A 57671-nucleotide genomic window follows, 5' to 3' on the forward strand; every position below is an offset into this window, starting at 1 on the left:
TTTTAACGGCGCTTGTGGTATTTTCCGTGACACTGCTGATTACCTGGCTTGTATGGAGAATGAAATTTGATTATTCTCACGAAATTGCCATTGCAGCCGGCTGTCTTACCAATATATTCGGATTTTTGATTTCAAGCTTAAAATTTAATAACACGGAGCAAATCGGCACTATGATCATCGGTACTGTGATTTCGGGTATTATCGTATTTTTAATCCAGTTCTTTCACCTGTCGCTGGACTATTCGGCAGTGGAGCATGTACAGTTCGAGGATGACGATTATTATTACTATGTAAAAGCAATACCTAAAATTAATGTAACAACTCCTCAGGTTAATGTTAAGAGATTCAATACACAGAAAACACAGATTCCGGGAGGGCATTTTCCGGATGATACCTTCACCGATGAGGAAGACTTTGAAGATGAGGAGTAGTAAGACGCCTAAACTATAATAAGGTAGGTGAACTTTATGGAGACAATCATAAGATTTTTTAAAGTTTATATAAGCTGGAATACTCTTCCCAAGATCAGATTCACAGATATCATTGAAATTCTGATACTGACTTTTGTTATTTACAATGTAATTGTATGGGTAAAACAGACAAGAGCCTGGATACTGGTCAAGGGACTAATTGTGCTGCTTATTTTATGGCTTTTTGCCTCCATATTGGATTTAAGTGTAATACTGTGGATATTCTATAAGTGTCTGAATGTAGGTATTATAGCAGTTATTATCGTATTCCAGCCGGAATTCAGAAAGGCCCTTGAGCAGCTGGGACAGAACCATCTTATTAACCCATTATTTAACTTTGGAGATTCCAGGGACAAAGGGGACCGATTTTCCGAGAAAACTGTCACGGACATCGTTAAGGCTACCTTCGAGCTTGCCAAGGCCAAGACAGGAGCCCTGATCGTCATAGAAAAAGAGCTTTCCCTTATGGAGTTTGAAAAGACAGGAATAGCCATTGACTCTCTGGTGAGCAGTCAGCTGTTGATAAATATATTTGAGCACAATACGCCTCTTCATGACGGTGCTGTAATTATAAAGGGAAACAGAGTTGCGGCAGCGACCTGCTATCTGCCCCTGTCGGATAACATGCACTTAAGCAAGGAGCTTGGCACAAGACACAGGGCAGGCATCGGCGTAAGCGAGATAACGGACTGCCTTACCGTAATTGTGTCGGAGGAGACAGGCAAGGTATCCCTCGCCATGGGCGGCAGCCTCATCCGAAATGTGGATGGAGATTATTTGAAGAATAAAATTCTCAGCCTTCAGAGTAAAGCGCCTGATACCAAAAAAATTAAATTATGGAAGGGGAGGTCTAAGAGTGAAAGAGAAACTGACTAGAAACCTTGGGCTTAAGATTTTGTCCCTGCTTATGGCTGTTTTTATCTGGCTTATCATTTTGAATATAGCAAATCCGGTTATACAAAAATCCTTTTATAATATTCCTGTAACAAAGATCAATGAAAATGCAATTGAACAGAAGGATAAAGTCTATGAGGTGGTATCCGGGGATTCTGTTGATGTGACCGTTAAAGCAAAAAGATCGGTCATTGAGACACTGCATGCCACTGATATCAAGGCGGTGGCGGATTTATCGGAATTATCCCTGGTAAATGCCGTACAGATAAAAGTATCCGTACCTGGTCATGACAGGAGTATTGTTGATATCTCCCAGAGTGCCTCAACAATGAAGGTCAGCCTTGAGAATCTGAAAACAGAGCAGTTCCGTATCAATGTCGTGACCCATGGAGAAGTGGCCTCGGGGTATTATGCCAAGGACAAAACAGCAAGCCCTAATATCATTCAGGTAAGCGGGGCGGAAACAGTTATAAACCGGATAAAGGAAGTGGATGTGGACGTGGATGTCTCGAATCAGCGCCAGTCCTTTGAAAAAAGTGCTGTACCGAAAGTATATGATAAGAACGGCACCTTAATGGAAGAAGATAAATTAAAGCTCAATTATGATACCGTGGATGTAGCGGTTAATTTACTTCAGACGAAGACGGTAAATCTCTATATTGAGGTTACCGGGACACCTTATCCAGGCTATGAATATGAGAAGTTTGAATTTGAACCGAAGCAGGTGGTAATTGCCGGTGAAAAGGATGAACTTGACAAGGTTCAGTATATTATGGGTGAATATAATATCGACAATCAGAAGGAAGATAAAGAGGACCAGGTAAAGATCAGTGACTTTATCAAGAATGATGTGGTTCTTATTGATGATAATCAGACAGCAGTAGTTAATTTAAAGATTAGACGCCTTGACAGCAAGGACTTGAGCTATAATACCAGTGAAATAGAAATGCGAAATGTTCCGACAGGATTAATGGCAAGCCTTAAGTCAAACTTTCTCCATGTTATGCTCTATGGGAATACCGATAATCTGAACCTGGTTAATAAATATAATGTAAAGCCTTATATTGACTTAAAAGGAGTTAAGACCGGAACCAATATATTACCGGTAGAACTTGATTTACCAAAGGATGTCACGCTGAATAAAACCAGCGTGGCAGTCAATGTAAAACATGCCGGAAGTACCGAAAGCCGGGCAGTGATGGATTAGATACATAAGTGACTCTTAAGGAGGGATAAGGATGGTAAGCAGCAAAGCAGTAATCAGGAATTCAAGCGGACTGCACCTAAGGCCGGCAGGAATGTTCTGCAAGCTTGCAATAGAATTCCGGTCTAAGATAACAATTTCCATGGAAAATACAAAGGTTAACGGTAAAAGTGTGCTGAGTGTTTTGGGAGCCTGCATTAAATCAGGAGATGAAATTGAGATTATCTGTGAAGGTGAAGATGAAGAGAAAGCTCTTGCCGTACTTATGAAAGCTGTTGAAACAGGCTTGGGAGATGAGATTGAAGAGGTGTAAAATCAGAGATTTTACACCTCTTGTTGAAAAGTTATCTAATAGCAGGTGTGTACGGAATAAGGTATTAGCCTGAATAAAAGATTTTAAGTTTTTTAAGTACACATAAGTATAGCTGGTATGAACAGATATTAGCGGGAAATACTTGATATATATACTTCGAAACAGAGATTCACAAGGTTTATGGAAGTGTATAAATATTCGTAATAATGTTGTAAATAAAACTTGTATTCCTTTGGGAAGGATGTTATAATGAAAAGCAAAATTATAGGCGAATATAAGAGCAAAGGAATGATAGGGATGGGACTAGAGTAGACAGGGCTAAGTTATTCATCGTAAAAAAATACAGTGTGATCTACCGACTCCGTAGCATGATGGAAGGAAACTTAAAAATATCATGATGAATATTAGGAGGACGGAATATGTTGAATTATAAAAGATATAAAAGTGCACCTGTGGTAGATTTTAAAGAGAGAACCTGGCCGAATAAACAGATAACAAAGGCACCTGCCTGGTGCAGTGTGGATTTAAGGGATGGCAATCAGGCATTGATAGAGCCTATGGTAGTGGAAGAAAAGATAGAATTCTTCAACCTTTTGGTGAAGTTAGGATTTAAGGAAATAGAAGTTGGATTTCCTTCAGCCTCCCAGATAGAATTTGATTTCTTAAGGCAATTGGTAGACCGTAAGCTGATTCCGGATGATGTGGTCATCCAGGTGCTGGTTCAGTGCAGAGACCATCTGATTGAGCGGACCTTTGAAAGCTTGGAAGGTGTGAAGACAGCAATTGTCCACATATATAATTCTACTTCTACTTTGCAAAGAGAGGTAGTCTTTGGCATGGACAGGGAAGCCATTAAAGAAATTGCTGTTAATGGTGCCAGACTGGTAAAGGAGCACACAAAGAATTTTCCAGGCAAGATTATAATGGAATATTCTCCTGAAAGCTTTACCGGCACAGAATTGGATTTTGCCATGGATATTTGTACGGCAGTACAGGAGGTCTGGGAACCGACCCCGGATAATAAGATTATTTTCAATCTGCCGAACACCGTTGAGATGAATACACCGAATGTCTATGCAGACCAGATTGAATGGATGCATACCCATTTCAAAAACCGAGATTCCATCAGCTTAAGCATACATCCCCATAACGACAGGGGTTGCGGTGTAGCTGCCAGTGAACTGGCATTGCTTGCAGGTGCGGACCGTGTGGAGGGAACCTTATTTGGCAATGGTGAGAGAACCGGTAATGTTGATATATTGAACATAGCTTATAACATGTTTTCCCAGGGAATTGACCCGGAATTAAACATTGAAGATATTAATGAAATTATAGAAGTATATGAAAGGCTTTGTAAAATACCCGTTCATGTACGCCATCCATACGGCGGAAAGCTTGTATTTACTGCTTTTTCAGGTTCTCATCAGGATGCTATCAATAAAGGCGTCAAAGCCATGCATGAGAAAAAGAAGGAAACCTGGGAAGTTCCTTATCTGCCCATTGATCCAGCCGATATCGGCAGAAAATATGAGCCGATCGTACGTATTAACAGCCAGTCAGGCAAAGGCGGCGTAGCCTTTATTATGGAAAGCTATTTCGGATTTAAGCTTCCAAAGGGAATGCATAAGGAATTTGCCGATGTAATACAGGTGATATCGGAAAAGCAGGGTGAAGTAGCACCGGAACAGATTATGCAGGAATTTAAGAAAAGCTATCTGGACAGGAAAGAGCCTCTGCATTTCAGAAAATGCCGTTTTGAAGATTTAACAGAAACCGATACCCCTTTTGATACCTTAGCTTCCGTTATTTATACGGATGAAGGCATTGAAAAATCCTTTGAAGCAACCGGAAATGGTCCCATTGATGCGGTACTCAGAGGGCTTGAGAAGGAGCTGGGAATAAATATAAAAATACTGGATTATTCCGAGCATGCTCTTGGAGAAGGTTCCGGTGCCCAGGCTGCAGCTTATATCCATCTGCTGGATAAGGACACGGCGAGAACGATATTTGGAGTGGGAATCAGCTCCAATATTACCAGAGCATCCATAAGAGCAATTTTCAGCGGCCTTAACAGGTTAAAGAAATCATAAGAAAGCTTAAGCAATTTTTAATGATATAAAAGAAAGAGATATGTTATGGTTATAGGAAGAGGATACAGCGCAATCAGGAAATCTGCTTGTATGTGTCCTCTGTTTCTTGCAAAAATATATTTTTTAAATTAAAATCTATATAGGAGTGAAAGACATTGAAAGCTTTCACTTATAAATTAGAAGAAGGCTGAAAGAAAAAATAATGATAAGAAAGGATGCCACACTGTGATTCTTTCAACCTGCGAAATCAGTTTCGCATTTTATGTTGTGGCGTATGGAGGAAAAATGAAAAAGGTAATCACTTATGGGACCTATGATTTACTGCATGTTGGACATATTAATCTCCTTAAAAGGGCAAGAGAGCTGGGAGATTATCTGATTGTCGTATTATCATCGGATGAATTTAACACAATTAAGCATAAAACGGCTTATCACAGTTATGAAGACAGAAAGACGATATTGGAAGCTGTCCGTTACGTGGATGAGGTGATACCCGAATTTACCTGGGAGCAGAAGATCGATGATGTAGTGGACAACCAGGTAGATACTTTTGTGATGGGCGATGACTGGGAAGGACAGTTCGACTTTTTAAAGGACTATTGTGAGGTTGTTTATCTTCCGAGAACGGAAGGAATATCCACCACTAAGATAAAGAACGACCTGAATTTAGGGGCGAAAAAATAAATATAAACTGGAGTTGGACGTATGCCCCCGATAAAAAAAATCTTAAGGAAAATCAAAAAAAACATCAAAAAAACCGGCAAGAAGCTTGTCATGTTTCTATACCGGATTGAGACCAGGCTGCTCCCTGTCAATAAACGCATCATTGTATTTGAAAGCAATATGGGAAGAAATTATACCGGAAACCCCAAAGCGGTCTATGAGGAAATGGTAAATCAGGGATTGGATAAGAAGTACCGCTGTTATTATATGCTGGATAATGTGAAAACACCTATACCGGGCAGTGCCGTTAAAATAAGGAGGACAAGGGTCCGGTATTTCTTTCTTATGGGAATTGCAGGTGTTTGGGTAAGCGATTCCAGAATGCCCAACTACATTAAGAAGCGGGAGGGAGTACGCTATATTCAGACCTGGCATGGTACACCTCTAAAGAAGCTGGCACTTGATATGGATTCTGTCAATATGGCAGGGGAAACAAACATTGAGAAATATAAGAGAAGTTTCTTTGTGAATACCAGGACCTGGGACTATCTGATATCCCAGAACTACTATTCTACCGAAATATTCAGAAGGGCCTTTGCCTTTGATAAGACGATGCTGGAAATTGGATATCCCAGGAATGATGTCCTCTTTTATGGAAATAATCCGGAATATATTGATAAGCTTAAGAAGCAGATGGGTCTTCCTCTGGATAAGAAAATTGTTTTGTATGCGCCTACCTGGCGGGATAATGAATACTATGCTAAAGGAGCCTATAAATTCAGTACCCCTATGGATTTTTCCCTCTTGAAGGAACAGCTGGGAGAGGATTATGTCTGTGTTGTCAAATATCATTATCTGGTGAAGGATAACATTAACTGGTCTACATACGGCGGTTTTGTGTATGAGTTTAATATGTGCGAGGATATTTCGGCCCTTTACCTGACAGCGGATATCCTGGTTACGGACTATTCCTCCGTTATGTTTGATTATTCCCTCTTAAGAAGGCCCATGTTCTTCTTTACCTATGATTTGGAAGATTACAGGGATAATTTAAGAGGCTTTTACTTTGACTTTATAGAAGAGGCTCCCGGGCCGATTGTAGGTACGACAAAGGAACTGATCGAAGCAATCAAAAACTATGACTGTAAGGAATATGAAGCAAAATACAATGCATTTTATCAGAAATACAACCATGCAGATGACGGCAAGGCTTCTGCAAAGGTGGTAAATGTCATTGAGAAAATAATAGCAGGAGAAAGGTAAAGCTTTCTATGATTAATAAATGGAAAAGTATCCTAAAAATTAAGGTAAAAGGAACTCTTCATAATGTACAGGCTAAAAGTGAGAAAAGGCTGGTGGATTACAGGCTTTCCAATTATGATGTATCCGTTATCAGGAATACGAACCCTGAAAAAACGAAAAAAATCCTTTTTGTCGTAGAAAGAATGGCAAAATACAGCGGAGGGCAGACCTCACTTCTGCGCCTTGGAACGGAGCTCTCAAAGCTTGGTCATGAAGTGGGCTATACGGTCTACAAGCCCCAGACAAAGTCCGATATGGAAGAGTGTGCTTCTTCTAATTTATCCGGGTATCTGGGAAAGATGTATACAAATAAGCAGTTACCAAACCTGAAAGCAGACCTTGTCATTGCCTCTTCCTGGGATACGGTAGCCTTTGCCAAGAAGATAGCCGGATATAAGATGTACTTCATCCAGGATTATGAGCCTTATTTCTTTTCCTTTGGCGAGCTGTTTTTAATGGCAAGAAAGACTTATGAACAGGGACTTCACATGGTAAGTCTTGGTGCCTGGAATAAGGAAATGATAGAAAAGAACTGTGTACCGGTATCACCGATTGACTGGGTGGATTTTCCCTATGAAAGCAAAGAATATCCTTATCATAAGAGAAATTATGACAGCTATTCGGGTAAGAAGGAAATTACAATGGCAGTTTATCTGAAATACTATGGTAAAAGGCTTCCCAATATCACCCAGTATATGTTAAAGCAGCTAAAGGATAAGTTTTTACAGGAGGGTATTAAGCTTCGTGTCCTTTATTACGGAGAGGATAAGAGCTTTCAGACCGTTGCCGGAGAAAACCTTGGCATGCTGTCAAAAAAAGAACTTCTTTCCCTTTACCGGAAGGCTGATTTTGGTATGGTAGCTTCCATGAGCAATGTATCCCTGGTGCCTTATGAGATGTTAGCAACCGGGCTGCCATTAATTGAATTTGAAGACGGGACCTTTCCCTATTTCTTCCCGAAGGGCAGTGCTATCCTTACATCTCTGGACTTTGAAGATTTATACAGGAAGCTGAAGGAATCCATTCAGAATCCTGACCTTCTGAAACAGCGGGATGGGACAGCCAGAGAGTACTTGAGTACTTTAAGCTGGGCTAAGACCGCAAAACAGTTTGAAGACATTATAAACTATGCAGCAGGTATGGAAGCTTAAATATAGAATATTGATTCGGGTGTCATAAGTTAATCTCTCAATAAACATGGCATTGACTTATGGCACTTGAATCAATATTAGGTATGAAAGATTAAGCATAGAAGATTAGTGAAGTGAGGATGGGGCTTTGAGAGAACTGTTAAAAAAGCTGGCTCCCGGCTGGGCATTAAAAATCTATCAGAAAATCAGATATATCCTTATTACAGCCCTTTTTGGGCTGTTTCGCATATTCCCCATAAATCCTTACAGGGTTGTGGTGTGCAATGTATGGGGGTTCGGAGATAATGCCAAATATGTTACCGAGGAGTTAGCAGGAAGAAAGTATAAAAAGTTAGAAATTATATTCATAACCAATCACCCTGATGCTGCCGGTGAGACAAGGAATATAAAGGTTTATAAGAGCAATAGCATAAAAGCCGTATATGCGCTTGCCACCGCAAGAGTATGGGTGGATAACAACAGGAAAGAAAGCTACATCAGAAAAAGAAAAGGCCAATACTATATCCAGACCTGGCACGGCGGGATTGCCTTAAAGAAAATCGAGCGGGATTATGAAGAACATCTTGGCAATACTTATGTAAGGAATGCCAAAAGGGACTCTGCCATGACGGACCTTTATATCTCAAACAGCGATTTTTGCACAAAGATGTATAGAAGAAGCTTCTGGTATAAGGGAGAGATATTAGAATGCGGAAGTCCAAGAAATGATATTCTTATCAACCCCAAAAAGGAAATCGGTGAGGAGGTAAGAAAGGCACTTGGTATAAAGAAGGAAGTAAAGATAGCCCTTTATGCACCCACCTACAGGGAAGGTAAGGATAATACCTCAGCCTATTCCCTGGATTATGAAAGGCTTCTTTCTGAGCTTGCAGCAGGGTTTGGCGGAGAGTGGATTGTGGCAGTAAGGCTTCATCCTCTGGTATCTGCCCAAAGCAATGCTCTGACGTATAATGCCAAGGTTATAAACGCAACTCATTACCGGGATATTTATGAACTGATGTCCGAAAGTGATGTACTGATAACAGACTATTCCAATATTATGTTTGAATTTTCCTTTACAAGAAAGCCGGTATTCCTATATGCAGCTGATATGAAAGAATATGATGCAACCAGGGGCTTTTACTTCGAATACGCCTCCCTTCCCTATTACAAGGCAGTTAATATGCCGGAATTATTAGAAGGCATCAAAGCTTTTGATAAGAAGGAGTATGAAGAACAGGTAACAGAGTTCTTTCAAGGGCTGGTGCTTTATGAGAAAGGACAGGCTTCAAAAGCTGTTACGGACAGGGTAATACAGGTATTGAAAAGAAAATAGCATAAAAAGAGTGCTGTAAATCCTCGATTAAGAGAATTCACAGCACTCTTTTTTTGAGCTTATATTACAAGCTATATTACCAGCTTAGCCGTCTACTAGTTATTATCGGTTATTTCCTTTAACTTTGCACTTATTTCTTTTACCTTATCAGTAGGAGCATAGTCCGTTGTGCCAAATAAGTATTCATGCAGCTTGATAACATTGGCGGTTAAATCCACCGGAAATACATAGGAGACTCTGTGATACGTAAAGGCCCTCTTTTCATAGGGGAAGCCTGTCTGATCCACGATGTTATAAGACATAATGTCCTTTGCAAGGGACAGCATTTCCACCGAATCGATATTGGTATAAATCTTAGGAAGGATTTCATTCAGGATGGAGTTAAGAGTTTTTAAATCCGCCTTTTTAGCCTTCTCAAAGATTTTCTGTATGACTATACGCTGTCTTTCCGCTCTCTTAAAATCATCGCCCTTGGTATAGCGGATTCTTGCATAAGCAGTAGCATGGGTTCCGTTTACGACCTGGGTACCGGCGGCTTTCAGCTTGCCGACGTTGGTCTTGTTAATTTTATTTAACTCTTTGGTATAACCATTTACATACTTTAACTCTTCCGGAGTGATATCCAGGCTGATTCCTCCAAGGAGGTCTATGACCTTACAGACGGCATCAAAATTTACGGTAACGAATTCCTTCACATCCAGGTCAAAGTTCATATTAATCGTGTTTAAAGCCAGAGGATAACCGCCTTTAAAATAAGCCGCGTTGATTTTATCAAATTTGTTGTCCCCGTTTGGAATCAGGGAATAAGTGTCACGGTAAATGGATGCCAGCTTCACATCCTTTGTTTTATTGTTGATGCTGACAATAACGATGGTATCGGAATGGGTGGAGGATTTTAAGGAATTATCCCTGGAATCCACACCAAAGATAGCAATATTCCGGTAGCCCTTCATGTCCTTACTGTCCAGATCATTCATGACAAGGGAAGAATCCCCGGATTTGTCCACCTGCATTTTGGATGCCATTACAAAGTAGTATCCTATACCTACTGCAAGCAGGATAAGAATTAAATCAAATACCAGTATAACCTTTGCTTTAAAACGTCTTTTCTTTTTTTTAGCCATAACTATACCTTTCCTTTACTGCAAAACCTTTAATATGCGTTTTTATTGACAAAACCTTTAAAAAAGGTCAGAAACAATATTTTAAAATCCAGACTCAGACTCCAGTTCTCTATATAATATAAATCGCAGTCAATTCTTTTTCTGATAGAGGTGTCGCCGCGGTAGCCGTTCACCTGTGCCCAGCCGGTCATACCCGGAAGGACCTGGTGCTTAATCATATAGCGGGGAATTTCTTCCTTGAATTTCTCTACGAAAAAAGGACGTTCCGGTCTGGGACCGATAAGGCTCATTTCGCCCCTTAATACGTTAAAGAGCTGTGGAAGCTCATCGATACTGGTTTTACGGATGAATTTACCGATTTTGGTTACTCTCGGGTCATTAAAGGTTGTCCAGGATTTCTTTTCTTTTGATTCCGGCTGTATTTCCATGGAACGGAACTTATACATCTTAAATTCCTTGTTGTGCTTGCCGATACGAATCTGCTTGTAGATAACAGGTCCGGTGGAAGTGGTCTTAATAATGATAGCAACTACTGTCATGGGTATCGAAAAGAGAATGAGTGCTACAGTTGCCCCAAAGATATCGACAGCCCTTTTCATCACACGGTTTATGAAATTGGTAAGGGGCACATTGCGGATATTGATAACCGGAAGCCCGTCCAAATCCTCCGTATAAGGAATGGTAGGCAGGAGGTCCTGGTAATCCGGAATAAACTTGGTATGGACGCCGGATTTTTCGCATAAATTAACAATTCGGGAGAGCTTAGAGTACTCATCAATGCTTAAGGTAATACCGATTTCCTCCAGTTCATTGGACCGAAGAAATTCAGTCAGGTCCTCAATGGAACCAATGACCTTTATTCCCTTGTAAGCCGTATCAAGGTCCACATTATCATCCAGTATTCCATAGATTGCATAGCCCCACTGGGGATTGGCAAGAAGTCTGTCTATGTAGGACTGTGCCGCCCGGCTGTACCCTACCAGAAGTACATGTTTTTGGTTGTAGCCCTTTTTTCTGGCTGTTCTTTGAACATTTCTTACTACTATACGGAACACCAATTCAAAAATAACATTAACTATGAAGAAGATAAAAAGGAGATAACGGGAATAATCATTTTCCGCTGTGGCATATAGTATGAAGGTAAAATAAACCGTACCAAATATATTTGCCTTTATAATATTCCAGAGAACCAGCCTTTTCAGGCGAACAGGCCCAAGCCCATACAGCCCGCAGTAGTTATAAATGATTAGGTAGCCGGGTATTAATAAGTACAATATTCCTAAATAAGTTACCAGGTCATAGCGGCCTGCGTTAGGGTCAAAGTGGATAAGATAGCGCAGGGGGCTGTAGAAACGTAAAAAGTATGATAATATATAGGAAAGGACCAGCAGAACTCCGTCTGCTACAACATGTATTCGGTTAAGTGTCTTTTCATTGTCTTTTATCATTGAAAACCCCATTGCCAAAATGGCATCTTTACTGAATTCTTTACTTAAATTTTGTCCTTAAATGTCATTTCTATAATACATGATTGAAAGAATTTCCACAATACAAAATTTTCTTAATATTTAACTGAAATTCTTAAGATTGCGTTCAAAATTTATTTTCTTAATTTTCACAAACTCTACACAAAATACTGTTACAATGGTCACGTAAATGATATATTAGAATGTAAATAAAACTACTGTTAATAGAAAAGATACGTTTAAGGAAGGTGAATCAATATGTCAGATGAATTCTTTGAAAAAGATACAAATCAGGATGAAGCTGCCGATATAAACAGCCGTGAAGCAGAAGAGGTAACAGAAACAACTGCAGGCGGGAATACCATGGAGCAAGCAGGTGAGAGTACTACAGGCGAGGGTACTATAAACGAGAGCATCATACCGGAAAGCAGTGTATACCGTTACAAAAAACCTTCTCAGGAGGAGGAAAAGAAGGAAGCCGGCGGTTCCTACAGCTTCTGGGCAGAACAGGTGACCGGTACAGGAGCCGGACAAACCTATGAAAATTACCAGGAATATAAAGAAAACAAAGGGTTTGATACTTCAAATACAACTTATAATCAGAGAGCGGAAGAATTAAAGCAGGATGAAAAGGGCAGGAAAAAGGATGGTTTTTTTCATAAGGCAGGAAAACTGGTAGCAGTTGCCCTTGTCTTTGGACTTGTTGCAGGGCTGGCTTTTACAGGATTCAATGAAGCCTATTATAAATTAAATCCCAAGGCCGCACCGGTCCGTTTTAGTATCGGAGATAACGGTTCCTATAAGCTGCTGTCTTCCACTGCTGTAACAGACGGTAAGATAGCACAGAAAACAGATGTAACAGATGTTATTGAAAAGACCATGCCCTCCATTGTACAGATAACCACTACCTATAACCAGGTATACAATGACTGGTTTGGCGAGCAGTACAATCAGGAGAGTGAAGGCGGCGGTTCCGGCATTATAGTAGGAAAGAATGAAAAAGAACTCCTGATTGCCACTAATAACCATGTAGTAGAAGGGGCTGACCCTATTAAGGTTAAATTTATTGACGGTACGGAAGCGGAAGCCATTATTAAGGGAACGGATTCCGTAGCAGATATTGCTGTTATCTCCATTGACTTAACAAAGATCAAATCCGCTACAATGGATAAGATAGCCATTGCAAAGCTTGGCGATTCCAATTCAGTGAAGGTCGGCGAAATGGCAGTTGCTATCGGAAACGCTCTGGGTTATGGGCAGTCTACAACAGTAGGCTATATCAGTGCCAAGGACCGTGAGGTCAATGTAGACGATAAGAAGATGGTGCTTCTTCAGACCGATGCCGCCATCAATCCCGGTAACAGCGGCGGTGCCTTATTAAACCTGAACGGAGAAGTAATTGGTATCAATACGGTAAAATATGCTTCCAGTGAAGTAGAAGGCATGGGCTTTGCCATCCCCATTTCAAAAGCAACCCCTATTATTGATGAACTTATGAGCAGAGAAATCTTAACGGAAAAGGAAAAAGGATATTTAGGGGTATATCCGGAAGATGTTACGGAAGACGTTGCCACCATGTATAACTGGCCTGTAGGTGTATTCGTAAAGAAAGTAATTTCCGGAGGAAGTGCAGAGAAGGCAGGAATCGTAGCAGGTGATATCATTACCAAGGTAAATGATACGGAAATAACCGCCAGTACACAGCTGAAGGAAAAGGTAAATTCCTACCGCGCAGGTACAAAGATTACGGTAACGGTAAAGCGTAATGTGGACGGCAAATTCTCAGAAAAGACCTTTGATGTTACCCTGACTGCGGACCCACAGACTGATTCAAATAAATAAGCAGAATTCGGACTTATGAAATAATAAGGGCTGCTGCAACACGGCTGATAGCAGAAAAGCTGTTTTGCAGTAGCTCTTTTTTTGCTTTCGTTATAATTATTTTAGAAAAATTTCAATATTAATATATTGTATACGGTAAAACCCTACGTTATAATTAGTTATGTTTCAAAAAGTAACAACGCGTTTGACAAAAGCCTTAAAGTTCTTTTAAGGAGAAGGAGATAACAATATGAGTGATGATTTAAAGGATCAGGATAATAACCTGGAGAATATAGACAAGGAAACTAAAAACAAGGATGACTATGAAGAGGTCTGTTATATTTGCAGAAGGCCTGAGAGCAAGGTAGGAAAGATGCTGCGTATTCCGAATAATATCAGCATCTGCTCCGACTGTATGCAGAAAACCTTTGATACGATTAACAGCAATGGCATGCCCTACATGGACCTTATGGGATTCCCGCCCAATGTAATGAATATGAATACGGTCCAGAAGGAGGTTCCCAAGAACCAGAAGCTAAAGAAGAAAAAGGCTGAGGAGGAACCGGCGGAGACGGCAGATGCTTTTGACATTAAGAACATTCCCTCCCCCCATGTGATCAAAGGTAAATTAGATGATTATGTAGTAGGTCAGGAACATGGCAAGAAGGTCCTGTCAGTTGCGGTATATAACCATTATAAAAGGGTTGCAGCAGATACCATGGATGATATAGAGATTGAAAAATCCAATATGCTTATGATTGGACCCACCGGAAGCGGGAAGACTTTTCTTGTAAAGACACTGGCAAGACTTCTGGATGTGCCCCTTGCCATAACGGATGCTACCTCCCTGACAGAGGCCGGTTATATCGGAGACGATGTGGAAAGTGTTATTTCAAAGCTGCTGGCTGCTGCGGATAATGATGTGGAGAGAGCGGAAAAGGGGATTATTTTTATTGATGAAATTGATAAAATAGCCAAGAAAAAGAACACGAATAACAGGGATGTAAGCGGAGAGAGCGTTCAGCAGGGACTGCTTAAGCTCTTAGAGGGAAGTGATGTGGAAGTACCTGTGGGTGCTACCAGTAAGAATGCCATGGTACCTCTTACTACGGTAAATACAAAGAATATATTATTTATCTGTGGAGGAGCATTCCCCGACTTGGATACCATTATAAAGACAAGGCTGAATAAGCAGACTTCCATTGGATTCAGTGCCGATTTAAAGGACAAATACGATAGTGACCCCAATGTGCTGTTAAAGGTCAGTGTAGAGGATTTAAGAGAATTTGGTATGATACCGGAATTCCTGGGACGTCTTCCCATTATGTTTTCCTTAGAAGGACTTACAAAGGACATGCTTATAAAGATATTGAAGGAGCCTAAAAATGCTATATTAAAGCAGTACCAAAAGCTTCTTGCCCTGGATGAGGTATGTCTGGAATTTGACGATGGAGCCATGGAAGCAATCGCAGAAAAAGCCATGGAAAAAAAGACAGGAGCCAGAGCACTCCGTGCAATAATTGAAGATTTTATGTTGGATATCATGTATGAGATACCAAAGGATATCAATATCGGAAAAGTTACAATAACCAGGGACTATATTGAGAAAAAGGGTGTTCCCCAGATAGAGATGAGGGGAAGCAATTATAAGAACCTCCTGTTGGAAGGAAGCAATTAGAAGGCATACTAATGAAATAAAGTTTTTGAACCCTTCCAGGTGTAATAACGGCTCTATTCCGGCATTCTTACACCTGGAAGAGGGGAAAACTAAAATTTTACTTACATAATAAAAATTTAAGAGAGCGGGGTGTGGTTTAATAAGAAAGGACTGGTATGCTTTTGTTTGGCGGGGTAAACAGGACCTTTCTTAACCAAATTTATGGAGGAAAAATTTCTGCCGGAAATTGATGGTAATTTAAGAAAACATATGGTACGGGTACCAAAAGTAATTGAACAGGCAAGCGGCATACGGATATTTGGAAAGCTTATCAAATCACTGGTGTTTACAACGGATATCGCAATTATTCGGAATTGCAATGCCAATGCAGTGATAGCAGTATATCCCTTTACCCCCCAGCCTATCATTACCCATGCTATTATTAACTGCTCTGATGTCCCGGTATTCTGCGGGGTCGGCGGAGGCACCACAAAGGGTTCAAGAGTACTTAACCTTGCGGAGGATGCGGAATTTCAAGGGGCTGTAGGAGTTGTACTGAATGCACCGACGCCCAATGAAACCATTCTTTATTTAAAAGAAAGGATAGACATTCCGATTGTAATAACGGTGGTATCCGAAAAGACAGATATCAGGGCAAGAATCGAGGCCGGAGCAGATATCCTCAATGTATCCGGTGCGGGAAAGACAACCGATATGGTAAAGCAGATCAGAGAGGAATTCCCGTGGATACCTATTATAGCCACCGGAGGGCCTACGGAAGAGAGCATCCTTAAGACAATTGAAGCCGGTGCCAATGCCATTACCTACACACCGCCCAGCAACGGAGAGATATTCAAAAAGCTGATGAACAAATACCGGGAAGAGGATTCCATTATATAAGGAGGCATTAGGGTGTTTTTCTTAAAGAAGCTATTGAAAGGAAAAGAAACCAGCAGTAAGAGCAGTAAAAGTACCATAGACGGGACCATCAGAAAGGAAGACGTCAAAAAAGAAGAAGCCGTAAAAACTCCCCAAGAGGAAGAATATGAGATTGTCGAGAAGGAAATTCTTCCGGAAAAGATGATCTGTCCCGACTGCGGCGGTATTACCCTTGCCGGTCTGGATTTTTGCGATAAATGCGGCGGTGAACTTGGTAATTATGAGAATTATTAGTATTCCATAATTTTTGTTGACAAATAGAAATGACAATAGTAAGATAGATGCAGAACAGAGGCGTTCATAGTATACATGTATTTTGAACGCCTTTTTATTTATATCCTGTATAAGTTGAATTTTGGCTTTTTTTGAAGATATGGCACTTTTATATCTGAAAGTGGTCAAAAAATCATAATTCAGCTTGGCTATGTTACTTTTTACAGCTTATAGTTATCCGGTAAGCTTCTGTTTTTACCCAGGTACTTTAATACATTAATAAGCCAATGGTTCATAGCAGAAAACTATCGGATGCTAATATATTCAAAGGGAGGTTATTTATGAAGAAAATATTCAAAAAAGTTGTCAGTCTTGGGTTATTAGGAACTCTGACAGTTGCTTCTTTAGCAGGCTGCGGAACGAAGAATACCGGAAGCACCGGTTCAGATGGAGGCGAAGCTTCCGGCACAGGAGACGGAACCTTCTTAATAGGCGGTTTAGGACCTTTAACCGGTCAGGCTGCATCCTATGGTATTTCCGTTAAGCAGGGGGCTGAGGTTGCTATTCAGGAAATCAATGATGCAGGCGGCGTTAAGGTAGGAGATAAGACCTTACAGTTAAAGCTGCAGTTTGAAGATGATGAGGCAGATGGGGATACCGCAATGGCTGCTTACAACACTTTAATGGATAAAGGTATCCAGGCACTCCTTGGTACGGTAACCAGTGGTGCGGGACTTGCCATTGCAGACCAGACAAATGCCGATGGAATTCTACAGATTACACCCTCCGGCTCTGCAAAGGATTTGACCAAGAATCCCAATGCATTCCGCCTTTGCTTTACAGATCCTCTTCAGGGAGAGACAATGGCAGATTATGCAGTGAATACTCTGGGCTATAAAAAGGTTGCCATGATTTACAACAATTCAGATGATTACAGCACCGGTGTTGCGGAAGCTTTTGAAAGCAAGGTAAAAGAGCTTGGCGGTGAGATCGTTGCCAAGGAAGCTTTTGTTACCGATGCGGTAGACTTTAATACACAGCTTACTACCATTAAGGGAACAGATGCACAGATAGTATTTGCACCTGTTTATTATCAGGATGCTGCTTATATCACCACTCAGGCATCAGAGCTTGGCATGGCACTTCCCTTCATCGGTTCCGACGGATGGGACGGAGTACTGGATAAGGTAGTTGATAAGAAAGTATTGGAAGGTGCTGTATTCTTAAGTCCTTTCCTTGCAACAGATCCAGATACGGCTGTTCAGGCATTTGTAACAAAATACAAGGAAAAATACAATGCTACACCGGACCAGTTCGCAGCAGACGGATATGATACGGTAAACGTTATCAAAGCAGCCCTTGAAAAAGCAGGAAAGACTGGCAGTGCGGATTTAATTAAGGCAATGACTGAAATTGAAGTAAAGGGCCTTACCGGTACCGTTACCTTTGATGCAAGCGGTGAACCTAATAAGGGTGCCAAGTTTGTTGAAATCAAGAACGGCGAATACACTTCAAAAACAGTAGAAAAATAGAGAGCGGCAGTACCGCAGACTGGTCTGCTGACCAGCCTGTGGCATGCTCTGAAAGCAAATGTGAAAGATTTTGGGCTGAAGCTATGAAGAGCTGACTTTAGTCCAAATTCTTTCTTTTTTAAATAAGGCTGACTTAAGACTGAACTAGTTCGCTTTTTTCGGAAGAACGGGGAGAGGGCTTCCGGAAAAAGCGAATTAGCTTATGAGGAAGTTATGAGGAAGATGTGATGCGAGGTGCGAGATGGAAAGTATTATTGAACAATTTATAAACGGCCTGAGGTCGGGAAGTATATATGCCTTAATAGCCCTTGGTTATACCATGGTATACGGTATTGCGAAAATGATCAACTTTGCCCATGGGGATATTATCATGGTAGGGGCCTATGTTCTTTATGTAAGCATAACGGACTTTAAGATGCCGGTAATACCGGCAGTATTGCTTACTGTTGTTGTATGTGCCGTATTGGGCGTTGCAATAGAAAAGATTGCGTATAAGCCTTTAAGGAAGGCTCCGCCCTTAGCGGTATTGATTACTGCCATTGGCGTAAGTTATCTGTTACAGAGTGTTGCCCTTTTAATATTTTCGGCAAATCCGGTTACCTTTAAATCCATTATTAATCTGGAGACCGTTACGGTAGGAGGGGTTACGATACCGGGTATTACCATTGTAACACTGGTAGTTACATCAATCTGTATGATAGCCCTTACGCTATTTATCAATAAGACCAAGGCGGGAAGTGCTATGAGGGCAGTCTCCGAGGATAAGGCGGCAGCCCAGCTGATGGGTATTAACGTAAACCGCACGATTTCCATGACCTTTGCCATTGGCTCCGCGCTGGCGGCAGTGGCGGGCATCATGTTTATCTGCCAGTTCCAGTCCATAAAACCTACACTGGGAGCTTTACCCGGTATCAAAGCCTTTGTTGCGGCAGTTTTAGGCGGTATCGGAAGCGTTCCGGGAGCCATGCTTGGAGGAATCCTTCTTGGTGTCATTGAGAGCTTATCAAAAGCCTACCTCTCAACAGAGCTTTCCGATGCGATTGTTTTCGGCGTTTTGGTTATCGTTCTTCTTGTGAAGCCATCAGGGCTTCTTGGTAAGAACCGTATAGAGAAAGTGTAGGTGGAGCAGTATGGGAAAAGGTATCAGTAAAAAGACAGGAAGTATTTTTACAATTAAGAATCTGATAAAATTAGTCATAATTATAGCAGTTTATTTGATAATAATGGCATTGATGGAGGGGAGCTTAGCTACCCGTCATTTTAAATCCCTCCTTGTACCAATCGGCATTAACATTATTCTGGCAGTATCCTTAAATATTACTACCGGTTTCCTGGGAGAGCTGTCTTTGGGACATGCGGGCTTTATGGCTATCGGAGCTTATTCGGGAGCCTTATTTACAATCTTTGCACAAGACCATACCGGAATTCCGGAACCACTTGCCTTTTTACTAGGAATTTTAATCGGAGGTATTGTGGCAGCATTGTTTGGAGTAGTAATCGGAATCCCAGTACTGCGCCTGAAGGGTGATTATCTGGCAATCGTTACCCTTGCCTTTGGTGAAATTGTCCGCTCCGTCATTAATTTCTTAGGAGTTACGGGAGGAGCCAGAGGTTTAAGCGGTATTCCCAGATACACCAACTATAAATGGACCTATGGGGTGGTTATTATCACACTCATCCTGCTGGCCAACTTCGTAAAATCCCGTTACGGAAGGGTAATCAGCTCCGTCAGGGACAATGCCATAGCAGCAGAATCCATTGGTATTAAGGTAAGTAATTATAAGATTATGGCCTTTGTAATTGCAGCTTTTTTTGCAGGTGTGGCAGGAGTGCTGTTCGGGCATAATTTAAGTGTATTAAAGCCCGGTAATTTTGATTATAACAAATCAATTGAAATTCTGGTTATCGTAGTATTAGGCGGTATGGGCAGCATCAGAGGCTCCGTAATAGCTGCCATCATACTGACTCTTTTACCGGAATTCTTAAGAGGAGCAAACGATTACAGAATGTTACTTTATTCACTGGCACTTATCCTCATCATGCTGTTTAACTCTTCCGAAATCCGTCAGAGGCTGGAAGAGTCAGGTAAACTTCCCAGGTTACCAAAATTAAAGGCAAGAGCCAGGTAGGAAAGGAGAGAAAGACTTTGAGTTTATTGGAAGTAAAAAATTTAGGAATCTCCTTTGGAGGCTTAAGAGCGGTGGACAGTGTAAACCTATCCATTGAAAAGGGGCAGCTCTACGGCTTGATCGGACCGAATGGTGCAGGCAAAACAACCATATTTAACCTGCTTACCGGTGTATATAAGCCTACGGACGGCACTATCAGGCTGGATGGTGTGGATTTAGTAGGAAAGTCCCCCTCCGAAATCTGTAAGTCGGGAATTGCAAGAACCTTTCAGAATATCCGGTTATTTAAGAAAATGACAGTTCTTGATAATGTAAAGACAGCCCTTCATAACCAGCAGGGCTACTCCCTGGCAGAAAGCTTTCTTCACCTGGGCTCTTATTTTAAAAAGGAGCAGAGTATGGATGAAAAGGCTCTTGAGATTCTGGAGGTATTTGATCTGGATGGTCAGGCAGAGTATTTTGCCGGAAACCTTCCCTATGGAAAACAGCGTAAACTGGAGATTGCCAGAGGTCTGGCAACCAATCCCAAGCTGCTTTTGTTAGATGAACCCGCAGCGGGCATGAATCCCAATGAAACAGCAGAGCTTATGGATACCATCCAGCTTGTAAGGAAGCGTTACGGTATCACCATATTATTAATCGAGCATGATATGAAACTTGTGTCAGGAATTTGCGAAAAGATACTGGTGCTTAATTTCGGAACGGAACTGGCAGCAGGAACGCCGGAGGATGTTCTGAATAATCCGGAGGTTATTACCGCATATCTTGGAGAATAAAGGAGAGACACTATGGCAATGTTAAAGATAGAAGACCTGAATGTATATTATGGAGTTATCCAGGCGTTAAAAGGAGTATCCTTTGAAGTAAAGGAAGGAGAGGTCATTGCCCTTATCGGAGCAAACGGTGCGGGCAAAACTACGATCCTTCATACAATTACAGGGCTGATAGGAGCAAAGTCAGGGCATATCTTATTTGAAGGGAAAGACCTGACGAAGACACCTGCCCATAAAATCGTGACCATGGGTATGGCACATGTTCCGGAAGGCCGAAGAATATTCGCCGAGCTTACAGTATATGAAAATCTTAAGATGGGAGCCTATACCAGAAAGGATAAGGGTGAAATCGAAAGCACTCTGAATAAAGTATATAACAGGTTCCCAAGATTAAAGGAACGTAAGAACCAGATAGCAGGTACCTTGAGCGGCGGTGAGCAGCAGATGCTTGCCATGGGCAGGGCTCTGATGTCCCAGCCCAGAATCATATTGATGGATGAACCCTCCATGGGCTTATCCCCCTTGTTCGTATCGGAAATATTTGATATTATAAGGGAAATCAGTGAGAGCGGTACAACGGTTCTTTTGGTGGAACAGAATGCAAAAAAAGCACTATCCATTGCCACCAGGGCATATGTTTTAGAGACGGGCAAGATTGTTTTGGAAGGAAAGGCAGATGAGCTTCTGAATGATGACTCCGTAAAGAAAGCATATCTTGGCGAATAAAGGAGGAGTTGGTATGGGAAACATTGTGATTACGATAGCCAGAGGTTACGGCAGCGGCGGCAGGACTATGGGGAGGATGTTAGCCGAGGAGCTTGGAATCCACTATTATGACAGGGAACTGCTCCGTCTGGCCTCCGATGAAAGCGGAATAAATGAAGAATTGTTTGGCAAGGCGGACGAGCAGTTAAAACAGAGCCTTTTATACCGCATAGCCAGGAAGGAATACAGGGGCGAGTTGATTCCTCCTGACAGGGAGGACTTTGTTTCCAATGATAATTTATTCAGTTACCAGGCAAAGGTCATAAGAAGGCTGGCCGAAGAGGAATCCTGCATTATTGTAGGAAGATGTGCGGATTATATTCTGAGGGATATGGACAATGTAGTGAAGGTATTTGTCCACGCATCCCTGGAGGACTGTGTAAACAGGCTGGAGGATATGTACAGCCTGCCTTCGAAAGAGCTTGAAAAGAAGATTCTTGAAACGGATAAGAGAAGAGCGGCCTACTACCGTTATTATACTGGGAGAGACTGGGAAGATGCAGGGAACTACGACCTGTGCTTTAACAGCAAGCGCCTGGGCTTTGATAAGTGCGTGCAGATTGTAAAGGATTATCTGGATATCCGGTTTGATAAATGACAGGTAATTGTACTTACAGCTCCATACCTGTTTTATGGGAAGGTAAATTCAAAACGGATAAATATAAATTTTAAATAACTACAAGAACCCTGTAAAATAGAGGAATCATCTTCTATTATACAGGGTTCTTTTGTAAGAAGCTGTTCTTTGCATTTTGGAGCACATCTTTTTTTAAGAATGAATTTTTATAGAAAAAAATGAATTAGTACGTAGGCATGACTTGTAATGAAAGATGGCATTATGCTATACTGTTAAAAAATAAAGTAGAATAAAAGAAAAGACAATATAAGGAAAGAGGTTTTATATGATTTCTGAAAAAATGAGTGTTATGGTAAAGAACAGTTCGGTGACCAGAGCCATGTTTGAAGAAGGAAAGCGCCTGGCAGCAATTTACGGCAAGGAAAATGTATACGACTTTAGCCTTGGCAATCCAAGTGTGGCGCCCCCTGCTTCGGTAAAGGAAGCAGTTGTTGATATCATAACAAATGAGGACACTACCTTTTTACATGGGTACATGAATAATTCCGGTTATGAGGACGTCAGGGAGAAAATAGCCGATAAATTAAATAAAGTCCACCAAACCTCATTTCATTCAGAGAATATCATTATGACCGTTGGTGCGGCAGGCGGCTTAAATGTAATTCTTAAGACCTTGTTAAACCCTGGTGAGGAAGTTGTTGTTTTTGCTCCCTTCTTTGGGGAATACCGGAATTATGCCGATAATTATGATGGGAAGCTTGTAGTGATCAGCCCGGATAAGGAAACCTTCCTGCCAAACTTAAAGGAGCTGGAAGAAAAGCTTACCAGCTCTGCCAAGGCAGTTATCATAAATACACCTAACAATCCTACAGGTGTAGTGTATTCCGAAGAGACCATAAAAGAGCTTTCTAAGGTATTAGAAAAAAAGCAGCAGGAATTTGGTACCTCTATTTATCTCATATCCGATGAGCCCTACAGGGAATTGGTATATGGGGATGTGTTTGTTCCCTACGTTACCAAATATTACAGAAATACCATTGTAGGTTATTCCTACAGTAAATCCCTGTCCCTTCCCGGTGAGCGTATAGGCTATCTTGTAATTCCCTCTGAAGTGGATGAATATGAAGAGATTTTCGCGGCAGCAGGAGTGGCGACCAGGATATTAGGCTTTGTAAATGCACCCTCCATGATACAAAGGGTCGTTGCAAGCTGTTTGGATTCAGAGGTTGATGTTTCTGTTTATAATGAGAACAGGGAGCTCTTATATAACAGCCTGACGGAATATGGATATTCCTGTGCAAAGCCCCAGGGAGCTTTTTATCTCTTTGTAAAGACGCTGGAAGAGGATGATAAGGCTTTCTGTGAGCGTGCCAAAAAGTATAATATTCTTGTAGTACCGGGTTCCGCCTTTGGCTGCCCTGGATATTGCCGGATTGCGTACTGTGTGGGCAAAAGCACCATTGAGGGAGCATTGCCCGGCTTTCGGAAGCTTTACGAGGAATACAGGGAAGAACCAGCAGGCAGATGCAGATAAAGCAGGTATGAAAGCGGCAGGCGGTTAAAGCAGGTATGATTGCAGCAGGCGGATAAAGCAGATATAAAAGCGGCAGGCAGATAAAGCAGATATGATAGCAGCAGATGCAGTAAGCCAGGATTTGAAAGGGAAATACGATAAAAACGGAAGCTGAGACATACGCATAACGGATATGCAGAAAAGAGGTCACTATGAAGCAATGGGAACAGTATTTCAGAAAGGTTGTGCCTTATGTTCCGGGAGAGCAGCCAAATCAACCGGGAATGATCAAATTAAATACCAATGAAAACCCCTATCCTCCTTCTCCGAAGGTGAAAAAGGCTGTGGAAGAATTTAAGACGGATAATTTAAGGCTCTATCCCGATCCTGCCTCCACTGTTTTAACGGAGGCACTGGGTAAAGCATACAGTTTAAAGAATGAACAGATCTTTGTAGGAGTGGGTTCGGACGATGTATTGGCAACAGCTTTTCTGACCTTCTTTAATTCCGAGGAGCCCATCCTGTTTCCGGATATCACCTATTCCTTCTATGAGGTATGGGCGGCACTTTATAATATCCCCTACGAAACGCTGCCCTTAAAGGAAGACTTTACCATCAGAAAGGAGGATTATTACAGGAAGAACGGCGGAATTGTGATAGCCAACCCCAATGCACCTACCTCTTTGAGCTTAGAGCTGGACGCTGTCAGGGATATCCTGGAGCACAACAGGGAATCCATTGTCATTGTGGATGAAGCTTACGTGGATTTCGGCGGAGAAAGTGCGCTGTCCTTGTTAAAGGAGTTTGAAAACCTCCTGGTCGTACAGACCTTTTCAAAATCCTATTCCATGGCGGGAATACGAATCGGCTATGCCTTTGGAGCACCATCCCTTATAAAAGCCTTAAATGATGTAAAATATTCTTATAACTCCTATACCATGAACCAGCCTTCCTTATATTATGGAGCGGAAGCAGTAAGAGACAGTGATTACCATAAGGAAATTATCGAAAGAATAAGGAAGACCAGGGCACGTACCGCAGAAAACCTTTGTGAACTGGGATTTACCATTCTGGATTCAAGGACCAACTTTCTTTTTGCCGCCCACAGGGAGGTTCCGGCAGAATTAATTTTTGAAAAATTGAGGGAAAAGAAGATCTATGTGCGTTATTTCAAAAAGCCGAGGATTGATAATTACTTAAGAATCACCATCGGAACGGATGAGGAGATGGCAGCATTTATCGATGCAGTTTCAGGTATTATAAAAACCTCTATTTTGACTAATCACTGAGATTGTGTTATTATATATTTTGATTGATTACTAAAGGAGGAGCACAGCCATGGATAACGGGAAAGACAAAGAAGCTGCCTTGGATAACAGCGAAAATAATCCGGCTGATAGTGGAATAGTTTCAAAGAATTTTATTGAGCAGATTATAGAAAAAGACATCAAAGAGGGACACTGTACTACTGTTGTAACACGTTTTCCTCCTGAGCCGAATGGCTATCTTCATATAGGACATGCCAAATCCATTCTTTTAAACAATGGACTGGCAAAGGAATATGGCGGCAGGTTTAATTTAAGATTCGATGACACCAATCCTACCAAAGAAAAGACAGAATTCGTAGAATCCATTATTGCAGATGTAAAATGGATAGGCGGAGATTATGAAGACAGACTATTCTTTGCATCCGATTACTTTGACCAGATGTATGAAGGTGCAGTTAAGCTAATAAAAAAGGGAAAAGCCTATGTCTGCGATTTAACCGCAGAAGAAATCAGGGAATACAGAGGTACTTTAACGGAGCCAGGCAAAGAAAGCCCTTACCGGAACAGAACCCTGGAAGAAAATTTAAGGCTCTTTGAAGAAATGAAGGACGGCAGGTATGAGGACGGCAGCAAGGTCCTCCGTGCCAAAATTGATATGGCGTCACCTAATATCAATATGAGAGACCCCATCATTTATCGTATTGCCAGAATGACCCACCATAATACGGGTGACAAGTGGTGCATTTATCCCATGTATGACTTTGCCCATCCCATAGAGGATGCCATTGAAGGAGTTACCCACTCCATCTGTACGTTGGAATTCGAAGACCACAGGCCTCTTTATGACTGGGTGGTGACGGAATTGGAATATGAGAATCCTCCCAGGCAGATAGAGTTTGCCAAGCTGTACCTTACCAATGTGATAACCGGCAAGCGTTACATCAAGAAGCTGGTAGAAGAAGGAATCGTTGACGGATGGGATGACCCAAGGCTTGTATCCATCAGCGCTTTAAGAAGAAGGGGCTTTACGCCGGAATCCATTAAGATGTTCATGGAGCTGTGCGGGGTATCAAAGAGCCAGAGCTCTGTGGATTATCCCATGCTGGAATATTGCATCAGAGAGGATTTAAAGCTTAAAAAACCCCGTGTCATGGCGGTATTGGACCCGGTCAAGCTGGTTATTACCAACTATCCGGAGGATATGACCGAATTTATGGAGGTATCCAATAATCAGGAAAACGAAGAGATGGGCTCCAGGCAGGTCGCCTTTGGCAGAGAACTCTACATAGACAGGGAAGATTTTAAGATAGATCCTCCCAGGAAGTACTTCCGGCTCTTTCCGGGAAATGAAGTAAGGCTTATGAATGCTTATTTTGTGACCTGTACCGGTTATGTAACAGATGAAAACGGAGTTGTAACAGAGGTACAGGCTACCTATGATCCGAAGACCAGAAGCGGCTCCGGCTTCAATGAAAGAAAAGTAAAAGGCACCATTCATTGGGTGGATGCGAAAACTTCCGTAAAGGCAGAAGTAAGGTTATATGAAAATATCGTAGATGAAGAAAAGGGAGTCTATAACGAAGACGGAAGTCTGAATTTAAATCCCAACTCTATTACAGTATTAAAGGACTGCCGTATTGAGCACAGCGTAAGCGAAGCAAAGTCTTATGACAGTTTTCAATTTTTAAGACATGGTTATTTTTGTGTGGATTCCAAAGATTCTGCAAAGGATAACCTGGTATTTAACAGAATTGTATCACTTAAGAGCTCATACAAGCCTGAGTAAAGGAGGAGCAGTATAATGGCTAATATATTTTCGGGACTTGAAGAATTTGGATTAGGTAAGATGTCCGATTTGGATGTATATGCATCGGACGATAAGGGGAAAAAGGCAGAGCAGCAGGGAACAGAAGAGAAGGCACAGGTAGTGGAATCAGATTTTATATTTGATAAGACCTACACCTGTCCTGTATGTGATAAAGGTTTTAAATCAAAAACTGTAAAAACAGGTAAGGTAAAATTAATATCCGCTGATACGGACCTGCGTCCGAAGTACCAGCACATGGATTCTTTGAAATATGACGTTATAGCTTGTCCTCACTGCGGCTATGCCGCCCTGAACCGCTTTTTTAATTATATGACCTCCCAACAGGCCAAACTGATAAAAGAGAACATAACGGCATCCTTTAAGGGAATGGCTCCCGAGGGTGAGGTGCTTACCTATGAGGAGGCAATATCCCGTCATAAGCTGGCTCTTGTCAATACCATTGTGAAAAAGGGAAAGATAAGCGAAAGAGCCTATACCTGCCTTAAAACAGCCTGGCTTCTCAGAGGCAAAGCAGAATCCTTAGAGGAACAGGAAGAAACAGAAGAAACCAAAAAGGAGCTGCAGAAGCTTCAGGAGGAAGAGCTGGAATTCATCAAGAATGCCTGTGAAGGATTTATGGAGGCCTTTTCTAAGGAATCCTTCCCCTTGTGCGGCATGGATGAAAACACTATGATGTACTTAATAGCTGACCTGGCAAGAAGAAGCGGAAAGATTGATGAGTCCAGCAGATGGATTTCCAGAGTGCTGATCTCCAGGGATGCCAATGAGCGTATCAAGACAAAGGCAAGAGAATTAAAAGACCTGATTAAACAGGAAGAATAAATAGAAGGCAGGCCGGTAGCTCCGGCTTTGCTAGATACACGGTACATAAAAAGGGCTTGCTGCGGGAGTATAAGAAAAGGAATCCTGCAGCAGCCCTATTACTGTTTTGATACGGATATATCTGTTTGGAGGTCTTTCCATGCATTTCCTGATTTCTGTTCCTAAGGTATGCCACAGTGCTGCTTACCAGGTATGGAAAAAAAGAGCTATTTATCAGCTTCAAAGGCACTGTTGGTTTTAATCATGGCTCTTGGAAGGGCATCCTTTGAATTCTTCCAGGGCTCATTGACATAGCGGTAATCGAATTTATCAATGAACCACTCCAGGTCCTCGCGCACACGCTTCATATTATCAAAATAAACCTTGTTTAATTCCTCTCGGAAATTTTCTGCCTTCTCAGCGCTAAGATGCTTGTCGGCGGACTGAAATAACAGGCCGTAATGCTCGGTGCAAAGTCCCTTTGAGGCTTTGAATTTATCCCGGAAGGCGCTGTCATTTTCATATAAGTAATAGAATGTGACAATATAGAGGGAAAACATATTTTCAATTTTGTTGCAGATGTAGCAGGAGTTTTTAAGGGTATCGGTATATTCCTTTACCGGAGTGACCTCGGAGCTTTTTTTAAACAGGGAAGGCCCCTTTCCTTTCTTGGCAGAAAGGCTTTCCAGATCCTTTATTGTTTTATCCATATGGGTCTTTAGCATGAGTGCCAGACCAAGCCTGTTATTGTTCTCATAAAGCTTTCCCAGATGATAATTGCAGAAGCCGGTTTTATCCGTCTCAGCCCTTACATCATCATCCATATAGCTTGGTCCCATGGTAAATTCAACGGCGTTGTTCTCCAGTGTTTTTCTCATAATACATATCGGACATTCACAATCGCTGTCAAAGGCATCATTGACCGGTATGGTATATAGTTTTTCTTTCATTTATGTATTGGTACTCCTTTCGGGAACTTTAATTAGTACTGGCTGTTTTGAGTATAGCATGGAGAAAAGGATTAGACAACGGAAATTGATAAGTTTTTTGCTTTCTGCGGCAGGGTATTATTCCATATATTATTGACAATAATACTAACTGGTACTGCATAAGATATGGGTTTTATACAGTGGTCTTATATAGAAAGAAATAAAAAAATTTGAAAAAATGAGATATTAAGACTAAGAAAGAGGATAATCATAATAAATCGTATTTTTAAGCGTTTTACAAAGAAAAGTATAGTTGCATAATAAATGCAAATTTACTAATATATCTTTATTGGTTAGCACTCAATAAGAGTGAGTGCTAATAAAACTCAAAAAATGCCTTTTTTAATGAAATATTGATATCATAAGGAGGAAATAAAAATGAAATTAGTGCCATTAGGAGACAAAGTGGTTTTAAAGCAGCTTGTGGCTGAAGAAACAACAAAATCAGGTATTGTTTTACCTGGTCAGGCAAAAGAAAAACCTCAGCAGGCGGAAGTTATAGCAGTAGGCCCCGGCGGCGTGGTGGACGGAAAAGAAGTTACCATGCAGGTTAAGGTTGGGGATAAGGTTATATTCTCCAAATATTCCGGTACAGAAGTGAAATTAGAGGAAGAAGAGTATATAGTTGTAAAGCAGAATGATATTGTAGCTGTTGTAGAAGACTAGTGTGAATATTAAAAAGCAATATTCACACAAGATAGTGCCTGCGAAATCCTCGGCCCAATCTTAAGGCGTGCTGGGCAGGCATTGCTGTTAGAGTGAAAAATGCGTAGCATTTTTAATCTTTCTATTTAAGCAGCACCGCAACAGATTGCGGTATGCTGGCGGTTAATTCATTATATTCAGGAGGTTAGTAAAATGGCAAAAGAAATTAAACATGGTGCAGAAGCCAGAGCGGCTCTGGAAAACGGCGTTAATTTATTAGCAAATACAGTAAAAGTTACGTTAGGACCTAAGGGAAGAAATGTTGTACTGGATAAATCCTATGGCGCTCCTTTAATTACAAACGATGGTGTTACCATTGCAAAGGAAATCGAATTGGAAGATGCTTTTGAAAACATGGGAGCACAGTTAGTAAAAGAAGTTGCTACAAAGACCAACGATGTAGCAGGTGATGGTACAACAACCGCTACTGTTCTTGCACAGGCTATGATTAATGAAGGAATCAAGAACCTGGCTGCAGGCGCTAATCCTATTATCTTAAGAAAAGGTATGCAAAAAGCTACTGATACAGCAGTAGAAGCTATCTTAAAGATGAGCTCCAAGCTTAACGGCAAGGCTCAGATAGCAAGAGTTGCCGCTATTTCTGCCGGTGATGATGCCGTAGGTGAGATGGTAGCAGACGCTATGGAGAAAGTATCCAATGATGGCGTAATCACTATTGAAGAGTCCAAGACAATGAAGACAGAGCTTGATCTGGTTGAAGGTATGCAGTTTGACAGAGGATACATTTCCGCTTACATGGCTACCGATATGGACAAAATGGAAGCGAACTTAGACAATCCATATATCTTAATCACAGATAAGAAGATATCCAACATTCAGGATATCCTCCCTCTGTTAGAGCAGATCGTTCAATCCGGCGCAAGACTTTTAATTATTGCAGAGGATGTGGAAGGTGAAGCTTTAACAACCTTGATCGTAAATAAATTAAGAGGAACCTTCAATGTTGTTGCTGTAAAAGCTCCCGGCTATGGTGACAGAAGAAAGGAAATGCTTCAGGATATCGCTGTTTTAACAGGCGGTACAGTAATTTCTGATGACTTAGGCCTTGACTTAAAGGAAACCACAATGGAGCAGTTAGGACGTGCAAAATCTGTTAAGGTTCAGAAGGAAAATACCATCGTTGTTGACGGTGAAGGCGAGAAGAAGAACATCGATGCAAGAATCGTTCAGATAAGAGCTCAGATTGAAGAGACAACTTCTGATTTCGACAGAGAAAAATTACAGGAAAGACTTGCGAAGTTAGCAGGCGGCGTAGCAGTTATCCGTGTAGGTGCTGCAACTGAGACTGAAATGAAAGAGAAGAAGCTTCGTATGGAAGATGCCCTTGCAGCTACAAGAGCAGCTGTTGAGGAAGGTATCGTAGCAGGCGGCGGTTCTGCTTATATCCACGCTTCCAAGGAAGTTGCCAAGCTGGCAGCTACATTGGAAGGTGATGAAAAGACCGGTGCCAACATTATCTTAAAGGCTCTGGAATCTCCTCTTTTCTGCATTGTTTCCAATGCAGGACTGGAAGGCTCCGTAGTAACCAGCAAGGTAAAAGAAAAAGATCCTGGTGTAGGTTTTGATGCTTTAAAAGAAGAGTATGTAGATATGGTATCTGCCGGTATCTTAGACCCTGCAAAGGTTACAAGAAGTGCTCTTCAGAACGCTACCAGCGTTGCTTCTACCTTATTAACAACAGAATCTGTTGTTGCCAATATCAAATCCAATGAACCTGCTATGCCCGCAGGTGCAGGCGGAATGGGAATGATGTAATTCCATAAAGCCAATGGTCAGGAATAAATAAATTTCTGACTTTATAGATGGGGGAATCTGCCAATGCAGATTCCCCTTTTTGGTTCCCCTATTTCACATACTGCCAGGGCAGGATAGAATTACAGGAAAAGCCGGAAATTTCACAGGATTTTTAGAAAGATATTATAATTATTTTGGGATTAAGGCTTTTCCTTTAGTAGTTTTTTTAGTATAATACTCTTATAAATATGCCATCCTTTTCAATGTGACAGGCAACGGCCTGTGATAAAGGAAATCTTAGCTTGGGAAAAGTAAGAGGGCATAAAATTAGGTCAGGAGGCAGGAAAATGAACGAGTTATATGCAGAGGCAGGAGTAAAGAGAAAGGATACTGCCGGAACATATGCTTTAAGATTTTTATTGATATTTGCGGCAATTGTGTTGTTCTTCTTTTCAATGCGCAGCCAGATTCTGTTATTTATAGCAGTTATACTAATCGTTGCCATTTTTTATCTCTTCCCAAGGCTTAACATTGAATATGAATATGTATTCTGTGACGGGCAGTTGGATTTCGATAAGATTATGGGTAAGGCAAGGAGAAAAACAGCTTTAAAGATTGATTTTGAGCAGGTTGAGGTAATGGCACCTATCGGTTCCCACTCACTGGACAGCTATAAGAACGGTAATTTGACGGAGAAAGACTTTAGCTCCAGGGATAAGAATGCGAAGCCCTATGTGATAATATTCCGCCAGGGAGAAAAGAACTTAAGGATTCTTTTTGAGCCCAATGAAAAGATGTTAAACTGTATTAAGATGAAATATCCGAGGAAGCTGGTACAGTACTAAAATTACCGTACGGCCTAAGGAATTTAAAGGGACTGCTGCAAGAAAGTTCAGACCGGTAACCCGCATAAATTCATTTATGCGGACATAACTGGCATTGACCTTCTATTGCGGCAGTCCCTTTTATAGTGAATTTTAAAATACTTTTTAGAATAAAGCTTCCTAAAAGGAATCAAATGTTGAACTTTGCAACCAGGCTGCTTAATGTTTCTGCGATAGAAGCCTGGTTCTCAGCAGCCTTGGCAATCTGCCCCATAGCTGCTGTATATTGATGCATGTTATCACAAACCTGTTCAAAGCTTTGGGAGGTATTCTCAATGTCTGTTGTAATAGTTTGAACCATATTGGTTATTTCCTCAGTAGAAGCGCCCAGTTCCTGGGCCATGGAGGCGGTATTCCCGGATAATTCGTTTACATATACGGCATCCTTTTCATAGGCTGAGCCCGTATCAAGGAGGAGGGCATAATCCGCCAGAACATTCTGGTCAACAAATTTTAAAATCTCTCTGGAATTTTCCGCAAGGTTTTCAAAAGCCTTCTTAACATTATTCACTACCCTTGTAATTTCTTTTACATGAATGGCCGACTGCTCCGCCAGGCTGCCTATTTCACTTGCGACGACACTGAAGCCCTTGCCGTATTCTCCCGCTCTTGCGGCTTCAATGGATGCATTTAAGGATAAAAGATTGGTTTGCTCGGCTATTGCATTAATTAAGCCTGCTATATTGAAAATTTCTTCAACTACCCTGCCCTTTTCTATGGCATCCAGAATATTTTTATGCTGTTCCATATACAATTCCTTTGCAAGCTGGCTGGAGGTATTCCCCTTATCCTTAATTTCATTGGCACGCAGCTTTATATGGGCGGCCTGGCTGCTTCCCTCGGAGGAATTAAGAGCCAGGCTGCTTACGCTTTTATTTACCTGTTCGACAGTCCTTCTTAATCCACCGGCGGCAGTCTTAATATCCGTTACACCAGTATTAATGGCATTGGTATTGGTATTGATCATCTCAAAGCTGCCTGAAACTTCCTCTAAGGTTGCGGACAGTTCCTCGCTGGAAGCGGAAACCTCTTCTGTCTGCAGGATAATATTTGATAAGATATCACGTATGTTTAACTGGGCTGCCTTTAGGGCATCAATTAATTTTCCCAGCTCATCCTGGCTGTTATTTTCAATTTCAACGGTCAGGTCCCCTTCTCCAAGGGCCCTGGCAAAGTCCAGTCCCTTCTTAACTGAGCGGGAGATGCCTAATGATACTATAAGGCCTATCAATAAGGAAGAGAGCAGGCCCAGGGTAATGAAGCAGTACATTATATAGGAACTGGCATTGGCCTCCTTCATATTGTCTGTATTGACATTTTGGGCCATTGCTTCATTTTTTTCGATTAATGTATTGAGCTTTGTAAACATAGCATCCTTGACGGTAATAACATTATCCATGGACTGTTCTGCCTGGTTATATTGGGTATCAGCTGCAAAATCCAATGCATTCTGCCTTTCTGTGTCATATTGTTTTAAATCCTTTTGAAAATCGTCCCATATCTGACTGTTTTCCTTTGAAAGCTGCCTGCCGCTGTAGGAAGCTAGGTAGGTCTTATTTTCCGTAATCAGCTCGTCGATTGCTTTTATAGCAGTAGCTGTTTTTTCCGTATCCTTATATAAAACAGCAACCTGGAGCTGGGTTACGGTGTTCAGCAGGTTTTCCTTGATTTTGTGCAGTTCATTTATGCTCTTTAGATTGTTGGAATACATGGATTGGGAACGTGCTGCAAGGCTGTTAATATTAAGAGCTCCTAAAATGCCTGCAACTGCCAATAAAAGTGTGATAAATAAGAATCCTGCAATCAGTTTAAACTTGATAGAAAAATTTTTGATTTTTCTCACGTCATATTCTCCTTGTTTAATATTTTTTCGCTGCTAAGGCCTGCTATACCAGCTCAAGCGTGCTGGGACTATTATATAACCCTTGTGTAACCTTATTATTACACAATTATCAATATCTTTTAAATTATGGTAATTTTCCATATATTATCTAAAGAAAAAGGCTCTGTTCAATATGGAAGGACGGATGTATCTGGTGGAAAGACATACTATTATTTCTGTATGTTGCAGAGGGACAAAATCTGTTATTACTAGTTGACAAGCGGTTTCTTATTGGTTATACTTTTAAAAATTAACTAAAATTCAGCTATCAGAAAAGAAAGAGAGGAAAAATGAGATGGGAACTATTATCGGTGAAGGCATTACCTTTGATGACGTCTTACTGGTACCAGCCTTTTCAGAAGTGATACCCAATGAAGTGGATGTGTCAACTTATCTGACAAAGACGATTAAATTAAACATTCCTATGATGAGTGCGGGAATGGATACGGTAACAGAGCACAGAATGGCTATTGCAATGGCCAGACAGGGCGGAATCGGTGTAATTCATAAAAATATGTCCATAGCGCAGCAGGCGGAAGAGGTGGACAAGGTAAAACGATCCGAGAACGGTGTTATTACAGATCCCTTTTATTTATCACCGGAACATACCTTAGAGGATGCCAATAATTTAATGTCTAAATACAGAATATCCGGTGTTCCTATTACAGAAGGAAAACGTCTGGTGGGTATTATTACGAACCGTGACCTTAAATTTGAAACAGACTATTCCAAGAAAATCAAAGAAAGTATGACCTCAGAGGGTCTTATTACCGCCCCTGTAGGCATTACCCTGGAAGAAGCCAAGAAAATTCTTGCTTCCGCCAGAAAAGAAAAGCTTCCGATTGTTGATAATGACGGTAATTTAAGCGGACTTATTACAATAAAAGATATAGAAAAGCAGATTAAGTATCCCCTTTCTGCAAAGGACGCCCAGGGCAGACTGCTCTGTGCAGCCGCAGTAGGTGTTACCGCCAATATCTTAGAGAGAGTGGACGCTCTTGTAAAAGCCAAGGTGGATGCTATTGTAATTGATACGGCTCATGGCCATTCTGCCAATGTATTGAGGATTGTCCGTATGGTAAGGGATGCTTACCCTGAACTTCAGATTGTTGCCGGTAATATAGCAACTAAAGAAGCCACAGAGGACCTGATCAAGGCAGGCGTTAATGCTGTCAAGGTTGGTATCGGCCCCGGCTCCATCTGTACGACCAGAGTAGTGGCAGGAATTGGTGTTCCCCAGGTAACAGCTATTATGGATTCCTACGAAGCAGCTAAGAAGCATGGCATTCCGGTAATCGCAGATGGAGGTATCAAGTATTCCGGCGATATCACAAAGGCAATTGCTGCTGGTGCCAATCTCTGTATGATGGGCAGCATATTTGCAGGCTGTGATGAAAGTCCCGGAGAATTCGAATTATTCCAGGGAAGAAAATACAAGGTTTACCGTGGCATGGGCTCCATTGCCGCTATGGAGAACGGAAGCAAGGACAGATACTTCCAGACCAATGCCAAAAAGCTGGTACCGGAAGGCGTGGAAGGAAGAGTAGCCTATAAGGGTACCGTAGAGGATACCGTATTCCAGCTGATTGGCGGACTCCGTTCCGGTATGGGATATTGCGGAACCAAGACGATTGAGGATTTGAAGCAGAACGGACGCTTTGTTAAGATATCCGCAGCTTCACTTAAGGAAAGTCATCCCCATGATATTCATATTACCAAGGAAGCACCTAACTACAGTGTAGAAGAGTAAATATGCAGTTTCAGTACTGTTTTACCGGAAAGTAAAATTACCGGGAAACATAAGGCAGTAAAGATAAAGCAAAGACAGAAATTAAAAGAAGCTTCAGCCTAATTCAGCTGAAGCTTCTTTTTCTTTTAAATAGGTAATGATATCATCTTTCAGAGCTTTCCATGCATCCTCATGCTTCACATAATAAAGCGGGCACAGCTTTCCTGTCACATCATAATGTCTGAGTAAATCCCTTTTATCCAGTCCGTATTTACTGCACAGCCAGGCGGACAGTGCAACAAGAGAATCATAGGTCTTTTGATTGAATTTGCCCGTAGCATCCGGGTGGCAGCATTCAATGGAAATGGTATCGTCATTTCTGTTATTTGATGCAAAGGCTATCTCATCCAGGGGAATACACTGAAGGATTTCCCCGTCTAACCCGATAACAAAATGGCTGCTGGCAGAAGTTTTCGTCTGGAGTCTTAAATTCTCAAAATAATTCCGGTTGGCATTTGCAGAAGTGCCGGGATTGGCGGTATAGTGGATTACAATACCCTTTACTCTTTTTAACGGCTTTTCTGACCGGGAGTAGTTATTGGGTGTAAGGAGTTTCTCGGTTATGGGAGGAGGTGCTATGGTATAGTAGGAAAAACCATAGGGCGCTTCCTTGTGATGTTTCAGAACTGAAAACAGCATGGTTCCGACGATAGCTGTCATAAGTATGCATAGGCTGGTGATAGCAATAATATCACGAAGTCTGCTTCTGCGTTTTTTTCTGCGGCGTTTATCCTTGGCATCCATGGGTCTAACTTCCTCTTCTGCATTTTCTTCTATCTTAATCATTCCACAACATCAGGTGCCATGCAAGGAAAAAAGAATTAATAATAATGAAGTATTTCTTAAGCTGGCCTCTTCCCGGCAGCCAAATCTATATTTTTATGAAGATTTTTATGTAGTAAATTCTTTTGGAACAGGTGGTTTTCTAGAGGGAGATTGTAATATCACGGTTGATGGGCTGGTATTTCCGGTAGGAGATAGCGGCAGCGTCCAGCATCTTTTTGGCGGCTCTGGTAGCATCGGTTTCGGCATACTTGTCCGACAGGTAAATAATTTCACTGATACCCTTTTGGATAATGGCCTTTGTACATTCATTGCAGGGAAATAAGGTGACATAGAGCTTTGCACCTTTCATGTAAGGGCCGGTATAGTTAAGGATGGCATTCATTTCAGCGTGGCAGACATAAAAATACTTGGTATCAAGGGGATTACCCTCCCGCTCCCAGGGAAATTCATCATCCGAACAGCCAATGGGCATACCGTTATAGCCCACAGAGAGAATTTTATTGTCCTCACTTACAATACATGCCCCTACACTGGTGCTGGGGTCCTTGCTCCGCTCCGCAGAAAAGATTGCAATCCCCATAAAATATTCATCCCAGGTAATATAGTCTTGTTTTTTCATTCCCTTATCCTCCTGATTTGCTCATCAAATATAAGTTTATTTTAACATAGGAAAAAGGCTAAGTAAATTTAAAATAAAATGGGAATACTTTTTAATACAGAAAAAAATGTTAAATTTATAAAATATAGCAGGAAAGAAAACGCAGGGGTACCCGGTCATTTTTAATATATTTTGGTAAAAATGGTATTATAAAATAACTAATTTCAGGTTTTATGCGGAATAAGAGACTTTACAAAAACTTTACATTCTAAAAATACGCGGATTACAAAGGGCTAGTAGAATGAAACCTGTAATTAGAACAACCAAGAAATATAACAGGGGGATCCCAAATCAAGGAGGAAAGAAATAATGAAGCTAAAAAATAAAGTTCTGGCAGTTCTTTTAACAATGGCGCTTGTTGGTGTGCTTGGAGGTTGCGGAAAATCAAACAACGCATCCGGTAATGCAGGCAATGCGACCACAGAACCTACACAGGCAGCTACAGATGCAGCAACAGAAACACCTGCAGCAACAGAAGCACCTTCTACAGACAACTTATCCGGTACAGTAACCATAACAGGTTCTACATCCGTTGAAAAAATCTTAAATGACATGATTGATGAATTTACCGCAGCTAATCCTGATGTGACAATCAACTATACAGGAACCGGTTCTTCCGCAGGTATTGCAGATTCTATTTCAGGAGCAAATGACATCGGTGCTTCTTCCAGAAATTTAAAGGATGACGAAAAAACATCAGGCCTTAAGGAAGTAACCTTTGCTTATGACGGTATTGCCGTAGCTGTAAATCCCGCTAACACTTTAAAGAACATTACAACAGAAGACCTTGCTAAGATATTCTCCGGCCAGATTACGAACTGGAAGGATGTAGGCGGAAAAGACGCTGATATCGTAGTAGTATCCAGAGAGGGTGCTTCCGGAACAAGAAGCGCATTTGAAGAACTGACAAAGTTAGAAGATGCAGGCGGTTTAACAGAGAATGCAACAGTTGTTGAAGGAAATGGTAACGTTCAGACAGCAGTAGCAGGAAATGAAAATGCAATTGGTTATGTATCCTTCTCCTATATTGACAGTACAGTAAAAGCTCTTACCGTAAATGATGTAGAAGGAACTCCTGAAAATGCTAAATCAGGAAAGTATGTACTCTCAAGACCTTTCCTCTTTGTATACAATGAAGGAAAAGCATCAGCCGCTGCAAAAGCATTCGTAGACTTCTCATTAAGCGATGATGGCCAGGCATTCGTAGAAAAACACGGAGGAATAAAATTAGATAAATGAAAAAGAACGTAAGCAATCAGAATAAGGCAGGTAAAGCGGTAGAATATAAAGAGACACTGTTTCATATTATCTTTTTAGTAAGTGCTTTGGTTAGTGTCCTGAGTGTCGTTGCAATTATCGTCTTCGTATTTGCCAAAGGCTTAAAACCCTTTTTCGGAAAAGATGCTTACAGCTTTCTAACATTTATAACCGGATTAAAATGGGACCCGAACAATAATGTATTTGGAGTGTTCTACATGATAGTAGGATCCCTGCTTGCAACCCTGGGCGCGATAGCGTTCGGGGTTCCAATTGGTTTACTGACAGCTGTATTTATCGCCGAAATAGCACCTAAGAAAATAGTTTCAATTATTAAGCCGGGAATAGAATTATTAGCCGGCATTCCGTCCGTTATATACGGAGCCTTCGGTCTTGGAGTCATCGTCCCTTTAATTAATAAAGTATCTCCCACCGGACAGGGGCAGTCCTTATTAGCTGTTATCTGTGTACTTACAATTATGGTGCTGCCTACCATTATATCCTTAAGTGAAAGCAGTATCCGCGCCGTGCCCAAGTCCTACCGGGAAGCCTCCTATGGCCTTGGCGCTTCCAAAATACAGACCATTTTCAAAGCAGTTATTCCCGCAGCCCGCTCCGGAATATTGACGGCTACCGTACTTGGTATCGGCAGGGCTATCGGAGAGACTATGGCAGTAATGATGATTGCAGGAAATAATATCGGCGGCCTGCCCACCAGTATATTCTCAAAAATCAGACCTCTGACCACCAACATTGCCATGGAAATGGGCTATGCCTCCGGAAGGCATCAGGATATGCTCTTTGCCACCGGTGTAATCCTTTTTACCTTCATCATGGCTATTAACTTTACGCTGATCCGGCTGACCAAAAAGCTTGGGAACGAAGGTCCTTTAAGATAAGCAATTTTCACTTATATTTAGGCAGTGCCGCCGGCAGTATTGCGGTATGCGCGAAAGAGGTTTAAATGAATAATAATAATTGGAGCAACAGAAAAGTGAAAGACGGCCTTTTAAGGAGCTTAATCTACCTTGCCACCGCATTGACCGTTAGTATCTTATTTATCATCATAGGTTTCATTTTATACAAAGGAGTACCTGGAATTAATGTGGATTTCCTGACCAGAAGCTGGGATGATAAGACCACCTTTGTAAATATCAAGGCAGATGCCGGCAGAACAGGAGAGGGTGAAGAGGGCTATATTCCTGCTCTTGGCATCACTGTAAAAGAAGGCGACAAAAACCTGGTTATATCGAAGATAGAGAAAAACTCCCCGGCCAAAAAGGCTGTAAATATGAAGAATGCATCCTATGTTCTGAAAAAGGATGATACTATCAGCAAGATAGGGAGTGACAATACGGAGGATTTATCCTTTGGGGACGCAGTAAAGCTGTTAAAGGACAGTGACGGAAGCCTCCGTCTGAAGGTAACAAGACCCGGCGGCGGTATTATACCAATGTTTGTATCGACTATTTATATTATCCTGCTGTCTCTTGTGGTTGCAGGGCCTATTGGAATCAGTGCGGCAATCTACCTCAATGAATATGCAAAGCCCGGCAGAGTCCTTAACATTATCCGCTTTGCCATACAGAACCTGGCTGGTATACCTTCCATTATATACGGCCTTTTTGGTATGCTTTTATTTGTACAGACACTTAAGATGCAGTATTCCATACTGGCTGGTTCCCTTACTCTTAGTATCTTACTGCTTCCGACCATTATTTCCACAACAGAGGAAGCACTGAAGGAAATACCCAGATCCTACAGGGAAGGTTCTTATGGACTTGGAGCAACAAAGCTGCAAACAATTGCAAAGATTATCCTGCCTGGGGCATTGCCGGGCATTCTGGTAGCAGTAATTCTCAGTATCGGCAGAATAGTGGGCGAATCCGCAGCCCTCATCTTTACCGCAGGTACAATCGCACAGATACCGGAAGGGTTAGTAGGGGGAAAGGCATCTGCGGCAACACTTACCACTAAGATGTACTGGCTGATAAAAGAATCGGGAGATTTAAGCGCAGCAAGTTCTATTGCAGTGGTATTGCTGGTTCTTATTATACTATTAAACGTTGCTTCCAAAATGATAACAAGAGCATTTTTAAAAAGAACCGGTAATGGCTGATAGCGCTTTTAACAGGATTTACGAAAACAGGAGGATATGCTTTGAACGATAAGGTGAAATTTACAGTCAGGGATCTGGATTTGTACTACGGAAATTTTCAGGCTCTAAAGAATATAAATATGAATATAGAACAAGGGAAGATTACAGCCTTTATAGGACCTTCCGGCTGCGGCAAATCTACCTTTTTAAAGACTCTGAACCGGATGAATGACCTGGTGGAAGGAGTTAAGATAAATGGGGAAGTTACATTGGACGGCGTGGATATCTATAAGGATTTTGATGCAATCATGCTAAGGTCAAGAGTGGGTATGGTATTCCAGCAGCCAAATCCTTTTCCCATGAGTATCTATGACAATGTAGCTTACGGCCCCAGAATACACGGTGTTAAGAAAAAGAGCGCCCTGGATGAGATGGTGGAGAAATCCTTACGTCAGGCAGCTATCTGGGATGAAGTAAAGGATAAGCTGAAGAAAAGTGCTCTTGCAGTATCCGGCGGACAGCAGCAGAGAATCTGCATCGCCAGAACCCTTGCAATTGAACCGGAGGTAATATTAATGGATGAACCTACCTCGGCACTTGACCCTATTTCTACTATTAAAATAGAAGACCTTGCTACGGAATTAAAGAAGCACTATACTATTATTATAGTAACCCATAACATGCAGCAGGCCGGACGTATTTCCGATAAAACAGCCTTCTTCCTGACGGGAGAGGTAATAGAATACGGTGATACCGAGCAGATATTTAACAAACCGTCCAATAAGAAAACAGAAGATTATATCACCGGAAGATTCGGTTGATTAATTGAATTAGGTAAAAGTATAATTCAAATAAGCCTGTATGGAAAATTTATACGGAAAATATGAAAAAGGTAACCCGAAAAGACTTGCAAATAAATAGGAAAATGCTATTATATTGGTAATCAACTAGCCCTTATTAAGGGCGGATAGGAGCTGAATCGAATGAGACAGACTTTTCTTGCACAACTGGAGGAATTAAACAATGATGTAATCAAAATGGGAAGCATATTAGAGCTGTCCATGAACGAAATGATAGGAGTCCTTCATGACAAAGACATTGAAAGGGCAAAGAAGATCATTGACAGAGATGATGAAATTGATATGCTGGAACAGCATATCGAGAAGGAATGCATCAATATCATTGCCAAGCAGCAGCCATTGGCATCGGATTTAAGAAAGATAACCTCAATAATGAAGATCATAACGGACATTGAACGTATTGCGGACCAATGCGCAGATATCTCAGAGTATATTATCAAGCTTAACAGGTATCCTCAGATGGACTCGCCCAAGTCCCTTGATTCTATGATTGAAGCTATGAAAAAGATGGTAATTAACACCATAGACAGCTTTGTGGAGGCTGATGTTAAAAAGGCAAAGGCTGTCATTGAAGCAGATGATGAAGTGGATAATGACTTTGAGAAAATAACGGAGGAGCTGTCCCTTATCATGCAAAATAAACCGGAGCTGGTACCCCAGTGTATTTGTTATCTGATGATAATAAAGTACCTGGAGAGAATGGCAGATCATGCCACGAATATAGCAGAGTGGATAACCTATATTGTTACAGGAAATCTAACGGTTGGATAAAGAAATCCCTTGAAGGAGAGTTTCTCATGAAAACAATATTAGCGGTAGATGATGAAGAACATATTTTAGAGCTATTAGCCTATAATCTGGAAAGAGACGGCTACCGGGTCTTAAAGGCGGAATCCGGTGAACTTGCTCTGGAAATACTGGCTTTTGAGAAAGTTGATATCGTGCTTTTAGACTGGATGCTGCCGGGAATGGACGGAATAGAAGTGCTGCGGAAAATCCGCTCCGACAGGAATTATCACAATATCCCCGTTATTTTCCTGACGGCAAAAGGGGATGAGATCAGTAAAGTGGTAGGACTTGAGGTAGGCTCTGACGATTATCTGGTAAAGCCCTTTGGTATCCATGAATTGCTGGCGCGTATCAAGGCAGTGCTGCGAAGAACAGAAGGCACTGGAAAGCAAAGCGAAGAAAAGGATGAAAGAGAAGAAAAGCTCATTATTGACCAGCTGGAAATCAACCGTTCCAGGAGGACGGTAACCCTTGACGGAGACCTCGTTGAGCTTTCCTTTAAGGAATTTGAGCTATTATATCTGCTGGCGAAAAACAGAGGTATCGTATTTACCAGGGATAACCTTCTGGAAAAGGTATGGGGATATGACTATATCGGCGAGACCAGAACCGTGGATGTACATGTAAGTAACCTGAGAAAGAAGATAGAAAAGGATGAAAGCCATCCTGTTTATATCAAAACGGTAAGGGGTATGGGGTATAAGTTCGCATAATTCACACAAGATTGTGCCTGCGAAATCCTCGGCCCAATCTTGCGGTGCGCTGGAAAGGCATGGCTAATATTCAGAAAAGGAGTTAAAATGCAGAAAAAGCTCTATATCAGTTACCTTGCAACGATTATTTTAGCCCTGGGAATAGCAGGAATATTATTCTGGAATGAGACCTCGGATTACTTATATAAGCAAAGTGAGGACCGTTATCTGGCCCAGGCGCAAATGGTGGCAGACGTATTTACGATGACAGGCTTTAGTAGCGCTCAGGATTATGAGTCCTTCGTAGATAAATATGGGAACAAGTACAATTGCAGAATAACGATTATTGATAAAGACGGAAATGTCATTGCAGATTCCAAAACCGACGGACAGATGGAAAACCATAAATCCAGAGAAGAAGTGAAGCTTGCCTTAAAGGGTGAGAGCGTTTCGGTGACCAGGTATTCCAAAACCATGAAGCAGGAATATTCCTATAGCGCAGTCCCTGTGAAAACAGCAGATTTTGACGGGGTTATCAGGATATCCCTGCCTTTCTCAACCATAAAGGACTTAACCGATAAATTAGGAGGTTCTCTGGAACTTACGGTATTTCTGTGCCTGGTATTAGCCATGGCTGCCGCCGCTATTTTTACAGGGCTTTTCACAAAACCTATTAATGAGGTGGCAAGAGCGGCAGAGAGAATATCCGACGGAGACTATAATATTAAAATCTACACAAGGGATAAATCCGTGGTTGGAAAGCTTGCCCGTTCCTTTAACATTATGGCCGGAAATCTGAAGAACACCATAACCAGCCTCACACAGAGAAATGCGGAGCTGGAAGCGATGCTCAGCAGCATGGAGGCAGGCGTTGTTGCCATTGATGACAGCAGCGATGTACTCTTTTTCAATAAATCCTTTGAAAAGATAAACAATACCGGAAAGACCATTGCAGTAGGGCAGTCCCTGTATTCCATCTTCCGTAATGCCGCTGTATTTGATGCAGTGGATGAAGTAAAGGAAACGAAAACAAGTGTTATGAAGGAAGGCAGTATATCAGGGCTATCCATGAGCTTTATCAGGGTTACCGGCACACCCCTGGGGCTGGAAGGAGAGAAATCCTTTGGCGTTCTTTTAATTATAGAGGACATTACCCAATTGAAGAAGCTGGAAAATATGCGAAGAGATTTCGTTTCTAACGTGACCCATGAATTAAAGACACCTCTGACATCCATCAGAGGATTTATAGATACTTTAAAAAATGGAGCCATAAAAGAAGAAGCAGTGGCAAACCGCTTCCTGGATATTATTGATATTGAGGCGGAGAGGCTGTTTACACTTATTCAGGATATCTTATTGCTGCAGGAAATCGAATCTAAAAGAGATTTTGAGAGAATTCCCTGTGATATCAATGATTGTGTGAAATCAGTGATTGAACTGCTCCAGCCAAAGGGAAAAGACGATCTGGAAATAATCTTTGAGCCCCAGCCGTATCTGAGACCCTTTTACTGCAATCCCGACAGAATGAAGCAGCTCTTTATAAATCTTCTGGACAATGCCATGAAATATACGGAAGAGGGTACCATAACCGTTACCCTGAAGGAAGAAGAGGACAATTTGGTCCTGGGGGTCAAGGACACGGGAATCGGCATTGACAAGGAATCACTGCCACGTATCTTTGAGCGCTTCTACCGGGTGGACAGGGGACGTTCCAGAAAGCAGGGAGGAACCGGCCTTGGACTTTCCATTGTAAAGCATATTGTAGAACTTTACAGCGGAAATATCCAGGTAAACAGCACCTTAGGAGAGGGAACGGAATTTATCATTGCCCTTCCTTACGACACGGGAAAAAAGAAATAAACCAAGGCTGCCAAGAAGAATGATTCCAAGGATGAGAAAAAGGCAGTGCATAAAGAAGGTATCCGGCAGGAGATTGATAATCGGGTCGGTAGCCGGATCAAAGAGCCAGTAATTGTTGCGGAAGAATATCTTGTGCAGCACAACAAAAAGCTTGTCAAAGTTAATGGCGCATGCCAGCGCAACAAGCAGAGGCAGCACCACTACAGTAACACTGGAAGGCAAAAGATAACGGTAGTCCCTGACTTTTCTTTTATATAGGATAGTCACAAGGAGCAGCAGGGCAGTTACAGCTAAAATATAATAAAAGGCTATAAAGATATTTTTAACCTCCCTGAAATGCTCCAACGCCGGGGCAGAAGAGGGGAGGGTAGGAAACTTTAGCTCTCCCTTATAAAAGGGTGAATTATAATCAATGAGCACATCATAATTTTCTTTTATCACAGAGGCCTCTATCCCGGAGGTTTTTTCTATGTCCAGATGTTTTATATCAAAATAATAGAGAGGTCTGAAATTCACTGCAAGAATGACCCCGGCAGAAATAAAGAACAGGGCAAATAGTAAGCCGATACCGATATCGGTCAATTTAAACTTTCTCATATGCGTAATCCTTTCAAAGAGATTCATAATAAATTTAATCAAATTTATGATAGCAGCTAGAGATTCATAAATTTCCAGTTCAGCAATACGAAAGACCATATAATTAAAAATGGTATCTTATAACATATTATATCTTTCCACAAGAAATTAAGCAAATGAATTGTAATACTGTGCTATAGAACAAGGACTCCGTTTGCTTGTATATGTGTTATGGAATGCTGTTAAGGGTCTAACTTCAAGATAGATAACCGCAGGCTGGCTTCATGGCCTTCAGGATTTAACAGAATTTTAACAGGTATATACAAGAGTATAGCTTTTCATGGTATAATGTATACAGAATCTGATTGGATTAAGGGAGAAACCGATGGAAAGCTGCATTCACAAAGGAGAAGAAATCTGCGCCTATGAACTAAAGGACAGCTCAGGAATTTATCAGGTGGAAAGGGTAGAGGAATTAAAGCTTGCAGCGGCAAAGGGAGAGCTGATCTGCAGAGAATGCGGCTCCAAGGTCTATCTGGCTGCGGGATTGATAAAGGAACCCTATTTTGCCCACTAATCCCCATGCATATCGCAAGCTTGCTTGCGATACTGCTTAAATAGAAAGATTAAAAATGCAACGCATTTTTCAATCAATGACCTTACCGGCTGCGAATATTCTGCCAACAGGGAGTCCGAGGAGGCATTAAAGGGCAAGCGGCTGCTCTACCACCTGCTTCGGACAAGCTTTCCGGAGGAAGAGCTCTATACCAGATATAAGCTGAAGAACGGCTTATATTGCAGCTTCTTCCTGCCCTTTACGGACGGAAAGCCCATTGCAGTTGAGTTCAGGTTGTACAATACGGGAATAGACGAATTCTATATAAGGGATCAATATTACCGGGAAGAGGGAATTACGCCTGTCTATATAGTAGGGCACCGGGTCGATAAAAACGACAGGCAATTATCCTGGTACCAGAATCTGATTCAGAAATCCATGGGTTATTGTGCTTTTTTGGATGCTGTGCAGGAAAAAATGTTTTTAAAAAAGAGCTTTTATAACCGCTTTGAAGGAAAAGGAAGGGTAAGGCTCCTTTGGAAGGATTATCCGGTAAAGGAGCTTCTTCTTAACAGGAATGGAATTCTTTCAGAAGAATTTATGGAGGAATGCAGTAAAGCAGAGAAGGCCTTTGCCCTCCCGGAAGGCATCCGGGAGGATATCCTGGAAAATGCCCTGCGGCTGGTAAAGGAAGGGCAGGGGCACCTGGTATCGGAGAAATACAGGAATTTTATAAGAGAAAGAAAACTGCTTAGATAAGCGGAAGGGGGTATTTATGTTCCAGGTAGGTACAGATTGGAATCCCAAGCAGGCACGGCTGAAAGAGCTGCTTGCAAAGCCTGAAAAGTTTGAGGAAGCAAAGGAGCTTTGTCTCCAATTACATTCAATAGTCCACTCCTCGGAGATAACACCGGGCATCGAGCCAACCTTACTGGATGAGGTATGGGAGGGCTTGACGGAAAAGGCCTTTCTTATCATGCCGACAGTGAAGGATGTGACAGTTGCATGGAACATCTGGCATATTACGCGAATCGAGGATATCACAGCCAATATTTTAATAGGGGAAAGAGAACAGGTATTGGATGAAGAATGGCTGGAGCGCCTTGGAGTCCGGGTCAGGGACACAGGTAATGCAATGACGGATGAGGAAATCCTTGCTTTAAGCCGGCAGCTGGTCCGGGAAGAGCTTAAAAGCTACCGGGATGCCGTAGGAGTCAGAACAAAGGAAATAATAAATAATCTGACTTCCCCTGATTTGAAAAGGAAGGTAAAAGGGGAAAGCATTGCAAGGATATTAAAAGAAGGCGGCGTGACGGAACAGGAGGATTCCATCTGGCTATTGGATTTCTGGGGGAAGAAAAATGTAGCAGGCATTATTCTTATGCCAATCACAAGGCATCAGGCAGGGCACCTAAATGATTGCATAAAGTTAAAGAAAAAGCTGCAAAAATAGGGGTTGCCATACTGGTTAAAATATTGTACACTAAAAATAGATTTTGTATGACTGGCGGAAATGGGAGCTTACCCATAGGGAGTACAAAAATATGATATGCCGACCGCCTGGGCAGCTCTGGTAATGGGATAGTTACCGGGTTACCAGGGCGGTTTTTTGTTGTCTTTAGGAAGAATAACCATATAGTCCCTATTTTAAGGAAAAGGAGAGCGGAAATGAGAGCATTAATCAGCGTATCGGACAAAACAGGAATTGTGGAATTCGCAAAGGAACTGGAGGCCCTTGGCATTCAGATTCTGTCAACGGGAGGAACCTATAAAAAGCTGAAGGAAGAAGGAATCAAAGCAGTTGAGGTATCCGAGGTGACAGGCTTCCCCGAATGTCTTGACGGAAGGGTAAAGACCCTGCATCCTGCCATCCATGCCGGACTTCTTGCCATGAGAGGAAAGGAAGAGCATATGAAGCAGCTGGAGGAGCTTCATATCGAACCCATAGATTTTGTCATTGTAAATCTCTATCCCTTTAAAGCAACCATCCTGAAAGAAGATGTTACCAGGGAAGAAGCTGTTGAGAATATCGATATCGGAGGTCCCACCATGCTTCGCAGCGCCGCCAAGAATTATCAGGATGTAGCGGTAGTGACGGACCCGGCTGATTACGAAAAGGTACTGGGAGAATTAAAGGGGCAAGGACAGGTAAGCCTTGATACCAAGTTCTATCTGATGCAGAAGGTATTTATGCATACCTCCAATTATGATACCATGATTGCCGATTACCTGAAAAAGGAAAGAAAAGATACCGCTCTTCCTGAAACCTTAACCCTGACCTATGAGAAGGTACAGGATATGAGATACGGGGAAAACCCTCACCAGAAGGCCGCCTTCTACCGGGAAATCGGAAAGAAAAAAGGTTCTATAGTTGATGCTTTACAGCTTAACGGAAAAGAGCTGTCCTTTAACAACATCAATGACACCAATGGAGCTTTGGAATTGCTGAAGGAATTCAGCGAACCTACCGTAGTTGCTTGCAAGCACGGTAATCCCTGCGGTGTGGGAAGCGCAGATAACATAGAGGCAGCCTGGGATAAGGCTTATCAGGCAGATAAGGTATCCATCTTCGGCGGAATTGTAGTAGTAAACCGTACTGTAACGGCTTATATGGCAAATGAAATGAGTAAAATCTTCTTAGAGGTTATTGTGGCGCCGGCCTTTGAAGAAAAAGCGCTTGAAATACTGAAGGGCAAGAAAAATGTCAGAGTATTGCAGCTGGCAGATATCGAAGTACCTCAGAATGAGAATGCCTATGACTTAAAGAAGGTAAATGGTGGCCTTATTGTTCAGACCATAGACAGCAAGCTTTTAGAGGAAGCCGATATCAAAGTAGTAACGGACAGAAAGCCTACTGACAAGGAAATGGAAGATATGCTCTTTGCCATGAAGGTCGTAAAGTTCGTAAAATCCAACGGTATTGCCCTTGCAAAGGATAAGCAGACCATCGGCATCGGCCCCGGACAGGTAAACCGTATCTGGGCAGCCAAGCAAAGCATAGAGCACAGCAGGGAACTGATAAGTGAAGAAGCTTCCGCTGGCTCCGTACTTGCTTCCGATGCCTTCTTCCCCTTTGATGATTGTGTGGAAGCTGCCCAGGAAGGCGGAATAACCGCAATCATTCAGCCCGGCGGCTCCATCCGTGACGAGGATTCCATTAAGAAATGCAATGAGTACGGAATCACAATGGTATTTACCGGAATGAGGCATTTTAAGCACTAAGACAGCTGAGGATGAAATGCTGGTAGCTAAATTTAAAAGTAAAAATTAAATAATGTTTAAGCAATAAAGCAGCATTGTTATAAAATATTGATATAAAAATTATTTTATTAGAAAAGTACTGTAAATAGGACGGATTGGTATGTCTTTAAGGCAAAGGATTAACAAGAATGCCTTGCCGCAAAGATACCATCCGTCCTTTTTGAGTGTAAAACCCAATAAAAATTAATTTTTATAAAATTCTAATATAAATTTATTTATTAATTTTATTATAAATTTGAAGATAGATAATTTGATTGCAGTGGTTATAGTATCGTAAGCAGGCTTGCGATATGCATAGGGATTAAGATGCACTCAGCTTCGTGAAAATCGATTCGCTGCATTTTATGCTCCCAATATACGTATACAAAAGCTGAGATTAACTTATGATGCCAGAATCATGATTGTATGTTAAAAAATACAGGTTGCTTTTTCTATGACATGCAGTTTATCATAGTAGCAGATGCCTAATACAGTCGTTGTTGTGAAAGAAATTAAAAAGCAGAAGGCTGCTATTTGTGAGGCTATGTCCTATTACGAGGCTATTTCCTATTATGAGGTAAATTTCTTTTTACGAGGCAATTTTTCTATCAAATAGAAGCATCTGCATATAAACCATCAGTTTTACCATAGGAAAGGAGAATTCAATCCTGCATGGAGGAAATAATACAGAAAACCATTTTAAATTTACAGAGAAATAATATGGAGGGATATTTTGTTGAGAATAAGGAAGAATTACTTACACTGATATCCACACTGATAACAAGGGGAGAAAAGGTTGGCTGCGGGGATTCCGTTACCTTAGAGGAGACCGGGGTTTTTGAATATCTTCGAAGCGGTAATTTTGATTTTTATGATAAACACCGACAAAGTTTAACTTCCAATGAAAAACGGGAGCTTTATATAAAAAATTTTAGTGCGGATACCTTTATAACCGGTACCAATGCCATAACTGCTGACGGAAAATTATTTAACCTCGACGGAAATGGAAGCCGCGTTGCCCCCATGCTTTACGGACCTCAGCAGGTGATAGTTGTAGCAGGGACAAATAAGATCGTGGAAACGGCGGAAGCTGCCATAAACCGAACAAGGCAAATCGCAGCACCCCTGGATGCGAAAAGGCTGAATAAAGATACACCATGTGTAAAGCTGGGGAAATGTATCGATTGCAGGCACAAACAGCGAATTTGCAATGACTTTGTTTTAATCTCCGGGCAATTTTTAAAAAACAGAATCAAAGTGATTCTTATAGAAGGAGAATACGGTTATTGATTTTATGGAAGTTGATGTTGAAAAGTGGCTCCGGCAATATGAAAAGTGGCTCCGGTAATATGAAAAGTGGTTACAGAATAATTCCGAATTGGATATCCTGATTTGAGAAGAAAATTAACCAATGAATATGGTATAGTGATGATATCGGAGGTGATTATTTGTATTTTGAATACGGTAACGAGGAAATAGAGTTTCTGAAAAGCCGGGACAAGGTCCTTGGTGCAGCAATTGACCAAATTGGATTAATCTACCGGGAAGTTGACCGTGACCTGTTTTCTTCTGTGGTCCATCATATCATAGGGCAGCAGATTTCCACCTCTGCCCAGGCAACGATATGGCAGCGGCTTACAAACAGCCTTGAGGATATCAATGCCGATACCATATGTACGCTGGAACTTAATGAGCTGCAAAAGTTCGGAATGACTTATAAGAAAGCCGGATATATTAAGGACTTCGCGGAAAAAGTAAGAAATAAGGAATTTGACATAGAGATGCTTAACAGGCTGCCCGATCAGGAGGTCGTGAAGGAGCTTTCTGCTCTGAAGGGTATTGGAGTGTGGACTGCGGAAATGCTTATGACCTTTAGTATGCAGCGTCCGGATATTGTCAGCTTCGGAGACCTTGCCATTCACCGCGGAATGCGGATGCTGTACCATCATAAAACCATTGACAGGGAAAAGTTCGAAAAATATAAAAGGCGTTATTCACCCTATGGGACAGTAGCCAGTCTTTACCTCTGGGCAATAGCCGGAGGAGCAATTACCGGAATGCGTGATTATGCACCCAGGAAGAAAAAAGGGGAGGCAAAGAAATGATACCGAAAGATATAGCGGCAGATAAAATGACACCGGAGGAAATGTGGAAAGCGGTATCTGAAAATGACGCATCCTATGACGGCCTGTTTTTTTATGCAGTGAGGTCCACAGGAATCTATTGCCGCCCCTCATGCAAATCGAAAGTTCCCAAACGGGAAAATGTTTGTTTTTTTGATACCGCAGAAGGAGCAAGAACAGCCGGTTTTCGGCCCTGCAAGCGGTGCAGGAGCGACCTGGCAGAGTATCAGCCCATCAGGGAAATTGCAGATAAGGCAAAGCAGCTGCTGGACGATTCTTTTCGCAGGAGCTGTGAATGGAACCGGGAGCTGAGGCAGCTTGGAGTATCAAAACGCCGTATGGCAGAAATCTTTAAGGAGGAATACGGTGTTACACTGTCTGAATATGTGGGCAGTCTGCGCCTTAAGGAAGCAAAGCGGCTGCTTTCTGATACCGGAGAAGAAATAATTGACATTGCATATTCCACCGGCTTTGGCGGAGTATCCTCCTTTTACCGCTTTTTTAAGAATGAAACGGGCTTATCTCCGGCAGCTTACAGAAAGGAGCATTGTGTATGAGCAGATACGCTTTCTATGATTTTGAATTTGGAATTTTAAAAATTGGATATAGCGAGACAGCAATCACCTATTTAAAGCGGGCGGAGAAAATAGATGCTGACAATGAACCTTCTGCCCTTTCAGACAGGGCCTTTGATGAAGTATGCGCGTATCTTAAAGGCACCCGAAGGACCTTTGACTTTCCATATGAGCTAAAGGGTACTGAATTTCAGAAAAAAGTATGGAAGGCGCTCCTTCAGATTCCCTACGGAGAAACCCGTACATATAAGCAGATAGCGGAAGAGGCAGGCAGTCCGAAAGGAAGCCGTGCAATAGGGATGGCAAATAATAAAAACCCTGTTACCATTGCCGTACCATGCCATCGGGTAATCGGGACAGACGGCCGTCTGGTTGGCTATGCAGGCGGCCTTGAGATGAAAAAATTCCTGTTGGAGCTGGAGCAAAGCGGAAAGATTAGTTAGGATAGGGGGGAGTTTGAAAAAGCATACATTATTCAAATTTTTTATTTAAACAGTATCACAAGCAAGTCTGTGATATACTTTGGAAAAAATGATAATTCTATCAGGTGGAATATATAGGATTTTAGTGGAGGGTTTAAATGGTTATCAGGAAATATAAGGCCGCAGATTGCCGGGAAATGGCGGAACTTTTCTATAATACGGTCCATGGGGTCAATGCCAGGGACTATACGGAAGAACAGCTTAATGCATGGGCTTCGGGACAGGTAAATACGGATGCCTGGAACCGTTCGTTTTCGGAGAATTACACGCTTGTTGCGCTGGAAAAGGACAGATTAATTGGCTTTGGTGACATTGATAAAACCGGTTATCTGGACCATCTCTTTGTCCACAAGGATTTTCAGAGTCAGGGAGTGGCAACAATACTCTGCGACGAACTTGAAAAACATTTCCCAGTCAGCTGCATCACAACACATGCATCCATCACCGCAAAGCCTTTTTTTGAAGCCAGAGGCTATCGTGTACTCCGTGAACAGCAGGTGACACGCAATGGTGTAATCCTCACTAATTATGTGATGGAGAAATAAATAATTATTTAATACTTAAGTCTGTCATGGTAGCAAGGGGGAATTATAATTATATGTATCAGAGAATTTTAGAGTTTTTAAAAGAGAAACCGGCATTATACACACCAGGTACTGCTCCGTTTTGGAATGATCCTCATATTTCGAAGGGAATGCTTGAGGCACATCTGGCTCCTGATGTGGATGGGGCTTCCAGAAAGCACGGCTTTATTAAAGAATCGGTGGGTTGGATAGCGGACAGCTTTGCGCCCTATTCCGAAAGAGCCCTGCTTGATCTTGGATGCGGTCCTGGGATTTATACCCAGTTATTCAGCAAAGCCGGGTTTGCCGTTACCGGAATTGATTTTTCGGAACGTTCCATTGAATATGCCTCTCAACAGGCGGCAGCTGCCGGATTGCCAGTACATTACCGGTGTGGAAATTACCTGGAAATCCATGAACAGGACGCTTTCGATGTGGTTACACTGATATATTGCGACTTTGGCGTATTGGCACCGGCAGACCGAAAGTCTTTGCTTCTTAAAATCAGAAAAGCCCTTAAAAACGGCGGGACATTAATTTTAGATGCCTGGACAAAGGGTTACCTGAAGAACTTTTCCGAAGGACGAAATGTCGATTATTGTGATAATGGCTTCTGGAGTGAAAACCCATATATGTGCATCCAAAGCAACTATCTTTACCCGGATACGGGTAATTACCCGGACACGGCTAATTATCTGGAACAGTACATTGTTGCAACAGAGGATGCCTGCCAATGCTATAACAATTGGAATCAGATCTATACCATGCAGTCTCTGAAAGAGGAATTGGCTGAGGCCGGCTTTAGCAGTATTGTTTTTTATGACAATGTTGCAGGTAAGCCTTATACCGGTTTAGGTGATACGATTTGTGCGGCTGCAAAGAAATCCCAGTAAGCAGAATGAGCTGGGCCAATGTTGACAAATGCCAGCTATCGTGCTATCATAAGGTCGCATGATATGCAATAAAGGAGATAAGCCATGAGCTTTTATATAACAGATCAACTGACAAGGAAAACCAGCTCTGTACAATTCAAACCGATGAAACGTTGTACAGAGCTTAGCAAATCCTGAGGGATTTATAGATTCATCGGAAATTAGGGTAGTAAATTAGGTCAGCCATGGAAAATGGCGTCTGGTTTTTTACTCTTATTTCCGTTGGTATTTGGTGCATATAAGGCTATGGACAATGTTTTAGTCCATAGCCTTTTGCTATATATAGGAGCCATCAGATTAGGCTGCTCAGCAGAAGGCGGATACAGTATTTGTATCCTTGCTTTCTGCTTTTTTATTTGCCGGCAAGGGTGTCAGCTTGAGGAAAAAGTATCAAAAAGCAGAGCTTTGGCTGAAGATGAGAACCAGGAAAAGAACCAGGAAAAAGGACTAGGAAAAAGAGCCTGGAAAGAGAACTGGGAATGAAAGCCTGGAGAAGAAAGGATTGTTGAAATTATGAGTTTATTGGAAATTACGGAATTATCACATTCATTTGGCGATAACCTGCTTTTTAAAGACGCAGAGTTATCCTTAAACAAAGGGGAACATATAGGTGTTGTCGGTCAGAATGGGACCGGAAAAAGCACTCTTATAAAAATATGCACCGAACAGATCATACCGGATACAGGCAGAGTGGTCTGGCAGCCTAAAGTCACCATTGGCTATCTGGACCAGTATGCGCAGATAGAGAAGAGCATAATAATGAAAGACTTTTTGAAATCGGCGTTTCTTGATTTATATGCAATGGAGGATAAAATGAACGGGCTTTACACAAGGGCCGCCGGGGGAGAAACGGAGGTTCTGGGACTGGCAGCCAAGTATCAGGAACAACTGGAAGCAAATAATTTTTATTCCATTGACCTTTTAATCGAGCAGATAGCAGAAGGCTTGGGGCTGCTCTCCATTGGTTTGAAGCGCCCTATTGAAGAAATGAGCGGAGGACAGCGTGCCAAGGTCATATTGGCAAAATTACTGCTGGAAAAACCGGATGTGCTGCTTCTGGATGAGCCAACAAATTTTCTGGATAAGGAACATGTCACATGGCTTGCCGGGTACCTTTCCAACCTTGAAAATGCCTTCATGGTGGTCTCTCACGACTATGCTTTTCTGGAAAAAATCGCAACCCGCATCTGTGATATTGATAATGACAGGATTACAAAATATTTCGGCACATACTCGGAATTTCTGAAAAAGAAAACACTTTTGCGGGAGGACTATGTCAGACAGTACTCTGCACAGCAAAGGGAAATCAAAAAGACGGAAGAATTTATCCGTAAGAATATTGCGGGCCGTAAATCAAAGATGGCCAGGGGCAGGCAAAAGCAGCTGGACCGGTTGGATAGAATAGAGACACTGGACCAAAAAGAGATTAAACCAGTATTTAACTTTACAGGACTTCCTTTATCAGCAGCGGAGCATTTGAATGTTAAGCATCTGTCCGTGGGGTATTACTATCCGGTTTTGTCAGACCTTAATTTTTCTATTACGGGCGGGCAAAAGATTGTTATTACAGGCTTTAATGGCATTGGAAAAACCACACTGCTGAAAACTCTGGTACAGCAAATCCCGGCTTTGCAGGGAGGTTTTTTCTTCTCTGAACAGGTGGTACCCGGCTATTTCGAACAGGACCTGGCGTGGGAGGACGGAACCAGAACACCGATTCAGATTATCTCCGATGCCTATCCTTCCCTTTTGTTAAAAGAGGCCCGGCAGCACCTTGCCCGCTGCGGTATTTTAAGCAAGCATGCCATGCAGGAAATAGGGACATTAAGCGGCGGAGAACAGGCAAAGGTCAAAATGTGCCTGCTCACCATGAAGCCCTGTAATTTTCTGATAATGGATGAACCGACTAACCACCTGGATATACAGGCAAAGGATTCTTTAAAGAGTGCTTTGTCTGGGTTCCCAGGCACGGTATTGCTGGTTTCCCATGAGGAAGCCTTTTACCGGGACTGGGTACAGCGGGTCATTAACATTGAAAAGTCATTATGAAGAAATATTTTATCAACAAATAATTCCAGCCGTACTGTGCTAATAGCATTCCAGCCCAGTAATTTTTCCATAGAAAGAGTATTTTTTCCAATGGTAGTGCGGATAGCAGGAGCAGAAAATCTTGACCGGCTGATGTCCTGTCATGAGCGACTCCTATGTAGGGTTTGATAAAATGCAGATAGCGCAGTCCAGTGTCTCCACGCGTATCGTTCAAAATATTGTGGGGCATTTGGCTACGCTATCCTGGCAACGGTCGTAAGCAGCTTTTTACATAGAAAAACAATGACAACAAAGACATTTAATACTATTTCAAAGACTTATCACGCAGGGTTTATTACAAGCTTGATTTTCACCGCAGTCAGCATCATCCCGGCTCTCTTTCTGACTAATAAGTTTGGAGAAAGGCCGGTTCCCAAGGTACAGTGATGATATGTTATCCGGCAGTTACTACAGTGCCTGAGCCTAACTCAGCATTTTGCATGGTATTGTTCAAGCAGCTGCTGAAATTCTTCATTAGAGTGAAGGAACTCATAATCAGGGCTGTTCTCCAGCTCAGAAAGAATTGATGTCAGCATTTGAGCACCAAAATTTCCCTGGTCTTCTTTGAAGCCGATATGACAGTACAAGGGTGATTTTTGGAGTTCCCAGGGGATTAGCATTGCTGCAAGCATAGATTTTAACAGGGGAATACACTCCTGAACATTCTTTTGTGCAACAGAAAGCTCGAACAGAGCGACAAAAGAATTATAGCCCCATAAATCAAACAATATTGAGAACTTCTGGTAAAGCTCTGCCAGATGTGAAGCATCCTTGTAATTAGCTGTCTTCAGTTCAACATCTAACAGGCTCATTAAAGTAGTCTGAACTTTATTGATGCCATCAAGCAATTCACGCTCCAGAATATCCTGAGCTTCCGTAAATTTTCCCTGCTGCTTCAAAAGCTTACCCTGAAGCTGCTTTTTATCAAAATCAGGTTTTTCCGGTAATAAATCCATCATTTCCTGTGCTTTGTCAAACTCCATCCCGTTCAGGTATGTTAGAGCCAGCATATAAATAGATTTGTTCTGAACCCGGTCATCGCCGCTTTTAGCAGCACGTTCGTAAAGGGCGGTAATTTTCTTTTCGTAAAAATCCTTATCAGTGACACTTGTTCCATACAGACGCAAGGCACCTTCCAGTACCAGTGCGGTCGTATGAATCAGTAAACCACAATTAGGATATTCCTGTATTTTTTCGATTCCCATTGTAAAGCCGCTGTCATAGTCCTTTTTACGTATAGTGTCCACTATTTCATTGCAAAAGTAGTCTACTTCCTGTTTCGACAGCCCTTCGTTAAAACAAAGCAAGGTATTCAGGTCAACCCTTAGCAGCCTGGCCAGCGCAGGCAGCAGTAAAATATCCGGATAAGTACTTCCTTTCTCCCACTTGTTTACAGCAGGTGTTGACACACCAAGATACTCTGCAATCTGCTCCTGGGTAAGTCCTATTTCCTTCCTTTTTTCCCGCATAATCATATACATTGGCATAATTATCATCTCCTGATTTAATAGTATTAACATCTTTCTATAAGAACATTTTATCAGAGGTATCCGGCTTCCACAATTGAGCATTTATTAAACAGAAGGAGAAAAAATTAACCACAGGTTAATGTAAAATCCAGTATTATTTGGAATGTCTTGCTAGAGAGGTATATTATTGCTGAATTCCTACAAAAGAAAAATTTTCCACAAACGCATGAACCCGCACTATGGGTACCCAGAGGA

Annotated in this window: 53 protein-coding genes and 1 riboswitch (1 of these 54 only partly in view); of the genes, 45 read left to right on the forward strand and 8 right to left on the reverse strand. The window is 41.8% G+C overall.

Going from position 1 to position 57671, the window contains the following annotated elements; translation table 11 throughout:
• The 9 genes from BUB77_RS16670 to BUB77_RS16710 form a co-directional block, all read left to right on the forward strand.
• Positions 1–431 carry the 3' end of a hypothetical protein gene (locus tag BUB77_RS16670; RefSeq protein WP_073277985.1) on the forward strand. The gene continues 568 nt to the left of window position 1, outside the view, so the window shows 431 of its 999 coding nt (coding positions 569–999); its start codon lies off the left edge, out of view; the stop codon is at positions 429–431.
• Positions 432–467: 36 nt separating this feature from the next.
• Positions 468–1346 (forward strand): diadenylate cyclase CdaA, encoded by an 879-nt coding sequence (gene cdaA, locus BUB77_RS16675; RefSeq protein ID WP_073277987.1) that lies wholly within the window; start codon positions 468–470, stop codon positions 1344–1346.
• Entirely contained in the window at positions 1327–2571 is a 1245-nt protein-coding gene (locus tag BUB77_RS16680) for a CdaR family protein (RefSeq protein ID WP_073277989.1), read from the forward strand. The genes cdaA and BUB77_RS16680 overlap by 20 nt, the downstream gene beginning before the upstream one ends.
• A 31-nt stretch (positions 2572–2602) precedes the next feature.
• Positions 2603–2881 carry an HPr family phosphocarrier protein gene (locus BUB77_RS16685; protein ID WP_073277990.1) on the forward strand — a complete coding sequence of 93 codons (279 nt, stop codon included), beginning with the start codon at positions 2603–2605 and terminating at the stop codon, positions 2879–2881.
• A 419-nt stretch (positions 2882–3300) separates the two neighbouring features.
• A complete protein-coding gene (leuA, locus tag BUB77_RS16690) occupies positions 3301–4971 on the forward strand; it encodes a 2-isopropylmalate synthase (protein WP_073277991.1) in 1671 nt (556 codons plus the stop codon).
• 285 nt (positions 4972–5256) lie between these two features.
• Positions 5257–5655: a glycerol-3-phosphate cytidylyltransferase gene (gene tagD, locus BUB77_RS16695; protein WP_073277992.1), complete on the forward strand. Its 399-nt coding sequence runs from the start codon at positions 5257–5259 to the stop codon at positions 5653–5655.
• A gap of 21 nt (positions 5656–5676) precedes the next feature.
• Positions 5677–6897 carry a CDP-glycerol glycerophosphotransferase family protein gene (locus tag BUB77_RS16700; RefSeq protein WP_170866678.1) on the forward strand — a complete coding sequence of 407 codons (1221 nt, stop codon included), beginning with the start codon at positions 5677–5679 and terminating at the stop codon, positions 6895–6897.
• A gap of 8 nt (positions 6898–6905) precedes the next feature.
• Positions 6906–8087 (forward strand): glycosyltransferase family protein, encoded by a 1182-nt coding sequence (locus BUB77_RS16705; protein ID WP_073277993.1) that lies wholly within the window; start codon positions 6906–6908, stop codon positions 8085–8087.
• A 127-nt stretch (positions 8088–8214) separates the two neighbouring features.
• Complete coding sequence (locus tag BUB77_RS16710) at positions 8215–9402, forward strand: CDP-glycerol glycerophosphotransferase family protein (RefSeq protein WP_073277994.1); 1188 nt, start codon at positions 8215–8217, stop codon at positions 9400–9402.
• 95 nt (positions 9403–9497) lie between these two features.
• Here the strand turns inward: BUB77_RS16710 and BUB77_RS16715 are convergent, their stop codons facing one another.
• Positions 9498–10526 (reverse strand): LCP family protein, encoded by a 1029-nt coding sequence (locus BUB77_RS16715; RefSeq protein WP_073277995.1) that lies wholly within the window; start codon positions 10524–10526, stop codon positions 9498–9500.
• Between the two features lie 29 nt (positions 10527–10555).
• Positions 10556–11974: an undecaprenyl-phosphate glucose phosphotransferase gene (locus BUB77_RS16720; protein WP_073277996.1), complete on the reverse strand. Its 1419-nt coding sequence runs from the start codon at positions 11972–11974 to the stop codon at positions 10556–10558.
• Positions 11975–12250: 276 nt separating this feature from the next.
• On the opposite strand from BUB77_RS16720, the gene BUB77_RS16725 reads away from it, so the two are divergent.
• The 14 genes from BUB77_RS16725 to BUB77_RS16790 all read left to right on the forward strand — a co-directional run bounded on the left by BUB77_RS16725 (position 12251) and on the right by BUB77_RS16790 (position 27829).
• Complete coding sequence (locus BUB77_RS16725) at positions 12251–13834, forward strand: S1C family serine protease (protein WP_084124349.1); 1584 nt, start codon at positions 12251–12253, stop codon at positions 13832–13834.
• 229 nt (positions 13835–14063) lie between these two features.
• Entirely contained in the window at positions 14064–15491 is a 1428-nt protein-coding gene (clpX, locus tag BUB77_RS16730; protein ID WP_073277997.1) for an ATP-dependent Clp protease ATP-binding subunit ClpX, read from the forward strand.
• A gap of 249 nt (positions 15492–15740) precedes the next feature.
• On the forward strand, positions 15741–16370 hold the full coding sequence (locus BUB77_RS16735; RefSeq protein WP_330392601.1) for a hydrolase: 630 nt from the start codon (positions 15741–15743) through the stop codon (positions 16368–16370).
• A gap of 12 nt (positions 16371–16382) precedes the next feature.
• A complete protein-coding gene (locus BUB77_RS16740; RefSeq protein WP_073277999.1) occupies positions 16383–16643 on the forward strand; it encodes a hypothetical protein in 261 nt (86 codons plus the stop codon).
• Between the two features lie 320 nt (positions 16644–16963).
• Complete coding sequence (locus tag BUB77_RS16745; RefSeq protein ID WP_073278000.1) at positions 16964–18154, forward strand: ABC transporter substrate-binding protein; 1191 nt, start codon at positions 16964–16966, stop codon at positions 18152–18154.
• Positions 18155–18395: 241 nt separating this feature from the next.
• The gene (locus tag BUB77_RS16750) at positions 18396–19274 is read left to right on the forward strand and encodes a branched-chain amino acid ABC transporter permease (RefSeq protein ID WP_073278001.1); all 879 of its coding nucleotides are present in this window, start codon (positions 18396–18398) and stop codon (positions 19272–19274) included.
• Positions 19275–19284: 10 nt separating this feature from the next.
• The gene (locus tag BUB77_RS16755) at positions 19285–20283 is read left to right on the forward strand and encodes a branched-chain amino acid ABC transporter permease (RefSeq protein ID WP_073278002.1); all 999 of its coding nucleotides are present in this window, start codon (positions 19285–19287) and stop codon (positions 20281–20283) included.
• Positions 20284–20300: 17 nt separating this feature from the next.
• Complete coding sequence (locus BUB77_RS16760; protein ID WP_073278003.1) at positions 20301–21059, forward strand: ABC transporter ATP-binding protein; 759 nt, start codon at positions 20301–20303, stop codon at positions 21057–21059.
• A gap of 12 nt (positions 21060–21071) precedes the next feature.
• Positions 21072–21782 carry an ABC transporter ATP-binding protein gene (locus BUB77_RS16765; RefSeq protein WP_073278004.1) on the forward strand — a complete coding sequence of 237 codons (711 nt, stop codon included), beginning with the start codon at positions 21072–21074 and terminating at the stop codon, positions 21780–21782.
• Between the two features lie 13 nt (positions 21783–21795).
• Positions 21796–22419 carry a cytidylate kinase-like family protein gene (locus tag BUB77_RS16770; RefSeq protein ID WP_073278005.1) on the forward strand — a complete coding sequence of 208 codons (624 nt, stop codon included), beginning with the start codon at positions 21796–21798 and terminating at the stop codon, positions 22417–22419.
• Positions 22420–22723: 304 nt separating this feature from the next.
• Positions 22724–23932, forward strand: a complete 1209-nt coding sequence (locus BUB77_RS16775; RefSeq protein ID WP_073278006.1) for a pyridoxal phosphate-dependent aminotransferase — start codon at positions 22724–22726, stop codon at positions 23930–23932.
• 191 nt (positions 23933–24123) lie between these two features.
• Positions 24124–25200 carry a histidinol-phosphate transaminase gene (gene hisC / locus BUB77_RS16780; protein ID WP_073278007.1) on the forward strand — a complete coding sequence of 359 codons (1077 nt, stop codon included), beginning with the start codon at positions 24124–24126 and terminating at the stop codon, positions 25198–25200.
• A 49-nt stretch (positions 25201–25249) separates the two neighbouring features.
• Entirely contained in the window at positions 25250–26965 is a 1716-nt protein-coding gene (locus BUB77_RS16785) for a glutamine--tRNA ligase/YqeY domain fusion protein (RefSeq protein ID WP_073278008.1), read from the forward strand.
• 15 nt (positions 26966–26980) lie between these two features.
• Positions 26981–27829: a DUF2225 domain-containing protein gene (locus tag BUB77_RS16790; protein ID WP_073278009.1), complete on the forward strand. Its 849-nt coding sequence runs from the start codon at positions 26981–26983 to the stop codon at positions 27827–27829.
• Between the two features lie 206 nt (positions 27830–28035).
• Here the strand turns inward: BUB77_RS16790 and BUB77_RS16800 are convergent, their stop codons facing one another.
• Positions 28036–28758, reverse strand: coding sequence for a DUF6062 family protein (locus BUB77_RS16800; protein WP_073278011.1), 723 nt, complete (start codon positions 28756–28758; stop codon positions 28036–28038).
• Between the two features lie 417 nt (positions 28759–29175).
• On the opposite strand from BUB77_RS16800, the gene BUB77_RS16805 reads away from it, so the two are divergent.
• The 3 genes from BUB77_RS16805 to BUB77_RS16815 all read left to right on the forward strand — a co-directional run bounded on the left by BUB77_RS16805 (position 29176) and on the right by BUB77_RS16815 (position 32102).
• Positions 29176–29463 carry a co-chaperone GroES gene (locus BUB77_RS16805; RefSeq protein WP_073278012.1) on the forward strand — a complete coding sequence of 96 codons (288 nt, stop codon included), beginning with the start codon at positions 29176–29178 and terminating at the stop codon, positions 29461–29463.
• A 192-nt stretch (positions 29464–29655) separates the two neighbouring features.
• Positions 29656–31278: a chaperonin GroEL gene (gene groL, locus BUB77_RS16810; protein ID WP_073278013.1), complete on the forward strand. Its 1623-nt coding sequence runs from the start codon at positions 29656–29658 to the stop codon at positions 31276–31278.
• Positions 31279–31604: 326 nt separating this feature from the next.
• Positions 31605–32102: a DUF6106 family protein gene (locus tag BUB77_RS16815; protein ID WP_073278014.1), complete on the forward strand. Its 498-nt coding sequence runs from the start codon at positions 31605–31607 to the stop codon at positions 32100–32102.
• A gap of 169 nt (positions 32103–32271) precedes the next feature.
• Here the strand turns inward: BUB77_RS16815 and BUB77_RS16820 are convergent, their stop codons facing one another.
• Entirely contained in the window at positions 32272–33984 is a 1713-nt protein-coding gene (locus BUB77_RS16820; RefSeq protein ID WP_073278015.1) for a methyl-accepting chemotaxis protein, read from the reverse strand.
• 334 nt (positions 33985–34318) lie between these two features.
• Between BUB77_RS16820 and guaB the strand changes: the two genes are divergently transcribed.
• Entirely contained in the window at positions 34319–35773 is a 1455-nt protein-coding gene (guaB, locus tag BUB77_RS16825) for an IMP dehydrogenase (protein WP_073278016.1), read from the forward strand.
• A gap of 93 nt (positions 35774–35866) precedes the next feature.
• Here guaB and BUB77_RS16830 read toward each other — a convergent pair whose 3' ends face one another.
• Both BUB77_RS16830 and BUB77_RS16835 read right to left on the reverse strand, forming a co-directional pair.
• Entirely contained in the window at positions 35867–36598 is a 732-nt protein-coding gene (locus BUB77_RS16830) for a peptidoglycan recognition protein family protein (protein ID WP_073278017.1), read from the reverse strand.
• Positions 36599–36737: 139 nt separating this feature from the next.
• A complete protein-coding gene (locus BUB77_RS16835) occupies positions 36738–37217 on the reverse strand; it encodes a deoxycytidylate deaminase (RefSeq protein ID WP_073278018.1) in 480 nt (159 codons plus the stop codon).
• Between the two features lie 348 nt (positions 37218–37565).
• On the opposite strand from BUB77_RS16835, the gene BUB77_RS16840 reads away from it, so the two are divergent.
• From BUB77_RS16840 to BUB77_RS16870, 7 genes are all read left to right on the forward strand, one after another.
• Positions 37566–38495: a phosphate ABC transporter substrate-binding protein gene (locus BUB77_RS16840; RefSeq protein ID WP_073278019.1), complete on the forward strand. Its 930-nt coding sequence runs from the start codon at positions 37566–37568 to the stop codon at positions 38493–38495.
• The gene (pstC, locus tag BUB77_RS16845; protein ID WP_073278020.1) at positions 38492–39412 is read left to right on the forward strand and encodes a phosphate ABC transporter permease subunit PstC; all 921 of its coding nucleotides are present in this window, start codon (positions 38492–38494) and stop codon (positions 39410–39412) included. The genes BUB77_RS16840 and pstC overlap by 4 nt, the downstream gene beginning before the upstream one ends.
• A gap of 65 nt (positions 39413–39477) precedes the next feature.
• Positions 39478–40632 (forward strand): phosphate ABC transporter permease PstA, encoded by a 1155-nt coding sequence (pstA, locus tag BUB77_RS16850; protein WP_073278021.1) that lies wholly within the window; start codon positions 39478–39480, stop codon positions 40630–40632.
• Between the two features lie 41 nt (positions 40633–40673).
• Positions 40674–41432, forward strand: a complete 759-nt coding sequence (gene pstB / locus BUB77_RS16855; RefSeq protein WP_073278022.1) for a phosphate ABC transporter ATP-binding protein PstB — start codon at positions 40674–40676, stop codon at positions 41430–41432.
• Between the two features lie 162 nt (positions 41433–41594).
• The gene (gene phoU / locus BUB77_RS16860) at positions 41595–42242 is read left to right on the forward strand and encodes a phosphate signaling complex protein PhoU (protein ID WP_073278023.1); all 648 of its coding nucleotides are present in this window, start codon (positions 41595–41597) and stop codon (positions 42240–42242) included.
• A gap of 26 nt (positions 42243–42268) precedes the next feature.
• On the forward strand, positions 42269–42973 hold the full coding sequence (locus BUB77_RS16865) for a response regulator transcription factor (RefSeq protein ID WP_073278024.1): 705 nt from the start codon (positions 42269–42271) through the stop codon (positions 42971–42973).
• Between the two features lie 87 nt (positions 42974–43060).
• On the forward strand, positions 43061–44812 hold the full coding sequence (locus BUB77_RS16870) for a HAMP domain-containing sensor histidine kinase (protein WP_073278025.1): 1752 nt from the start codon (positions 43061–43063) through the stop codon (positions 44810–44812).
• Here BUB77_RS16870 and BUB77_RS16875 read toward each other — a convergent pair.
• Positions 44753–45409 carry a TIGR01906 family membrane protein gene (locus BUB77_RS16875; RefSeq protein ID WP_073278058.1) on the reverse strand — a complete coding sequence of 219 codons (657 nt, stop codon included), beginning with the start codon at positions 45407–45409 and terminating at the stop codon, positions 44753–44755. The genes BUB77_RS16870 and BUB77_RS16875 overlap by 60 nt on opposite strands.
• 364 nt (positions 45410–45773) lie before the next feature.
• On the opposite strand from BUB77_RS16875, the gene BUB77_RS16880 reads away from it, so the two are divergent.
• The 11 genes from BUB77_RS16880 (at position 45774) to BUB77_RS16935 (ending at position 55908) form a co-directional block, all read left to right on the forward strand.
• The gene (locus BUB77_RS16880) at positions 45774–45965 is read left to right on the forward strand and encodes a competence protein CoiA family protein (protein WP_073278026.1); all 192 of its coding nucleotides are present in this window, start codon (positions 45774–45776) and stop codon (positions 45963–45965) included.
• A 24-nt stretch (positions 45966–45989) separates the two neighbouring features.
• Positions 45990–46703, forward strand: a complete 714-nt coding sequence (locus tag BUB77_RS16885) for a competence protein CoiA family protein (protein ID WP_073278027.1) — start codon at positions 45990–45992, stop codon at positions 46701–46703.
• A 16-nt stretch (positions 46704–46719) separates the two neighbouring features.
• Complete coding sequence (locus BUB77_RS16890) at positions 46720–47397, forward strand: DinB family protein (RefSeq protein WP_073278028.1); 678 nt, start codon at positions 46720–46722, stop codon at positions 47395–47397.
• A 37-nt stretch (positions 47398–47434) separates the two neighbouring features.
• A riboswitch (ZMP/ZTP riboswitch) is annotated at positions 47435–47517 on the forward strand.
• A 95-nt stretch (positions 47518–47612) separates the two neighbouring features.
• Positions 47613–49166: a bifunctional phosphoribosylaminoimidazolecarboxamide formyltransferase/IMP cyclohydrolase gene (purH, locus tag BUB77_RS16895; protein ID WP_073278029.1), complete on the forward strand. Its 1554-nt coding sequence runs from the start codon at positions 47613–47615 to the stop codon at positions 49164–49166.
• 690 nt (positions 49167–49856) lie between these two features.
• A complete protein-coding gene (locus tag BUB77_RS16900) occupies positions 49857–50474 on the forward strand; it encodes a lactate utilization protein (RefSeq protein WP_073278030.1) in 618 nt (205 codons plus the stop codon).
• 158 nt (positions 50475–50632) lie between these two features.
• Complete coding sequence (locus tag BUB77_RS16905; protein ID WP_073278031.1) at positions 50633–51289, forward strand: DNA-3-methyladenine glycosylase family protein; 657 nt, start codon at positions 50633–50635, stop codon at positions 51287–51289.
• Complete coding sequence (locus BUB77_RS16910; RefSeq protein WP_242962536.1) at positions 51286–51864, forward strand: bifunctional transcriptional activator/DNA repair enzyme AdaA; 579 nt, start codon at positions 51286–51288, stop codon at positions 51862–51864. Before BUB77_RS16905 ends, BUB77_RS16910 begins: the two co-directional genes overlap by 4 nt.
• Positions 51861–52325 carry a methylated-DNA--[protein]-cysteine S-methyltransferase gene (locus BUB77_RS16915; protein WP_073278032.1) on the forward strand — a complete coding sequence of 155 codons (465 nt, stop codon included), beginning with the start codon at positions 51861–51863 and terminating at the stop codon, positions 52323–52325. The genes BUB77_RS16910 and BUB77_RS16915 overlap by 4 nt, the downstream gene beginning before the upstream one ends.
• A gap of 137 nt (positions 52326–52462) precedes the next feature.
• Entirely contained in the window at positions 52463–52909 is a 447-nt protein-coding gene (locus tag BUB77_RS16920; RefSeq protein ID WP_073278033.1) for a GNAT family N-acetyltransferase, read from the forward strand.
• 53 nt (positions 52910–52962) lie between these two features.
• Entirely contained in the window at positions 52963–53820 is an 858-nt protein-coding gene (locus BUB77_RS16925; protein ID WP_073278060.1) for a class I SAM-dependent methyltransferase, read from the forward strand.
• A 552-nt stretch (positions 53821–54372) separates the two neighbouring features.
• On the forward strand, positions 54373–55908 hold the full coding sequence (locus BUB77_RS16935; RefSeq protein WP_073278035.1) for an ABC-F family ATP-binding cassette domain-containing protein: 1536 nt from the start codon (positions 54373–54375) through the stop codon (positions 55906–55908).
• A gap of 467 nt (positions 55909–56375) precedes the next feature.
• On the opposite strand, the gene BUB77_RS16940 is transcribed toward BUB77_RS16935, so the two are convergent.
• Positions 56376–57434 carry a helix-turn-helix domain-containing protein gene (locus tag BUB77_RS16940; RefSeq protein WP_073278036.1) on the reverse strand — a complete coding sequence of 353 codons (1059 nt, stop codon included), beginning with the start codon at positions 57432–57434 and terminating at the stop codon, positions 56376–56378.
• Between the last annotated feature and the right edge of the window lie 237 nt (positions 57435–57671).

It is taken from the genome of Anaerocolumna jejuensis DSM 15929, assembly GCF_900142215.1.
GTDB lineage: Bacteria > Bacillota > Clostridia > Lachnospirales > Lachnospiraceae > Anaerocolumna > Anaerocolumna jejuensis.

What these genes read in the sequence shown, in the direction of transcription:
- leuA (WP_073277991.1), top strand. Translation starts at nt 3,301, where the DNA reads ATGTTGAATTATAAAAGATATAAAAGTGCACCTGTGGTAGATTTTAAA.
- BUB77_RS16870 (WP_073278025.1), top strand. Translation starts at nt 43,061, where the DNA reads ATGCAGAAAAAGCTCTATATCAGTTACCTTGCAACGATTATTTTAGCC.
- hisC (WP_073278007.1), top strand. Translation starts at nt 24,124, where the DNA reads ATGAAGCAATGGGAACAGTATTTCAGAAAGGTTGTGCCTTATGTTCCG.
- BUB77_RS16790 (WP_073278009.1), top strand. Translation starts at nt 26,981, where the DNA reads ATGGCTAATATATTTTCGGGACTTGAAGAATTTGGATTAGGTAAGATG.
- BUB77_RS16880 (WP_073278026.1), top strand. Translation starts at nt 45,774, where the DNA reads ATGGAAAGCTGCATTCACAAAGGAGAAGAAATCTGCGCCTATGAACTA.
- BUB77_RS16775 (WP_073278006.1), top strand. Translation starts at nt 22,724, where the DNA reads ATGATTTCTGAAAAAATGAGTGTTATGGTAAAGAACAGTTCGGTGACC.
- groL (WP_073278013.1), top strand. Translation starts at nt 29,656, where the DNA reads ATGGCAAAAGAAATTAAACATGGTGCAGAAGCCAGAGCGGCTCTGGAA.
- phoU (WP_073278023.1), top strand. Translation starts at nt 41,595, where the DNA reads ATGAGACAGACTTTTCTTGCACAACTGGAGGAATTAAACAATGATGTA.
- BUB77_RS16725 (WP_084124349.1), top strand. Translation starts at nt 12,251, where the DNA reads ATGTCAGATGAATTCTTTGAAAAAGATACAAATCAGGATGAAGCTGCC.
- BUB77_RS16935 (WP_073278035.1), top strand. Translation starts at nt 54,373, where the DNA reads ATGAGTTTATTGGAAATTACGGAATTATCACATTCATTTGGCGATAAC.
- tagD (WP_073277992.1), top strand. Translation starts at nt 5,257, where the DNA reads ATGAAAAAGGTAATCACTTATGGGACCTATGATTTACTGCATGTTGGA.
- BUB77_RS16735 (WP_330392601.1), top strand. Translation starts at nt 15,741, where the DNA reads ATGGTACGGGTACCAAAAGTAATTGAACAGGCAAGCGGCATACGGATA.
- BUB77_RS16925 (WP_073278060.1), top strand. Translation starts at nt 52,963, where the DNA reads ATGTATCAGAGAATTTTAGAGTTTTTAAAAGAGAAACCGGCATTATAC.
- BUB77_RS16940 (WP_073278036.1), bottom strand. Translation starts at nt 57,434, where the DNA reads ATGCCAATGTATATGATTATGCGGGAAAAAAGGAAGGAAATAGGACTT.
- BUB77_RS16875 (WP_073278058.1), bottom strand. Translation starts at nt 45,409, where the DNA reads ATGAGAAAGTTTAAATTGACCGATATCGGTATCGGCTTACTATTTGCC.
- BUB77_RS16915 (WP_073278032.1), top strand. Translation starts at nt 51,861, where the DNA reads ATGAGCAGATACGCTTTCTATGATTTTGAATTTGGAATTTTAAAAATT.
- BUB77_RS16830 (WP_073278017.1), bottom strand. Translation starts at nt 36,598, where the DNA reads ATGATTAAGATAGAAGAAAATGCAGAAGAGGAAGTTAGACCCATGGAT.
- BUB77_RS16815 (WP_073278014.1), top strand. Translation starts at nt 31,605, where the DNA reads ATGAACGAGTTATATGCAGAGGCAGGAGTAAAGAGAAAGGATACTGCC.
- clpX (WP_073277997.1), top strand. Translation starts at nt 14,064, where the DNA reads ATGAGTGATGATTTAAAGGATCAGGATAATAACCTGGAGAATATAGAC.
- BUB77_RS16785 (WP_073278008.1), top strand. Translation starts at nt 25,250, where the DNA reads ATGGATAACGGGAAAGACAAAGAAGCTGCCTTGGATAACAGCGAAAAT.
- BUB77_RS16900 (WP_073278030.1), top strand. Translation starts at nt 49,857, where the DNA reads ATGGAGGAAATAATACAGAAAACCATTTTAAATTTACAGAGAAATAAT.
- BUB77_RS16890 (WP_073278028.1), top strand. Translation starts at nt 46,720, where the DNA reads ATGTTCCAGGTAGGTACAGATTGGAATCCCAAGCAGGCACGGCTGAAA.
- BUB77_RS16835 (WP_073278018.1), bottom strand. Translation starts at nt 37,217, where the DNA reads ATGAAAAAACAAGACTATATTACCTGGGATGAATATTTTATGGGGATT.
- BUB77_RS16745 (WP_073278000.1), top strand. Translation starts at nt 16,964, where the DNA reads ATGAAGAAAATATTCAAAAAAGTTGTCAGTCTTGGGTTATTAGGAACT.
- purH (WP_073278029.1), top strand. Translation starts at nt 47,613, where the DNA reads ATGAGAGCATTAATCAGCGTATCGGACAAAACAGGAATTGTGGAATTC.
- BUB77_RS16715 (WP_073277995.1), bottom strand. Translation starts at nt 10,526, where the DNA reads ATGGCTAAAAAAAAGAAAAGACGTTTTAAAGCAAAGGTTATACTGGTA.
- BUB77_RS16720 (WP_073277996.1), bottom strand. Translation starts at nt 11,974, where the DNA reads ATGATAAAAGACAATGAAAAGACACTTAACCGAATACATGTTGTAGCA.
- BUB77_RS16770 (WP_073278005.1), top strand. Translation starts at nt 21,796, where the DNA reads ATGGGAAACATTGTGATTACGATAGCCAGAGGTTACGGCAGCGGCGGC.
- guaB (WP_073278016.1), top strand. Translation starts at nt 34,319, where the DNA reads ATGGGAACTATTATCGGTGAAGGCATTACCTTTGATGACGTCTTACTG.
- BUB77_RS16750 (WP_073278001.1), top strand. Translation starts at nt 18,396, where the DNA reads ATGGAAAGTATTATTGAACAATTTATAAACGGCCTGAGGTCGGGAAGT.
- BUB77_RS16865 (WP_073278024.1), top strand. Translation starts at nt 42,269, where the DNA reads ATGAAAACAATATTAGCGGTAGATGATGAAGAACATATTTTAGAGCTA.
- BUB77_RS16920 (WP_073278033.1), top strand. Translation starts at nt 52,463, where the DNA reads ATGGTTATCAGGAAATATAAGGCCGCAGATTGCCGGGAAATGGCGGAA.
- BUB77_RS16700 (WP_170866678.1), top strand. Translation starts at nt 5,677, where the DNA reads ATGCCCCCGATAAAAAAAATCTTAAGGAAAATCAAAAAAAACATCAAA.
- cdaA (WP_073277987.1), top strand. Translation starts at nt 468, where the DNA reads ATGGAGACAATCATAAGATTTTTTAAAGTTTATATAAGCTGGAATACT.
- BUB77_RS16765 (WP_073278004.1), top strand. Translation starts at nt 21,072, where the DNA reads ATGGCAATGTTAAAGATAGAAGACCTGAATGTATATTATGGAGTTATC.
- BUB77_RS16755 (WP_073278002.1), top strand. Translation starts at nt 19,285, where the DNA reads ATGGGAAAAGGTATCAGTAAAAAGACAGGAAGTATTTTTACAATTAAG.
- BUB77_RS16685 (WP_073277990.1), top strand. Translation starts at nt 2,603, where the DNA reads ATGGTAAGCAGCAAAGCAGTAATCAGGAATTCAAGCGGACTGCACCTA.
- BUB77_RS16840 (WP_073278019.1), top strand. Translation starts at nt 37,566, where the DNA reads ATGAAGCTAAAAAATAAAGTTCTGGCAGTTCTTTTAACAATGGCGCTT.
- BUB77_RS16800 (WP_073278011.1), bottom strand. Translation starts at nt 28,758, where the DNA reads ATGAAAGAAAAACTATATACCATACCGGTCAATGATGCCTTTGACAGC.
- pstA (WP_073278021.1), top strand. Translation starts at nt 39,478, where the DNA reads ATGAATAATAATAATTGGAGCAACAGAAAAGTGAAAGACGGCCTTTTA.
- pstC (WP_073278020.1), top strand. Translation starts at nt 38,492, where the DNA reads ATGAAAAAGAACGTAAGCAATCAGAATAAGGCAGGTAAAGCGGTAGAA.
- BUB77_RS16705 (WP_073277993.1), top strand. Translation starts at nt 6,906, where the DNA reads ATGATTAATAAATGGAAAAGTATCCTAAAAATTAAGGTAAAAGGAACT.
- BUB77_RS16910 (WP_242962536.1), top strand. Translation starts at nt 51,286, where the DNA reads ATGATACCGAAAGATATAGCGGCAGATAAAATGACACCGGAGGAAATG.
- BUB77_RS16805 (WP_073278012.1), top strand. Translation starts at nt 29,176, where the DNA reads ATGAAATTAGTGCCATTAGGAGACAAAGTGGTTTTAAAGCAGCTTGTG.